General features: G+C 64.4%; 61 protein-coding genes, 1 pseudogene and 1 riboswitch (2 of these 63 only partly in view). All 62 genes and pseudogenes read right to left on the bottom strand.

The window, feature by feature from the left end:
- Positions 1-3592 carry the 5' portion of a PolC-type DNA polymerase III gene (locus K5554_RS08770; protein ID WP_255565336.1) on the bottom strand. 98 nt of this gene lie to the left of the window's left edge, so the window shows 3592 of its 3690 coding nt (coding positions 1-3592); its start codon is at positions 3590-3592; its stop codon lies off the left edge, out of view.
- Complete coding sequence (locus K5554_RS08765) at positions 3585-4235, bottom strand: MgtC/SapB family protein (RefSeq protein WP_221038132.1); 651 nt, start codon at positions 4233-4235, stop codon at positions 3585-3587. The genes K5554_RS08770 and K5554_RS08765 overlap by 8 nt, the downstream gene beginning before the upstream one ends.
- 2 nt (positions 4236-4237) lie before the next feature.
- Positions 4238-4894: a glycosyltransferase family 2 protein gene (locus K5554_RS08760; RefSeq protein ID WP_221038131.1), complete on the bottom strand. Its 657-nt coding sequence runs from the start codon at positions 4892-4894 to the stop codon at positions 4238-4240.
- Between the two features lies 1 nt (position 4895).
- Complete coding sequence (locus K5554_RS08755; protein ID WP_221038130.1) at positions 4896-6653, bottom strand: proline--tRNA ligase; 1758 nt, start codon at positions 6651-6653, stop codon at positions 4896-4898.
- A gap of 56 nt (positions 6654-6709) precedes the next feature.
- Positions 6710-7807, bottom strand: coding sequence for a flavodoxin-dependent (E)-4-hydroxy-3-methylbut-2-enyl-diphosphate synthase (gene ispG, locus K5554_RS08750; RefSeq protein ID WP_221038129.1), 1098 nt, complete (start codon positions 7805-7807; stop codon positions 6710-6712).
- Positions 7808-7810: 3 nt separating this feature from the next.
- Entirely contained in the window at positions 7811-8827 is a 1017-nt protein-coding gene (gene rseP, locus K5554_RS08745; RefSeq protein WP_221038128.1) for an RIP metalloprotease RseP, read from the bottom strand.
- On the bottom strand, positions 8824-9984 hold the full coding sequence (locus K5554_RS08740) for a 1-deoxy-D-xylulose-5-phosphate reductoisomerase (protein ID WP_221038127.1): 1161 nt from the start codon (positions 9982-9984) through the stop codon (positions 8824-8826). The genes rseP and K5554_RS08740 overlap by 4 nt, the downstream gene beginning before the upstream one ends.
- 8 nt (positions 9985-9992) lie before the next feature.
- Entirely contained in the window at positions 9993-11030 is a 1038-nt protein-coding gene (gene ytvI / locus K5554_RS08735) for a sporulation integral membrane protein YtvI (protein WP_221038126.1), read from the bottom strand.
- 17 nt (positions 11031-11047) lie between these two features.
- A complete protein-coding gene (locus tag K5554_RS08730; RefSeq protein WP_221038125.1) occupies positions 11048-11818 on the bottom strand; it encodes a phosphatidate cytidylyltransferase in 771 nt (256 codons plus the stop codon).
- A gap of 5 nt (positions 11819-11823) precedes the next feature.
- Complete coding sequence (locus tag K5554_RS08725) at positions 11824-12570, bottom strand: isoprenyl transferase (RefSeq protein ID WP_255565335.1); 747 nt, start codon at positions 12568-12570, stop codon at positions 11824-11826.
- A gap of 34 nt (positions 12571-12604) precedes the next feature.
- Positions 12605-12835: a hypothetical protein gene (locus tag K5554_RS08720; RefSeq protein ID WP_221038124.1), complete on the bottom strand. Its 231-nt coding sequence runs from the start codon at positions 12833-12835 to the stop codon at positions 12605-12607.
- Positions 12832-13353, bottom strand: a complete 522-nt coding sequence (gene frr, locus K5554_RS08715; protein ID WP_221040560.1) for a ribosome recycling factor — start codon at positions 13351-13353, stop codon at positions 12832-12834. The genes K5554_RS08720 and frr overlap by 4 nt, the downstream gene beginning before the upstream one ends.
- Before the next feature lie 19 nt (positions 13354-13372).
- Complete coding sequence (pyrH, locus tag K5554_RS08710; protein ID WP_221038123.1) at positions 13373-14113, bottom strand: UMP kinase; 741 nt, start codon at positions 14111-14113, stop codon at positions 13373-13375.
- 50 nt (positions 14114-14163) lie between these two features.
- Entirely contained in the window at positions 14164-14766 is a 603-nt protein-coding gene (gene tsf / locus K5554_RS08705; protein WP_255565334.1) for a translation elongation factor Ts, read from the bottom strand.
- 79 nt (positions 14767-14845) lie between these two features.
- Entirely contained in the window at positions 14846-15553 is a 708-nt protein-coding gene (gene rpsB / locus K5554_RS08700; RefSeq protein WP_221038122.1) for a 30S ribosomal protein S2, read from the bottom strand.
- A gap of 159 nt (positions 15554-15712) precedes the next feature.
- Positions 15713-16240 (bottom strand): hypothetical protein, encoded by a 528-nt coding sequence (locus K5554_RS08695; protein ID WP_221038121.1) that lies wholly within the window; start codon positions 16238-16240, stop codon positions 15713-15715.
- A 54-nt stretch (positions 16241-16294) separates the two neighbouring features.
- The gene (locus K5554_RS08690) at positions 16295-16753 is read right to left on the bottom strand and encodes a hypothetical protein (RefSeq protein WP_221038120.1); all 459 of its coding nucleotides are present in this window, start codon (positions 16751-16753) and stop codon (positions 16295-16297) included.
- 36 nt (positions 16754-16789) lie between these two features.
- The gene (locus tag K5554_RS08685; RefSeq protein ID WP_221038119.1) at positions 16790-17092 is read right to left on the bottom strand and encodes a hypothetical protein; all 303 of its coding nucleotides are present in this window, start codon (positions 17090-17092) and stop codon (positions 16790-16792) included.
- Between the two features lie 18 nt (positions 17093-17110).
- Positions 17111-17917, bottom strand: coding sequence for a FliA/WhiG family RNA polymerase sigma factor (locus K5554_RS08680; RefSeq protein ID WP_221038118.1), 807 nt, complete (start codon positions 17915-17917; stop codon positions 17111-17113).
- 35 nt (positions 17918-17952) lie between these two features.
- Positions 17953-18435: a chemotaxis protein CheD gene (locus K5554_RS08675; protein ID WP_221038117.1), complete on the bottom strand. Its 483-nt coding sequence runs from the start codon at positions 18433-18435 to the stop codon at positions 17953-17955.
- 2 nt (positions 18436-18437) lie between these two features.
- Positions 18438-19046, bottom strand: coding sequence for a chemotaxis protein CheC (locus K5554_RS08670; protein ID WP_221038116.1), 609 nt, complete (start codon positions 19044-19046; stop codon positions 18438-18440).
- Entirely contained in the window at positions 19043-19531 is a 489-nt protein-coding gene (locus K5554_RS08665; RefSeq protein ID WP_221038115.1) for a chemotaxis protein CheW, read from the bottom strand. The genes K5554_RS08670 and K5554_RS08665 overlap by 4 nt, the downstream gene beginning before the upstream one ends.
- 20 nt (positions 19532-19551) lie before the next feature.
- Positions 19552-21573 (bottom strand): chemotaxis protein CheA, encoded by a 2022-nt coding sequence (locus tag K5554_RS08660; RefSeq protein WP_221038114.1) that lies wholly within the window; start codon positions 21571-21573, stop codon positions 19552-19554.
- 60 nt (positions 21574-21633) lie between these two features.
- The gene (locus K5554_RS08655) at positions 21634-22215 is read right to left on the bottom strand and encodes a CheB methylesterase domain-containing protein (protein ID WP_221038113.1); all 582 of its coding nucleotides are present in this window, start codon (positions 22213-22215) and stop codon (positions 21634-21636) included.
- Positions 22212-22853 (bottom strand): flagellar brake protein, encoded by a 642-nt coding sequence (locus K5554_RS08650; RefSeq protein ID WP_221038112.1) that lies wholly within the window; start codon positions 22851-22853, stop codon positions 22212-22214. The genes K5554_RS08655 and K5554_RS08650 overlap by 4 nt, the downstream gene beginning before the upstream one ends.
- 11 nt (positions 22854-22864) lie before the next feature.
- Positions 22865-23722 (bottom strand): MinD/ParA family protein, encoded by an 858-nt coding sequence (locus K5554_RS08645; protein WP_221038111.1) that lies wholly within the window; start codon positions 23720-23722, stop codon positions 22865-22867.
- Positions 23715-24815 carry a flagellar biosynthesis protein FlhF gene (gene flhF / locus K5554_RS08640; RefSeq protein ID WP_221038110.1) on the bottom strand — a complete coding sequence of 367 codons (1101 nt, stop codon included), beginning with the start codon at positions 24813-24815 and terminating at the stop codon, positions 23715-23717. Before flhF ends, K5554_RS08645 begins: the two co-directional genes overlap by 8 nt.
- Positions 24812-26875: a flagellar biosynthesis protein FlhA gene (gene flhA / locus K5554_RS08635; RefSeq protein WP_370636860.1), complete on the bottom strand. Its 2064-nt coding sequence runs from the start codon at positions 26873-26875 to the stop codon at positions 24812-24814. Before flhA ends, flhF begins: the two co-directional genes overlap by 4 nt.
- Before the next feature lie 17 nt (positions 26876-26892).
- Positions 26893-28023 carry a flagellar biosynthesis protein FlhB gene (gene flhB, locus K5554_RS08630; protein WP_221038109.1) on the bottom strand — a complete coding sequence of 377 codons (1131 nt, stop codon included), beginning with the start codon at positions 28021-28023 and terminating at the stop codon, positions 26893-26895.
- Entirely contained in the window at positions 27989-28774 is a 786-nt protein-coding gene (fliR, locus tag K5554_RS08625; RefSeq protein ID WP_221038108.1) for a flagellar biosynthetic protein FliR, read from the bottom strand. The genes flhB and fliR overlap by 35 nt, the downstream gene beginning before the upstream one ends.
- Positions 28775-28778: 4 nt before the next feature.
- Entirely contained in the window at positions 28779-29048 is a 270-nt protein-coding gene (fliQ, locus tag K5554_RS08620) for a flagellar biosynthesis protein FliQ (protein WP_221038107.1), read from the bottom strand.
- 55 nt (positions 29049-29103) lie between these two features.
- A pseudogene (fliP, locus tag K5554_RS08615) lies at positions 29104-29778 on the bottom strand (flagellar type III secretion system pore protein FliP); the annotation flags it as partial.
- An 18-nt stretch (positions 29779-29796) separates the two neighbouring features.
- A complete protein-coding gene (locus K5554_RS08610; RefSeq protein ID WP_221038105.1) occupies positions 29797-30375 on the bottom strand; it encodes a flagellar biosynthetic protein FliO in 579 nt (192 codons plus the stop codon).
- A gap of 11 nt (positions 30376-30386) precedes the next feature.
- Positions 30387-30749, bottom strand: a complete 363-nt coding sequence (locus K5554_RS08605; protein WP_221038104.1) for a response regulator — start codon at positions 30747-30749, stop codon at positions 30387-30389.
- A gap of 15 nt (positions 30750-30764) precedes the next feature.
- Positions 30765-31892, bottom strand: coding sequence for a flagellar motor switch phosphatase FliY (fliY, locus tag K5554_RS08600; protein WP_221038103.1), 1128 nt, complete (start codon positions 31890-31892; stop codon positions 30765-30767).
- Positions 31876-32868, bottom strand: coding sequence for a flagellar motor switch protein FliM (gene fliM / locus K5554_RS08595; protein WP_221038102.1), 993 nt, complete (start codon positions 32866-32868; stop codon positions 31876-31878). Before fliM ends, fliY begins: the two co-directional genes overlap by 17 nt.
- A gap of 15 nt (positions 32869-32883) precedes the next feature.
- Positions 32884-33345, bottom strand: coding sequence for a flagellar basal body-associated protein FliL (gene fliL / locus K5554_RS08590; protein WP_221038101.1), 462 nt, complete (start codon positions 33343-33345; stop codon positions 32884-32886).
- Positions 33342-34115, bottom strand: coding sequence for an OmpA family protein (locus K5554_RS08585; RefSeq protein ID WP_221038100.1), 774 nt, complete (start codon positions 34113-34115; stop codon positions 33342-33344). Before K5554_RS08585 ends, fliL begins: the two co-directional genes overlap by 4 nt.
- A 3-nt stretch (positions 34116-34118) precedes the next feature.
- Complete coding sequence (locus tag K5554_RS08580) at positions 34119-34907, bottom strand: motility protein A (protein ID WP_221038099.1); 789 nt, start codon at positions 34905-34907, stop codon at positions 34119-34121.
- Positions 34908-34973: 66 nt separating this feature from the next.
- The gene (locus tag K5554_RS08575; RefSeq protein WP_221038098.1) at positions 34974-36308 is read right to left on the bottom strand and encodes a flagellar hook protein FlgE; all 1335 of its coding nucleotides are present in this window, start codon (positions 36306-36308) and stop codon (positions 34974-34976) included.
- Positions 36309-36380: 72 nt separating this feature from the next.
- Positions 36381-36761 (bottom strand): TIGR02530 family flagellar biosynthesis protein, encoded by a 381-nt coding sequence (locus tag K5554_RS08570; protein WP_221038097.1) that lies wholly within the window; start codon positions 36759-36761, stop codon positions 36381-36383.
- Positions 36751-37209 carry a flagellar hook capping FlgD N-terminal domain-containing protein gene (locus tag K5554_RS08565; RefSeq protein ID WP_221038096.1) on the bottom strand — a complete coding sequence of 153 codons (459 nt, stop codon included), beginning with the start codon at positions 37207-37209 and terminating at the stop codon, positions 36751-36753. The genes K5554_RS08570 and K5554_RS08565 overlap by 11 nt, the downstream gene beginning before the upstream one ends.
- Positions 37210-37222: 13 nt before the next feature.
- Positions 37223-38509, bottom strand: coding sequence for a flagellar hook-length control protein FliK (locus tag K5554_RS08560; RefSeq protein ID WP_221038095.1), 1287 nt, complete (start codon positions 38507-38509; stop codon positions 37223-37225).
- Between the two features lie 43 nt (positions 38510-38552).
- Positions 38553-39107 (bottom strand): MotE family protein, encoded by a 555-nt coding sequence (locus K5554_RS08555; protein WP_221038094.1) that lies wholly within the window; start codon positions 39105-39107, stop codon positions 38553-38555.
- Complete coding sequence (locus K5554_RS08550; RefSeq protein WP_221038093.1) at positions 39095-39553, bottom strand: hypothetical protein; 459 nt, start codon at positions 39551-39553, stop codon at positions 39095-39097. Before K5554_RS08550 ends, K5554_RS08555 begins: the two co-directional genes overlap by 13 nt.
- Entirely contained in the window at positions 39550-40887 is a 1338-nt protein-coding gene (gene fliI, locus K5554_RS08545) for a flagellar protein export ATPase FliI (RefSeq protein WP_221038092.1), read from the bottom strand. The genes K5554_RS08550 and fliI overlap by 4 nt, the downstream gene beginning before the upstream one ends.
- A complete protein-coding gene (locus K5554_RS08540; RefSeq protein WP_221038091.1) occupies positions 40874-41623 on the bottom strand; it encodes a FliH/SctL family protein in 750 nt (249 codons plus the stop codon). Before K5554_RS08540 ends, fliI begins: the two co-directional genes overlap by 14 nt.
- Positions 41616-42623, bottom strand: a complete 1008-nt coding sequence (gene fliG / locus K5554_RS08535; RefSeq protein ID WP_221038090.1) for a flagellar motor switch protein FliG — start codon at positions 42621-42623, stop codon at positions 41616-41618. The genes K5554_RS08540 and fliG overlap by 8 nt, the downstream gene beginning before the upstream one ends.
- A gap of 14 nt (positions 42624-42637) precedes the next feature.
- Positions 42638-44152, bottom strand: coding sequence for a flagellar basal-body MS-ring/collar protein FliF (gene fliF, locus K5554_RS08530; RefSeq protein ID WP_221038089.1), 1515 nt, complete (start codon positions 44150-44152; stop codon positions 42638-42640).
- Between the two features lie 18 nt (positions 44153-44170).
- Positions 44171-44464: a flagellar hook-basal body complex protein FliE gene (gene fliE / locus K5554_RS08525; RefSeq protein ID WP_221038088.1), complete on the bottom strand. Its 294-nt coding sequence runs from the start codon at positions 44462-44464 to the stop codon at positions 44171-44173.
- 5 nt (positions 44465-44469) lie between these two features.
- Positions 44470-44904, bottom strand: a complete 435-nt coding sequence (flgC, locus tag K5554_RS08520) for a flagellar basal body rod protein FlgC (protein WP_221038087.1) — start codon at positions 44902-44904, stop codon at positions 44470-44472.
- A gap of 2 nt (positions 44905-44906) precedes the next feature.
- On the bottom strand, positions 44907-45317 hold the full coding sequence (gene flgB / locus K5554_RS08515; RefSeq protein WP_221038086.1) for a flagellar basal body rod protein FlgB: 411 nt from the start codon (positions 45315-45317) through the stop codon (positions 44907-44909).
- Between the two features lie 68 nt (positions 45318-45385).
- Positions 45386-45469: riboswitch (cyclic di-GMP riboswitch) on the bottom strand.
- Between the two features lie 191 nt (positions 45470-45660).
- Positions 45661-46434, bottom strand: a complete 774-nt coding sequence (codY, locus tag K5554_RS08510; RefSeq protein WP_221038085.1) for a GTP-sensing pleiotropic transcriptional regulator CodY — start codon at positions 46432-46434, stop codon at positions 45661-45663.
- A gap of 27 nt (positions 46435-46461) precedes the next feature.
- A complete protein-coding gene (gene hslU, locus K5554_RS08505; RefSeq protein ID WP_370636977.1) occupies positions 46462-47862 on the bottom strand; it encodes an ATP-dependent protease ATPase subunit HslU in 1401 nt (466 codons plus the stop codon).
- A gap of 7 nt (positions 47863-47869) precedes the next feature.
- On the bottom strand, positions 47870-48400 hold the full coding sequence (hslV, locus tag K5554_RS08500; RefSeq protein ID WP_221038083.1) for an ATP-dependent protease subunit HslV: 531 nt from the start codon (positions 48398-48400) through the stop codon (positions 47870-47872).
- A 16-nt stretch (positions 48401-48416) separates the two neighbouring features.
- Complete coding sequence (gene xerC / locus K5554_RS08495; RefSeq protein ID WP_221038082.1) at positions 48417-49313, bottom strand: tyrosine recombinase XerC; 897 nt, start codon at positions 49311-49313, stop codon at positions 48417-48419.
- Positions 49314-49382: 69 nt separating this feature from the next.
- Positions 49383-50696 carry a methylenetetrahydrofolate--tRNA-(uracil(54)-C(5))-methyltransferase (FADH(2)-oxidizing) TrmFO gene (gene trmFO, locus K5554_RS08490; RefSeq protein ID WP_221038081.1) on the bottom strand — a complete coding sequence of 438 codons (1314 nt, stop codon included), beginning with the start codon at positions 50694-50696 and terminating at the stop codon, positions 49383-49385.
- A complete protein-coding gene (gene topA / locus K5554_RS08485) occupies positions 50693-52819 on the bottom strand; it encodes a type I DNA topoisomerase (protein ID WP_221038080.1) in 2127 nt (708 codons plus the stop codon). The genes trmFO and topA overlap by 4 nt, the downstream gene beginning before the upstream one ends.
- A gap of 60 nt (positions 52820-52879) precedes the next feature.
- On the bottom strand, positions 52880-53962 hold the full coding sequence (gene dprA / locus K5554_RS08480; protein ID WP_221038079.1) for a DNA-processing protein DprA: 1083 nt from the start codon (positions 53960-53962) through the stop codon (positions 52880-52882).
- 82 nt (positions 53963-54044) lie between these two features.
- A complete protein-coding gene (ligD, locus tag K5554_RS08475) occupies positions 54045-54965 on the bottom strand; it encodes a non-homologous end-joining DNA ligase (RefSeq protein ID WP_221038078.1) in 921 nt (306 codons plus the stop codon).
- 8 nt (positions 54966-54973) lie between these two features.
- The gene (gene ligD / locus K5554_RS08470; protein ID WP_221038077.1) at positions 54974-55912 is read right to left on the bottom strand and encodes a non-homologous end-joining DNA ligase; all 939 of its coding nucleotides are present in this window, start codon (positions 55910-55912) and stop codon (positions 54974-54976) included.
- On the bottom strand, positions 55912-56261 hold the 3' portion of the coding sequence (locus K5554_RS08465; protein WP_221038076.1) for a Ku protein. 472 nt of this gene lie beyond the right edge of the window; 350 of the gene's 822 nt are visible here — the last part of the coding sequence; the start codon falls outside the window, past its right edge; the stop codon is at positions 55912-55914. Before K5554_RS08465 ends, ligD (K5554_RS08470) begins: the two co-directional genes overlap by 1 nt.

Raw genomic sequence — 56261 nt, 5'->3', positions numbered from 1 at the left:
GCGCCCGTTGTTTCAGGTCCTCCTGAGAGGAAAACGGCCTTTCCTCCCGCGCCGCCACAATATTGAGCGCCGCCGCCTGGCCGAGTCCCGGCAGGCTCACCAAAGGCGGCAGGAGCCCGTCCGGGGTAATGAGAAAGCGGGTCGGATGCGAACGGCTCAGGTCCAAGGGAAGAAAACGCAGGCCGCGGGCGAACATTTCGCGCGCCACCTCCAGCACCGTAAGGAGCCCCTTCTCCTTGGCCGCCGCTTCGTTGCCCTTGGCCTCGAGCTCGGCGATTTTGGCCGCCACCGCCTCCGGCCCTTTCAGGGCCAGCGCCAGATCAAAGTCGTCGGCGCGGACGGAGAAGTAGGTGGCGTAAAAGGCAGCCGGGTAGTGAACCTTAAAATAGGCGATGCGGAAGGCCATCATCACGTAAGCCACCGCGTGGGCCTTGGGAAACATGTACTTGATCTTGCGGCAGGAGGCGATGTACCATTCCGGCACCCCCTGGTGCACCATTGCTTCTTCCATCTCCGGCTTCAGGCCTTTGCCCTTGCGCACACTCTCCATGGTCTTAAACGCCAGTGACGGTTCCAGGCCCCGGCTGATCAGGTAAAGCATGATGTCATCGCGCGTACAAATCACTTCCGCCAAGGTGGCGCGCCCCGATTTAATAAGCTCCTGCGCATTCCCCAGCCAAACATCGGTACCATGGGAAAGGCCCGAGATGCGCACCAGCTCGCTGAAGCTTGTCGGGCGGGTGTCCACCAGCATCTGCCGGACAAAGCGCGTGCCGAATTCAGGCAGCCCAATGGTACCCACCTCCGAACCGATGTCCTCGGCCTTGACGCCCAAGGGTTCGACGCCGGAAAAGAGGGCCAGCGTGGCCGGGTCATCCAAGGGCACGCTGCGCGGGTTCACACCCGTGAGCTCCTCGAGCATCTTAAGCACGGTCGGGTCGTCGTGCCCGAGCAGGTCCAGCTTGAGCAGCCGGCTGCTGATGGAATGATAATCGAAGTGCGTGGTCACAACATCACTTTCTTTGGCGTCCGCCGGGTGCTGTACCGGCGTAAAGTCCAGGATGTCCCGGTAGTCGGGTACAATCATGAGGCCGCCCGGGTGTTGCCCGGTGGTGCGCCGTACCCCGGTCAAACCGGCCACCAGCCGGTCCATCTGCGCCCGGCGCCACTTGAGGCCGTGCTGGTCCGCGTAGGCCTTGACAAAACCATAAGCCGTCCGCTCGGCGATGGTGGAGATGGTACCGGCCCGGAACACATGGTCGTGACCGAACAGCTCCTCTGTGTAGCGATGAATCCGGCCCTGGTACTCCCCGGAAAAGTTGAGGTCGATGTCAGGCACCTTGTCCCCTTTAAACCCAAGGAAAGTCTCAAAGGGGATGTCTTGCCCGTCTTTAATCAAAGGGTGACCGCAGCGCGGGCAGTCCTCGGTCGGTAGGTCAAAGCCGGAGCCGGCGGTCCCGGCGGCCACAAACTTGCTGTACCGGCACTCCGGGCAGCGGTAGTGCGGCGGCAGCGGGTTCACCTCGGTGATGCCGCACAGGGTGGCCACCAAAGATGAGCCCACCGACCCCCGCGACCCGACCAGGTAGCCGTCTTCCAAAGACTTCTTCACCAGGCGCTGGGCAATAAGGTAAATGACAGCAAAGCCATTGGAAATAATGGCGCGCAATTCCTTCTCCAGCCGCTGGGCGACAACCTCCGGCAACGGATCCCCATAAAGTTCCGTGGCCCGCCGGCGCGCCATGGCCGCGATTTCGTTCTCCGCGCCCGGGATGCGCGGTGCCGATAGGTCGGAGGGCACCGGTTGCACTTCTTCCACCTGCGCGGCCAGCCGCCGGGGCGCCTCCACCACTACCTCCCGGGCGGTGTCGGCACCCAGGTAACTGAATTCAGCCAGCATCTCCTCCGTCTTCTTGAGGTAAAGCGGTGGCTGCAGATCGGCATCGCTGTACTTCTGACCGGCCAGGAGAATGCGCCGCAAAACCTCGTCAGCCGGGCGCAGGAAGTGGACGTCGCCCGTCGCCACCACCGGCCGCCCCACTGCCTGCCCCAGCGCCACCAGGCGGCGGTTCAAAGCCAAAAGTTCGCTTTCCGACAGTCTGCCTTCGCGCAGCAAAAAGGCATTATTGCCCCGGGGCTGGATCTCCAAGTAGTCGTAAAAGGCGGCGCGGCGCCGCAGCTCGGCTTCGTCCGCCTTTCCCAGCAGCGCCTGGAATACCTCCCCGGCCTCGCAGGCCGAGCCAAAGATGAGCCCCTCCCGGTACTTCTCCAGGACGGACCGGGGCAGGCGCGGCACGCGGTGAAAGTAGTCCAGGTGGGACAGGGTCACCAGCTGGTACAAGTTCTTGAGGCCCGTCTGGTTGCGCACCAGCACCACAATGTGGTAAACGCGTGCCTTATCGTCCAGGGGGTCTACGCCGTCTTCCACCAGGTAGCCTTCCAGCCCGTAAATCACCTTGATCCCGTACTGCCGGCCCAGCTCGTAGGCTTCCGGAAAGGCCTGCACAGAACCGTGGTCGGTGATGGCCACGGCCGTGTGCTGCCAGCGGGCCAGGGTGGCGAAAAGGTCCTTGAGTTTGGTGGTCGCGTCGAGCGCGCTCATTTGGGTGTGGAGATGCAGTTCAACCCGCTTTACCGGAGCTGGATCGCTGTCCTCCCGCGGGGGCACCAGCTGGATGGCACGCGCCCAGATGATCTCTTCTCCCGCAAAGCGGTCGAAGGTGAGCTCCCCCTTGACGCGGAGCCAGCGGCCGGGGCCCACTTGGGCCGCCGCCTCTTCCTCGGCCTTTTTCTTCAGCAGCACCTTGACCGAAACGGCATCGGTTTCGTCGGCAAGATCAAATGCCAGGAGGGTTTTGCCCTTCTTGGTCTTCTGCACTTCGGCCTGGGTGACCCAGCCCTCCACCACAACGGAGCTGCCGAGCTCCCTGAGCTCCGCCAGGGGCACAGGGGCCGCACTGATGGGCTCCCCGGTTACCACTTCGGAGGTGTTCTCGCCGCCGCCCGCAGGGCTCTCTTTGCGCGCTGCTTCCTGGATTTCCTCGATGTACTGCTTCAGCTCATCCTCAGGCTGCGTCTCGAATTGCGGCGGTTCTCCACCCTCTTCCCCGACCACCTCCACCTGGTAGACGCTGCCGGTGTGGGCCGCGAGCAGGTTGCGCAGCACGGCAGCTCCCCCGCGCTCGTTAAACAGGTGCGCTGCGAATCTGTTGCCCAGCCGCAGCGAAAAGACGCCGTCGGCCAGCTCCCAGTCCGCGTTTTCCAGCCAGCCGTGCAAAAAAGGCATCTCCCGTATCAACTCAGCCGTAATCGCCGGCCACACCGCGCCGACATCCACAACAGTTTCGCGCCGGATGAATTCTATCTTCACCGCAGGCCGGCTGGGCGCCAGGGAGGTCACCGCGTCTTCCACCTTGTGGAGCGACGCCGCCGGCAACGCGCATGGGCCCTGCAAGGTAAGAACCCAGCGCCGGCCATCAGGGCTCACCGTAACGCCTGCGAGGGAAGTGACGAGGAGCCTGTTCTTGAGCTCCTGGTCCACCGCCAGCCGCTCCACCAGCTGCTGCCAGCTCAACCCTTCCTTATTAATCATCGCTTATCACCGCATGCACCCCAGCAACTTGACCAAGCTCGGTGATGGCTCTCTCCACAGGAACCCCCGGCGGAATGCGAACGGTGAGGTCGACATTGAGCCGCCCGCGCCTTCCGGCCTCCTCCATTTCCACACCCTTAATGCTGATGCCCAGGCGCCCCAGCACCTGGCCTACTTGGCCCAACTGCCCCGGCCGGTCTTCCATCTCGAGGCGCAGTACTTTGCGCTCGCGTTTGCCCCCAACCCAGCGTTCCAGCCGCACTAAGGGCACCAGGGCAATCACCACTAAAGCGGCGGCCACCCCAGCGCCGAGGTAAAAACCGGCACCGCAGGCCAGACCGATGGCCCCCACCACCCAAAGGCTGGCAGCCGTGGTAAGGCCACGGATGGTCGGCCCCTCGTGCAGGATGGTGCCGGCTCCGAGAAAGCCGATGCCGCTCACCACCTGGGCCGCCAGCCGGGCCGGGTCCGCCCCGGTGATGGAAAGCGACAGCACCATCACCAGCGCCGCTCCCACCCCCACCAGGGTGTGGGTCCGGAAGCCGGCAGGCCGGTGGGCGCTCTCGCGTTCCAGGCCGATCGCTCCGCCCAAGAGAAACGCCACCCCTAACCGGAGCAAGAGTTCACTTTCGCCGAGGTCCATACTTATCCCCTGCCCCGTTTGAGTCTTCCGAGTCTAAGGCTGTGCAGGATCTCCCAATACATCTTGAGGCGTGCGCCGAAGCCCTTGGCCAGCCCCAGTTTCTCTTCCTTCATCACGTGGGTGACATCCCGCCAGGGGATGCGCCGGACCGGGATACCCTCATCGCGCACAAACTGCGTCAGGGCCATCTCCACGCCAAAACGGCTCAGTGCCAGGGAAGGTACGCGCGCCAAGAGGCTGCGCCGCAAGGCCCGCTGCCCGGAAAGGAAAGGGGCGATCTTCTGCGCCAGGTCCGTCGCCAAGCGGCCCCCGGCGAAGACGGCCATCGCCATCTCGCTCTCGCCGCGCAGTACCGGCAGGACAAGCTCCCGGATGTGGGCCGGCGTAAGCCCTAAGAGGTCGGCGTCCAGAAACAGCAGAATATCGGCGTCCGTTGCCTGAACGCCGGCCAAGAGCGCCGCGCCTTTCCCCTGGTTCGCAGGCAGTTTTACCACCGTCACCCGGCTTCCCGCTTGGGCTGCCTCCCTGGCCGTCCCGTCGGTGGATCCGTCGTCCACCACGATGATTTCCGCTATTTCCTGCACGCGTTCGACCGTCGCCACCACATGGCCGATCCGCCCTGCTTCATTATAGGCTGGAACAATGGCCGCGATCTTCATTTCACCTTACCCCGGCGCTGTCTTCTTCCTCGCCCGCCTGCGGATAGCCGGCGGCAATCTCCGCCTGGACCGCCGCCACCACATCCGCTTGTGCAAGCAGGCTCACGGTGCCGCTGGCACGCCGGCGCAGCTCCACCTTTCCCTCTTTGAGCGCCCGCGGGCCCACCGTGATGCGGAGCGGAAAGCCCATCAGGTCTGCATCTTTGAACTTAACCCCCGCCCTCTCGTCGCGGTCGTCGATGAGCGTCTCCACCCCCGCTGCCGTAAGCTCCCGGTAGAGGGCCTCGGCCAGGGCCCGCTGCTCGGGGACCGCATAGTTCACCGGCACAATGACCACGTGGTAGGGCGCAATGGGGAACGGCCAGATGATGCCGTCCGCATCGTGGTTCTGCTCCACGGCGGCGGCCATGGTCCGCGGTATGCCGATCCCGTACGAACCCATGACGATGAAACGTTCCTGCCCGTCCTCTCCCAGGTAAGTGGCGCCCAGCGCCTCGCTGTACTTGGTGCCCAGTTTGAAGATGTGACCCACCTCAATACCCCGGGTGGTCTTAAGCGCCGCACCACAACGGGGGCACGGGTCCCCGGAAGAGACATTATGAAGGTCGGCCACCACAGCAGCCTCATAATCCCGGCCGTAATTGACGTTGACCAGGTGCAGGTCGGCTTTGTTGCCGCCCACAACCGCGTTGACCACCTGCACCGCCTCCGGGTCGGCCAGAAGGCGTACCTTCAGGCCAACCGGGCCGGCGAAGCCCACCGGCGCGCCGGTGACCTGCTCCACCAGGGCGGCGTCCGCCAGTTCAACAAAGAGGGCATCCAACGTGTTCTTGAGCTTGGTTTCGTTTACTTCCCGGTCACCGCGCACCAGCACAGCCACGGGTTCTTCCCGGTCGCGGTAGATAGCCCGGTAAATCAGCGTTTTTACCAAGCGCTCCGCCGGCACCCCTAGATAGGCCGTGACCTCCTCCACGCTGTGCCGGCCCGGCGTCGCCACCGGCCGGAGCTCTTCGGCTGCTTCGGCGGCCGGTGCCGCCTTCCCGCCGGCCACCGCCCGCTCCAGGTTGGCGGCGTAATCGCAGACGTCGCAGTACGCGATGACCCCTTCCCCGGTATCGGCCAGTACCATGAACTCGTGTGAGTCCTTGCCGCCGATGGCCCCGCTATCGGCCTCTACGGCCTTAAAGCTGAGCCCGCAGCGGGTAAAAACGCGTTGGTAGGCACGGTACATGGTGCGGTAGCTTTGCTCCAAGCCCTCCTGGTCGCGGTCAAAGCTGTACAGGTCCTTCATGATAAACTCACGGCAACGGATAAGGCCTAAGCGAGGCCGGATCTCATCGCGCGCTTTGGTCTGGATCTGATACAGCAGTTTGGGTAGGTCACGATAGGAGCTTATCTCCCGGCGCACCAGGTCGGTGACAATCTCTTCATGCGTCGGTCCTAAGCAAAAGTCCCGGTCGTGCCGGTCCTTCAAGCGGAAGAGCTCCTTGCCGTAAACATCCCAGCGGCCGGACTCCTGCCAGATCTCCGCCGGGTGCAGGGTCGGCAGCAGGACTTCCTGGCCGCCCGCCCGGTCCATTTCCTGGCGGACGATCTCCTCTATTTTGCGCAGTACGCGCCAGGCCAGGGGCAGGTACGAGTAGACCCCCGCCGCCGTCTTGCGGATGTAGCCTGCACGCAGCAGCAACTGGTGGCTGATCACCTCAGCCTCGGCCGGCACTTCGCGCAGGGTAGGGGCAAACAACTTGGACATGCGCACGCTGGCATCCTCCTCACTTATCGCTCGCGTTTTCTGCCGGCGCCGGGGCGCTTGGGCTACCCCGCCGCTCCGGAATTTCTTCGCTCTTGGAGCGCTCCCGGGTAGGCAGCTTCAATTTCTGCCAGCAGCGCCGGGACAAGCTCCGCCTCTGGAACCTTGCGCACGATCTCTCCCCGGCGGAAAATCAAACCGGCTCCCCGCCCGCCTGCGATGCCGAAGTCCGCCTCGGCCGCTTCACCCGGTCCGTTGACCGCGCAGCCCATCACCGCAATCTTGAGCGGCAGTGCCAGGCCGGCCACGGCCCTTTCGACCTCCTCGGCCAGCCGGACAAGGTCGATCCGACAACGCCCGCAGGTAGGGCAGGAGATGAGGACGGGGCCGTGTTCCCGGAGGTTTAAGGCCTTTAGAATCTCGTACCCCACCCGTACCTCTTCCACCGGATCGCCGGTCAGGGAAACGCGGATGGTATCACCGATGCCTTCCGCCAGCAGTGCTCCCAGGCCGACGGCGCTGCGAATCGTACCCCGCCAGGGAGTACCGGCCTCGGTGATGCCCAGGTGCAACGGGTAGGTGCAGCGCTCAGCAGCCAACTTGTAGGCTGCCATGGTCAAGGGAACGTCGGAGGCCTTGAGGGAAAGGATTATGGCCTGCTGCCCTTCCTCTTCCAGGAGCGCCGCCTGGCGCAGGGCGCTTTCCACCATGCCCTCCGGCGTGACCCCGCCATAGCGTTCCCGCAGGCTCTTTTCTAAAGATCCGGCGTTAACCCCGATGCGGATCGGAACCCCGCGTTCTCTGGCTGCCTGGGCCACGGCCCGCACGCGTTCCGGCCCGCCGATGTTTCCCGGGTTCAGGCGCAGTCCCGCAACCCCGGCTTTAAGCGCCGCCAATGCCAGGCGGTAGTCAAAGTGGATATCGGCGACCAGCGGCACCGGTGCCTTCCGGCAGAGCTCCCCGAGCGCCGCCGCCGCTTCTTGGTCGGGGACGGCCACCCGGACAATCTCGCAGCCCGCGGCCGCCAGCGCCGCGATCTGCCGCTCCGTCGCCTTGACGTCCCGGGTATCGGTGTTGGTCATCGACTGGACCGAAACGGGGGCCAGGCCGCCCACCGTCACCGGGCCCACCTGTACCGGCCGGCTGTAACGCCGTTTTTCCACCTTCTACACCCCCAAACGGAGCAAGTCCTGATACGTGGCCAAAACGAGGATGGCGAGGAGCAGGATGACGCCGATGAGCTTAACCAGGCCTTCCCGCTCCGGGCCCAGCGGTTCACCCCGCAGGCCTTCCCAACTGATTATAACGAGCTGCCCGCCGTCCAGGAGCGGAATCGGAAACAGGTTGAAAAGGCCCAGGTTGACGCTGAGCAGGCCGGCCAGCGACAGGAGATTGATAAGTCCGGTGCGGGCCACCTCGCCCACCACCTGGACGATGCCCACGGGGCCGGCCACGTCGGCCGGTGCGCGCTGCATAATCATCTGCCCCAGGCGCACGAGGATAAAAAGGGTAGTACCTACGGTCTGCCGTGCGCCCCAGTATAAGGAGAGAAAGGGACGGTAGCGCTCCATGACCCGCTGGATACCGATGACGCCGCGCCCGCCTTCCCCTTCCGCCGGGCGCGGTACCAGGGAAAAGGTCAGCTCCCTGCCGGCGCGCCGTACCGTGATCCGGGTTTCCTGCCCAGCCCGCCGGGAAATGCCGCTGACCACCTGCTCCCAGGTACGAACCGGCTCCCCGTCAATGCCCACGATCACATCGCCCGCCTTCAGCCCGGCAATCGCCGCCGGCTGCCCGCTCACCACGCCTGCGATCCTGGTTCCGGCCGCGGGAACACCCGCCACAAAAAAGATCAGCGCAAACAGCACGGCGGCCAGGACAAAATTCATCACCGGCCCGGCGCCGATCACCAGCAGGCGGCTCAGAACAGACTGCCGGCGAAACGAGCGTTCGGACTCTTCCGTTCCTTCTTCTTCGCCAAGCATCCTAACAAATCCTCCCAGGGGGAAGAGGCGCACCGAATAGCGCGTTTCTCCCCAGCGGTGCGCCCAGAGCTGGGGGCCAAGCCCGACGCCGAACTCCTCCACCAGGATGCCCACGCGTTTCGCCGCAAGAAAATGCCCCAGTTCGTGAAAGATGGTGAGCAGCCCGAAAACGAAGATGAAGGCCAGGGCTGTCCTCACAGGCGTCCCACTCCTTCCCGTATTACCGCCCGGGCTTTTTCGCGCGCCCAGGCATCAGCAGCCAGCACCTGGGTCAGGTCGGGCTCCGCCACCGGCAGGTGGCTTGCGAGCACCTGCTCCACCACCTGCGCTATCCCCGGGAAGCTCAGCCGGCCGGCCAGGAACTCGGCTACCGCCACTTCATTGGCCCCGCTCAGGACGGCCGGGAAGGTGCCCCCCTTTTCCGCCGCCGTGCGGGCCAGCACCAGGCAGGGAAAACGGTCGCCGTCCGGGGCGGCAAAGGTTAAGGCGCGGCCTGTCAGGTCCAGGCGCGGCCAGGGAGACGCCAGGCGGCGTGGGTAAAGCAGGGCGTACTGGATGGGCAGGCGCATATCGGGCGGGCCGAGTTGCGCCACCACCGCCCCGTCGACGAATTCCACCAGCGAATGAACGATGCTCTCCGGGTGAACGAGCACCTCTATCCGCTCCAGGGGCACGTCAAAGAGCCACCGGGCCTCGATAACCTCCAGCCCCTTGTTCATCAGGGTGGCCGAATCGACCGTTATTTTGGCGCCCATGCGCCAGTTGGGGTGCCGCAGCGCTTCGGCCGCCGTTACCCGCGCTAGTTTCTCTTTGGGCCAGGTGCGGAAAGGACCGCCCGAAGCCGTAAGAAGCAACCGTCTTACCTCGCGCGGTGCCCCCGCTTGAAGGCACTGGAAGATGGCGGAGTGCTCGCTGTCCACCGGGAGGATTTTGGCTCCCCGCTGCCGCGCTTCGGCCCTCACCAGGGGCCCTGCCGTCACCATGGTCTCCTTGTTGGCCAAGGCAACATCCTTGCCTGCGCGCAGAGCGGCCAGCGTGGGTTTGAGGCCGGCGACGCCCACTATGGCGGCCAAAACGAGATCGCTCTCGTCCTCCACCGCCGCGGCCAGCCCCTCTTCACCCGCCAGCACCTCGACCGGCACCCCCGCCAAGAGTTCCTTGAGCTCGCGCCAGCGCCCTTCGTCGGCCACCACGGCCAGGCGCGCGTGGCAGCGCTTAACCTGCTCGGCCAACACTTCGACGTTATGACCGGCAACAAGCGAGGTGATCTCCAGCTCCTCGGGAAAGGCAGCCGCCACCTCGAGCGCCTGGCGACCGATGGAGCCCGTGGATCCGAAAACAGCCAGCTTACGCATAACCTCACCTACATCTTAATAAAGTTCCCAAAAGCCCCCGCCTTAAGCAGCGCCCTCAGGACAATCACGGTAAGGGGTCCAACAATAAGCCCGCTGGGGCCGAAAAGCTTGACCCCGAGGTACAAAGACGCCAAGACCAGCAGGGGGTGCAGGCCCGTACGGCTGCCGATGATCTTGGCCTGCAGCCCCTGGCGGACGATGTTCATGGCCACATAGACGGCAACAAGTCCCAGGGCGAGCACGCGCTGGCCGGTCAGAAAGGCCCCCACCACCCACGGGAAAAAGATGAGCGTCGGCCCCAACACCGGGAGAATGTCGAGCAGCCCGCTCACCAGCCCCAGAAAGACCGCATAGCGGATGCCCAGCAGCCGCAGGCCTACTATCACCGTAAGCGTGGTGATGGTCACCAGGACCAGCTGGGCCCAGAGCAGCCCCACCAGGCTTCGGACCACCTCGTGTTCCAGGGTCGCCAGGCGCGCCTCGCTGCCGGCCGGAAGAAAGCGTAAGGCCAGTTGCTGTACCGCTTTTTTGTCGCGGCTGAGAAAATAGGCGGCGACGCAGCTTAAAATGAAAATCACCAGGAGCTCGGGGACCGAGCCCAGTGCGGTCAGCAAGTACTTAAGAATTGCTCCCGCCATACCGTAGAGCCGCGGGATGTTTTCTTCCGCCATTCTAAGGAGCGGTTCGGGAAGGTGCAGGTATACTGCTTGGGTTCGAGCCGCCAGCTCTTGCAGGGTTTGCACCATGCCCTGGCTGTAGGACGGCAGCAGGTGTCTCATCTCGGCTATATCAGCCGCCAGGTGAAGGGTTAGGTAAAAAGCTGCACCTCCCACCACGGTCACCGCGCTCACCAGGGCGCACCCGGCCGCCCACGCCCGCGGCAGCCGCAGGCGCACCTCGAGCCAGTTTACCGCCGGTTCCAGCATCGCCGCCAGAAAGGCCCCCAAGGCAAAGGGTAAAACAAAGGGCAAGAGGTAGCGCAGTCCCAGGTAAAGGAGCAGCAGAAAACCCAACGCTGCAAGGAACAACCTGCTTTGGCGGTTCATGTGCTTCTCCCTTCTCCCTAACGCCACAGCCGAAACCACACATAGACCACCGGCGCCACCAGCAACAGCGCGTCAAAGCGATCCAGGATACCGCCATGACCGGGAAGGATGGTGCCGGAATCTTTGACCTGGGCGAAGCGTTTCAAAGCCGATTCGGCCAGGTCCCCCGCCTCCGCGGCCACGCCCGCCACAATTCCGAGGGCTATGGCCATCCCCGCGCTGAGGCCGAACCACGTATGTACAGCCAAGAGGACCAGGGTACTCCCTGCCACCCCGGCCGCCGCCCCTTCCCAGGTCTTGCGCGGGCTGAGACGCGGTGCAAGCTTACGCCGGCCCCAGCGGGACCCAACCAGAAAGGCCAGGCTGTCAGAAACCCAGGTCAGCACGAAGGCGAGCAGGGTATAGTTTCTCCCCGCAGGCAGCGCCTCCAGCCGGAGAAGATAGCTAAAGAGGAAGGAGACATAAAGGACTCCGAGTACAGCAGAACCCGCCTGTTCAAAGCTGAGGCGGGGAAAGCTGACCACCAGTATAATAAGAAGACCGCCCAGGAAAAATGCGCCGCCGACGGCCCAGCCAGGCGCGCCCTGAAAGACGCCGATGAGAAGGAAGGCTCCCGCCGCAAAGCCCCAGACTTGAAGGCACACCGGGACCCGGGTCAACCGGTAATACTCGCTGAGGCCGACCAGGGACAATAATTCCACCAGCAGTAAGAAAGGAAGGCCTCCGATCTGCACCGCAAGCACGATAGCGGGAACTCCCGCTGCGGCCGTGAGGATGCGCGCAAGCAAGCCTATCACCCTTCGTTTTTTATGCCGCCGAAGCGGCGATCCCGTTGCCGGAAGTCGGCCACTGCCGCAGCCAGGTCCTGGGGCGTAAAATCCGGCCAGAGGACCGGGCTGAAGTACAACTCGGCGTAAGCCAGCTGCCAGAGCAGAAAATTGCTCAGCCGCCTCTCTCCGCTGGTACGGATCAGAAGATCAGGGTCGGGCAGGTCGGCGGTGTAAAGCTGCGCCGCCAGGTCTTCCGGGCCGATATCCTCAGGGTTGACTTCGCCCGCCGCTGCCCGCCGGGCCAGAGCGCGCACCGCCCGGACCAGCTCGCTGCGGCCGCCGTAATTCAGGGCAATGCTGAGGTTGAGCCGGGTACACCGCGACGTCACTGCCTCACAGCGCTCGATCACCTGCTTGGCCGTGGCCGGCAGCCCCTCCCGCTCACCCAGGAAACGTACCCGTACGCCCTCCGCCTTTAGTTCCCGGGTTTCCCGTTCAACATATTCAGCTAAGAGGGCGAAGAGCCCCTCCACCTCCAGGCGCGGCCGGCGCCAATTCTCAGTAGAAAAAGCGAAAACGGTCAGGTACGCTATGCCCAAAGTCGGGGCCGCCCGCACCACCCGGCGCACCGCTTCCATGCCGGCACGGTGTCCCATAAGCCGCGGCAGACCGCGCGCCCGCGCCCAGCGTCCATTCCCATCCATGATAATCGCCACATGCCGGGGGCCGGACTCCGCCCGGTTTTCCAAGTTGTCGTTCAACTGCGCCACACCGCTACCTCCCCGCAAGGCAAACGCCCCCTTTTTAGGGGGCTCCCTGCCGTACTGGTTCGGACCGGGTTTCAACCACGACGAGCTCCACCGTTTCTCCGATCAGTTTCACCCGGGCCACGCGCACCTCGCAGCCGGGCGGGGGGGCCCCCTGTCCCGGTGCGCGCGCCGTCTTGATCTCAACCCGTGCAAAACCCGCCGCGGCCAAGCGCCCGCGCGCCTCGCCCAGAGGCCGGGCCAGGATGTCGGGAAGCACCTGGTTCATACGCTCATTATCTCTTTTTCCTTGGCCTCGGCCACGCTGTCGATCTCGCTGCTGTACTTCGTGGTCAGCTTCTGTACCTCTTCTTGCCGTTTTTTCTCTTCGTCCTCCGAAATGCCGCCTTCTTTGGCCAGGCGTTTCAGGCCTTCGTTAGCATCCCGGCGGATGTTGCGGATGGCCACCTTCGCTTCTTCCGCCTTCTTTTTCACCACCCGGCTAAGCTCCCGGCGTCGCTCTTCCGTCAGGCGGGGAATGGCGAGCCGGATGACAACCCCATCGGAAGACGGGGTCAGGCCCAGGTCGGATTTGAGGATGGCCTTCTCAATCGCAGCGATCATGCTCCTGTCCCAGGGTTGAATGACGAGCAGGCGCGGCTCCGGCACCGAGATGTTGGCCACCTGGTTGATGGGCGTAGGGGTGCCGTAGTAATCCACCGTGATCTTCTCGAGAAGAGCCGGTGTCGCCCTGCCCGCGCGCAGCGATGCCAAGTCTTTGCGCAGGCTTTCCAAGGTTTTTTTCATCCTGCCTTCGGCCTCTTGTTCAATGTGACCGGTTGCCACTCTGTTCCCCCCCTACAAAAGTACCTATTTCTTCACCCAGCACCGCCCGCTTAATGTTGCCGGGTGTGGACAGGCCGAACACCACCAGTGGAATGTCGTTGTCCATGCAAAGCGAAGCGGCCGTGGAATCCATAACACCCAGTCCCTGGTTGAGAACGTCAATATATCCGAGCTCCCGGAACTTCTTGGCCTCGGGGTTCTTGTGCGGGTCGGAATCGTATACCCCGTCAACTCTTTTGGCCATCAGGATGACATCGGCCTCAATCTCCGCCGCGCGCAGCGCCGCGGTGGTATCGGTGGTGAAGTAAGGGTTACCGGTCCCGGCGGCAAAGATTACCACCCGTCCTTTTTCCAAGTGGCGCACCGCCCGGCGGCGAATGTAGGGTTCCGCCACCGCCCGCATCTCGATGGCGGTCTGAACCCGGGTGTCTACTCCCACCTTCTCCAAGGCATCTTGTAGGGCCAACGCGTTTATCACCGTGGCCAGCATGCCCATGTAGTCCGCCGTCGCCCGGTCGATCCCCATTTCACTACCAGCCACGCCGCGCCAAATGTTCCCCCCACCGACGACAATGCCAACCTTAACCCCCAGGTCGTGGATTTCCTTGACCTCCTGGGCAATTGTCCGAACCACCGCCGGGTCAAGCCCGAAACCACGCTCCCCTGCCAGGGCCTCTCCACTGAGCTTGAGGATAACCTGTTTGTACTTGGGCTGCGGCATTAGTTGGTCCTCCCCCAGGCGGAATCAGTTTGAGCGTAGGATGCGCAGGGTTACGCCTGGGTCTCCCCCAGTTGGAAACGCACGAAACGGCGAATGACAATGTTCTCCCCGATGCGGGCAATTTTTTCGGTTAAGAGCTCGTGCACCTTCTTGTCGGGGTCTTTGATGAAAGGCTGTTCCAGGAGGCAATTCTCACTGTAGAACTTCTCCAGCCGGCCCTCAACAATGCGGTCGACCACCTTTTCCGGCTTCCCTTCGTTGAGCGCCTGGACGCGCAGGATTTCCCGCTCCTTATCCAGCACCGCGGCCGGTACGTCTTCCTTGGCCAAATACTGCGGGTTGGCAGCCGCTACCTGCATGGCGATGTCCCGCACAAACTCGCGGAACTCCGGGGTACGGGCCACAAAATCGGTTTCGCAGTTCACCTCCACCAGGACACCCAGCTTCCCGCCCAGGTGGATATAGGCGTCCACGAGACCTTCGGCGGCGGTCCGGCCCGCCCGCTTGGCGGCGGCCGCCAGGCCTTTTTCCCTTAAGTACTCGGTGGCTTTATCCATATCGCCGCCGGTTTCCTGGAGGGCCCGTTTGCAGTCCATCATACCGGCGCCGGTTTTTTCCCGGAGCGCCTTGACCATCTCCGCTGTTATTGCCACTCTTCTTACCTCCCTGACATGATAAAAAGTAAGGGTAGGTAGGGCCTCTCACCCCCGCCTCTACCCCTACCTCATTTCCCTACTCTGCTTCTTCTGCCAGTTGCTCGCCCTGCTTGCCTTCCAGTACGGCGTCGGCAATCTTGGACGTAAGCAGCTTTACCGCCCGAATGGCATCGTCGTTGCCGGGGATAATGTAGTCAATTTCATCCGGGTCACAGTTGGTATCGACAATAGCGACAATCGGAATCCCGAGTTTGCGGGCCTCGGCCACCGCGATCCGTTCCTTGCGCGGGTCAACCACGTACAGGGCCTGCGGTAACCCCGGCATATTCTTGATGCCGCCCAGGTACTTGTTGAGGCGCTCCTTCTCCGCCTCAAGCTGCATAACCTCTTTCTTAGGCAACACGCTGAACAGGCCGTCGGTTTCCATCTTCTCCAGTTCTTCCAGGCGCGTGATACGCTGCTTGATGGTTTGGTAATTGGTCAGCATGCCGCCCAGCCAGCGCACGTTCACATAGTACATGCCGCAGCGCTCGGCTTCCTCTTTGATCGACTCCTGGGCCTGCTTTTTCGTCCCGACAAACAGAATCGACCCGCCCTGCGCCGCCAGGTCGCGTACAAAATTGTACGCCTCTTCCACCTTGCGCACTGTTTTCTGCAGGTCGATGATGTAGATACCGTTGCGCTCGGTGAAAATATACTCCGCCATCTTAGGGTTCCAGCGCCGCGTCTGGTGTCCGAAGTGTACACCGGATTCCAACAGCTGTTTCATGGTGATGACTGCCATAAACTGACCTCCTTGTTCTTCCGCCGCCCCCGTCTTTCCCGGCCGGGACCGTCGCCGGCACGCCTGGTCAGGTCGGGGAGCGTGTGTGTTAACCGGAAGTAGTATACCATACATTGCCGGGCATAGCAATATTGCACGGCGGCCGGCGGCGGCACGCTGCTATTCCACCTGCACCGTAACCGGCAGCGTCAACCCGCCCGGCAGACTCACCCGCAACATTTTACCGTTTAGATCCTGCCGCAACGTTTTCTCTAAAAATTCGCATAATGGAGTCGCTGTTTCCTCGCCGGTAAGCTCCCGTGCCATGCCATCCAAAACCCGGCCGACGGTCTGCTCTACAACGCCCACCAGGTATGTCTCCAGGCCGCCGAGCGACTCAGGTGGCACGGCAATGCTCACACCGTAGAACTCTATCTTAGCTGTTGTCAGGCGCCGCTTTAACTCCGGGCGCACTAATTCCGGCACCCGGCCCCGGGCGGTGCCGAGGAGCGAAGGCAGGCTTTCCTCAAGCCGAGCCTGGGCCTCAACGCTTAAGGCCCGCGCCAGGGGCCCCGCCGGCACGTGGAGCACTATACCCCGCCCAACGACAGCGGCCAGGCAGAGAAAAGAAAAGCCAAGGCCCAGGCCGAAACCCAGCATGAGTCCCCGGCGGAAACCGCGCCTCCGGTCGGCCTCTATCGGCAGCACTCTCTACCACCTCGTGGTATATTATGCCGGCCGGAGACAATATTATTACCGCCCTTAGGCCGGGGTTTTACTGCTACCGGAGCTGCCCAGGGTTTTGAGGTTCAGTATTAATTCCACCTCGCCGCGGCCCAGCCCCAGCTCCTGCGCTATCGCCACAGGCTCCCGCCCGCGGGCGGCCAGGGCCAGTACCTTGGCCTGCACCGGGTCAGGTAAGCTTTGTTCTTCCACCTCTTTCGGGCTGGTCGCGGCGGCCGCAGCCCGCTCCCCGCCCGCCCCCGGTGCTCCACCGTTGGGCGCCGCACCGGAAGCGGCCGCCAGCAGCTCCTCCAGTTTGGCGCGTTCACGGCTTACCCGTTCCGTCGCTTGAGCCGCGGCAAGGGTGAGTTCAGAGAGCAGCGCCGCTACCGCCTCCTTAAGTTCTTGCTCATTGCGGCGCCGGGTCTTATGCCACGCCAACCAGCCGCCGACGTACCCGGCCACTGCAGCCCCGAAGAGCACCGCTACTTCTTGCACAGCGCCGCCTCCTTCCCTCGCTGCACCGTCCCCGTCTTAAACGCGTACATCCAGGCGCCGGCCCCGTTCGGACGGCGTTTCGGCCTCTTCTTTCGGGGGCCGCCTGCGTTTGTCTGCTCGGCTTTCCGGCTGCTGCTGCCGTCTTTCCCGCGGGGTAGAGTCGGAAACCCGTTCTTGGGCCGTCTTTGCCGTTTCGGGGACGGTTTGCCGGCGCTCTTCCACCTGCTGGTTGAGCTGGGCGGAGAAGCGCTCCTGCGCCGCTCCTTCATCGCCGCGCCGCTGGATCCGGCTTACATCCTCCAGCCGCGGCACCAAAACCTGCAGCTCCACCCCTTTCATGGCAGCCCGCACACCTCCTCAGTTCCGTTCGCCCGCCGCCCGCGCCGGCCGGGCGCGCAGGCCGAGCTCCAGTTCTTCGGTGTAATTGCTGAGCTTGCTGCGCAGCCGGATCACCGCCCGGGAGTGCAGCTGTGAGATCCGGGACTCGGTCACCTTGAGAAGCTGGGCAATCTCCTTGATGTTAAGGTCTTCATAGTAATACAACGTCACCACCAGCCGTTCCTTCTCCGGCAGCCCGCTGACGGCCTCCGCCAGGAGCCGTTTCTTCTCCTCCTGTTCCAAAGCCATTAGCGGATCACCCTGCTCGGCGGCGATCTTAGCGCCCAAGGCGACGGTTTCGCCTTCTTCCGGCCCCTTTAAAGCAGCGTCCAGGGACAAAAGTGCGGCCTGGCTCACCTCGCGCTCCAGTGTCTTAAGCTCCTTTAAAGTTAAACCCAGTTCCTGGCACACCTCCCGCGCCGAGGCCGGGCGGCCCAGCCGCCGTTCCAGCTTGGCGTAAGCCTGAGCCAGGCGTCGCTCGCGCTGGCGGATGGAACGGGGCGCCCAATCCGCCGCCCGGAGGCTGTCGAGAATCGCCCCTCGGATACGGGTTGTGGCAAAGGTTTCAAACTTAATGCCCCGCTCGGGCTCAAAGCGTTCCAGGGCGGAGAGCAGCCCAAAGACACCGCTTCCCAGCAGGTCTTCGAACTCCACGTGCGCCGGCAGGACAAGCCGCAACCGGGCGGCCACATGCTTGACCAGCGGTGCGTAAAGCTCCACCAAGGCCTCCCAAGCCGCATGATCCTTGTTCTCTTTATAACGCCGCCAAAGGTCCTCGTGGTCCACCAGCGTCACTCCCTTTCCGGTGACGCGCCCCGCGCTTACAGCGTCTTTTCCCCGTGGGTGATGGTCCGCACCAGTAGTTCCCCGGTTTCCGTGTCGAGCTCCACGGTACGGCCCCAGTTGCCCCCCGTGTCCTGGGCCAAGAGGGGGATGCCGGCCGCCCGCAGCCACGCCAGTACCGCCGCCGTGTTGCGTTCGCCGATGCGCATCGTCTCCGTGGGCCGGGCCAGCTGAAACATCTGCGCCCCGCCGGCTACCTTGGCGGTTAAACGCCCGGCCACAGCCCCCAGGGCTTCCAGGTTGCGCACTAATAGGGGTAGAGCGGTATCGGCAAACTTGGCCGGATTGGACACGGCTGCGCCATCGGCCTGCGGCAGCATGATGTGGGCCAGCCCGCCGATGCGCGCCCGGGGGTCATAAAGCGCCACGCCGACGCACGAGCCCAAACCGATGGTCATGAGTACCACCGGGCTTTTCCCCACCGCCAGGTCTGCCATCCCCACCCGGCGTACTTCCCTCAACCTTAAGCCACCCCCAGTGCCTGGAAGATGACGCCGAGCGACAAAGGTTGGGGAACCAGGAAGAAATAGCCGGTTACCTCCTGGCTGGCCGCCTGAAACTCGGTTTCGATGAGCAGTACCTGGTCGGCCATTTGGCCGAACTCGGCCAGCACGTAATCCAGTACGGCCCCGGCCATGTCCACGGCCAAGGCCGGCACCGTCGGCCGGAAGTTTAGGTGCGTGAAGGTGCTGAGGGAGTTAAGGTAGGAGCCGGCCAGGATGTTGCCGATTTCTTGCAGGGCGGAGCGCTCCAGTTCGTCCAGGGCCTGTGTGGTGCCAACCGCACGGCCTAAAACGATGTCCAGGAGAACATGGGCCTGCTCCAGCGGCAGGGCAAAGAGGATACTGGCCGGCGCCTCGCCCTCCACCCCCAGGAGGATCCCGGCCACCGCTTTCTCGGCGCCCCCGAGCCGTGCTGCCACCTCCCCCAGCGGGACCCAGAGCACCGAGGGCACCTCCATCTTAATGGGCCGTCCCACCAGCTGGGCCAAAGCGGTGGCCGCGTTGCCCGCCCCAATGTTGCCCACCTCGCGCAGCACGTCGTAGTAGAGCTCCGACCAGCCTTCCGTCACTGGCCAGCACCCGCCTCCGTCGCCTGCTCCTTTACCTCGCGGGCGGCCGCGACTTCTTCCAGCCCCAGGATTCGGTCCATGTTAAGCAGGATGAGCAGGCGGTTGTCGAGCTTTCCGATGCCCTGAAGGAAGGTGGCCTCGATGCCGGCCACCAGGGGCGGCGGCGGGGCGATGGCCGCCTCTTCCAGGGTCAGTACCTCGGACACAGAGTCCACCATGATGCCCAGCGTGAGATCGCGCACTGTCACGATGACAATACGGCTTTCTTCGGTGGGCTTGAAAGCACCCAGCCCGAAGCGTTTGTGCAGATCGATCACCGGAATCACGTTACCCCTAAGGTTGATGACACCCTCTACGAAGGCGGGGGCATTCGGCACCCGGGTTATCTCCGTCAGTCGTTTAATCTCCTGCACCTCAAGGATGTCAACCCCGTACTCCTCCTGCCCCAAGGTGAAAACAACAAGCTGCCGTTCTTTGCTTTGCATGCTTTCTCCTCCCTTCGCCGTTAGGAAGCCAACCGCCGCTTATCGTTGCGGCCTTCCGCCAGGGCCAGTACTCCGCCGGTATCCAGGATAAGCGCCACGCGGCCATCACCGAGGATTGTCGCCCCGCCTATGCCGGGTATGTTGCCTAAGAAGCGGCCCAAGGATTTAATGACTATCTCGCGCTGTCCCACCAAGCCGCTCACCACAAGGCCCGCCCGGCTGCTGCTGCCGCGCACCACGACGATGGATACCTCGTCCCCCGGGGCGGCCGCACCCGACACCCCCAGCAAGGCATCCAGGTACACCAGGGGTACAACTTCGCCGCGCAACAGGATCACTTCGCGCCCCCGCACCCTCTTGACGGCCCCCCGCCGGATCACCTGAATCTCTTCCACGCTCTCCAGGGGAATGGCGTAGGTCTCGCTGCCCAGGCTTACCAGCAGAGCCTGGATGATGGCCAGGGTAAGCGGCAGCCGGATGGCAAAGCGGGTGCCTTCACCCAGCCGGCTGGTGACCTCCACGCTGCCGCCCAGGGACTCGATCTTGTTCTGCACCACGTCCAGGCCTACACCGCGCCCCGAGACGTCTGTCACCTTGGCCGCCGTGGAGAAGCCCGGTAAGAAGAGCAGCCGGTAGACTTCTTCTTCGCTCAGCTCCTGGGCCTCCTTCGCCGAGATCAGGCCGCGCTCCGCGGCCTTCTTCACAACCGCCTCCCGGTTGATGCCCTCACCGTCATCCTCCACGGCGATCAGCACATGGTTGCCCTCGTAACAGGCGCTCAGGCGCACGTGGCCGGTGGGTTCCTTCCCCCGCTGCCTGCGGTCGGCCGGCGGCTCGACGCCGTGGTCCACGGCATTGCGCAGGAGGTGAACCAGTGGGTCGCCGATCTCGTCGATGACGCTCCGGTCGAGCTCCGTGTCCTCACCCTCGATGGCAAACTCCACCTCGCGGCCCAGCTCCCGCGCCAGGTCCCGCACCATGCGTGGGAAGCGGCTGAAGACCTGGTCCAGGGGCACCATGCGTGCCTTCATCACCGCATCCTGTAGGCCCCCGGCCACCCGCGTGAGCGACTTCATGGTCTCCTCCAGGTCCGGGGAAGAAGCCGTGAGCAGCAACTGTTCGAGCCGGGTTTTGGTGATCACCAGTTCGCCCACCAGGTTCATCAGGTTGTCCAGGCGGCGGATGTCGATGCGCACGGTCTGGGTACTGAGATGACGCGGCTTTTCTTCGCCGCCCGCGCCGTGGCCCGCGCGCTTCGGGGGAGAAGCGGCGCTCGCGGCCGCCGGCGCCTGCCCCGTCACCGGGGTAACCTCCACCGCCGCCACATCGCTGATCCCGGCAAGAAGCGCCTTTAAGGTCACGGCTTTTTCCCGGGTTAAAAAGAGCAGACGGAAACTGTCGGCGAACTTTTCCTCTTCCAGGTCCTCTACCGGCGGTTCCGCCCGCAGCACCTCGCCCCTGCCTTCCAGTTTCTGAAAGACCAGGAAGGCCCTGACCCCCTTCATTAAGCAATCCGGTGCCAGGCGCACGGTCACGAAGAAGGCCTGAAAGCCCTGGCGGCTGCCCTCCGCGATGGCATGGGCCTCGTAAGGGCTCAAGGCGCCGTCGCCGGGTGCCGCCGCCGCGGGTGCGCCCGGGGCGGCCGGCTTCTCCTCCCTCCCCGCCCAGCGGGTGAGCTCCGGCAGGATGTCCTCCAGGGCGGACAGCGGCGGTTCATCGCCGGCCTGCGCATCGCTGAGGAAGCCTTCCAACCTGTCCACCGCTTGAAAGAGCAGGTCGGACAGCTCCGGCGTCAGGCTGAGCACATGGCTGCGCAGGCGGTCCAGTACGTCCTCCAGCCGGTGCGTTAGGGTAGTAATGGTTTGGAACCCCATGGTGGCGGCCATACCTTTGATCGTATGCGCCGCGCGAAACACAGTGTTAATGGCCTCTTCCGCCGCCGGGTCCTTTTCCAGTGTCAAGAGACCGTCGTTGAGTTCCTGCAGGTGTTCCTGGGACTCTGCGAAAAAGACTTCCCGGTAGCGAGCTGAATCATTGGTCATCTCTTTCACCTCTTTGTCAGACATCTTGTGCCTTTATAGGAAGGCGGCCTGCGATGTGGACTATGGGGAGAGCACCGCCGCCGCAACGGCCGTCGCCAGCTCCGGTAGTGGCAGCAGCCGGGTCACCGCCCCCTTTTCCCACGCCGCTCGGGGCATGCCGAAAACGACGCAGCTGGCTTCAGCTTCACCCAGGGTAACCCCGCCGGCGCGCCGCAGCTTGAGCAGGCCTTCCGCGCCGTCGCTGCCCATCCCCGTGAGGATTACGCCGATGCCTAAGGGGCCGCAGGCCGCAGCCACAGAAGCAAACAGGGGATCCGCTGACGGTCGGTGCCCGCCGAGCGGCGGTTCATGGCTCAACGCCACCCGCCAGCCCGCCGGGGGTGGGCCCGTACCCAGCACCCGGAGATGGGTCCCGGCCGGTGCCACCAAAACCACGCCCGGGGCCAGGTTCTCGCCGTCCTGCGCCACCTGGACTCGCCAGGGAGTCAGCGCCGCCAGACGCTGGGCAAAGGGAGCCACGAAGGACGGCGGCAGGTGTTGAACCACCAGAAAGGCGGCGGGGAGATCCGCCGGCAGAAGCTGGAAAAGCCGGGTCAGGGCCTGGGGCCCGCCCGTGGATGCCGCCAGTGCCACTACTTTCATAAGAGCCCTTTCTGCCGCAGTTCCCGCTGGCGTTCAAAGATGAACTTGACAATCTTGTCTTGTTGCCGCGGATGTGGCTCCACAAATTCCACACCCAGGCGTGCCGGCTCTCCCCTGCCCGCCGCCGGGGCAACGCGCCGGACCCTGCCCCGCAGGGTGAGCTTCTCCGCCGCCAGGAAAAGATCCAGCTCCACCCAGGTATCCCGCGCCAGCTCATGCGGAAAGGCCAGCAAGACCCCGCCGGCGCTCAGGTCCACCGTTACGGCCTTCACCTCTTCCCGCACCTGGGGCGGCACCCCTTCCTTCACATCCAGGACGCGCACCGTCACCGGCAGGCTCACCTCCAGGCGGATAAAGCTGCGGCGCTGCATTTTCCCCAGCACTTCCGGCCGGGTGACGATCAGCAGGGGATGAGGTACGAATTCTCGCCCCACCACGGCACAGCCAAAGACAGTCGTACCGGCGTAGAGGCGCAGGGTCTCCCCTGGAGCGAAAAAGACGAAGCGGCCGTGCGTAAGCGGTGCCGCCAGGGTCACCGTTTCCTCGCCGACATCCACGATATACGAGGGGTAAAGTTGGCGCCGTTCACTGACGACCTTTTCGATTTCCACCTTCTGATTGGGCGCAAGCGTCGTCATTACTAAACCTCCTAGCGGAAGAAAAGGCGCAACCGTCCGAGAAAACCGCGCACACCATCGCCGGCCACGGACACCGTTTCGCCCGAGAGGTTGGCCGCAATGCGCCGCAGCTGGCGCGCCGCCGGGGCCTCGGGACGAAAGGTCAGCAGCGGTTCCTGCCGGGCCACGGCAGCGCGCACCGCACCGTCCTCGGGGATCGCCCCCAGGTAGTTGAGGCGGGCATCGAGAAACTCCGCCGCCACGCGCCTGAGGTTCGCGGCCACCTGTTCCCCTTCCGCCAGGCTTTGCGCCCGGTTGACCACGAGATGAAGCACCACCTCCGGGTTGCGCCGGTGGAGAACCTTGATGAGGGCGTAGGCATCCGTGAGGGCGGTGGGTTCCGGAGTGGTCACCACCACCACCTCCTGCGCCGCCAGGGCCAGGTTGATTACCGGACGCGCAATACCCGCCCCGGTGTCGATCAGGAAGAAATCGCTGGCGAGGTGGGTGGCTTCCTGTACCAGACGCGTCAGCTCGCCCTCTGGCAGCTCGGCCAGTTCCTCGATACCGCTGCCGCCGGCCACCACCTGCAGGTCATGGGCTGTGCAGACAACCTCCGCGAAGGTTTTCTCGCGGCGGGCTACGTGCGCCAGGGTGTAGGACGGCGTAAATCCCAGCACCACGTCCACGTTGGCCAGCCCCAAGTCGGCATCAAACACGGTTACCGTCCAGCCCTGCTCTTTGAGGGCCAGCCCCAGGTTAACGGTAAAGTTGGTTTTTCCCACGCCCCCCTTGCCGCTCGTTACGGCGATGGTGCGGCTGAGCCGCTGCTTCTGGCGCCGGCCCCACTCTTTGACAAGCTCACGCAAGCGCTCCGCCTGATCAGGCACGGCTGTTACCCCCCAAAATCAGCTCAGCCAGGCGTTCAGGGCGGGCCAGTTCCAGGTCGTCGGGCACGTTTTGCCCGTTGGTGAGATAGCCTACCGGCATCCGGGCCCGTTCTACCAGGTTCAGCAGGGAGCCCGCGCTCGTCGTTTCGTCCAGCTTTGTAAACACCAGCTGGTCCGGCGCCAGGGCTGAGAAGCGTTCAAAAACCTGGTCCAGGTCGGCGGACTTGGTGGTGGCACTCAGCACGAGCACCGTCTGGACCTCGGGGCAGCGGGCCAGAAAGCTGCGCAGCTCCGCCAGGTGCATGCCCTGGGCCGGACTCCGCCCGGCTGTGTCCACCAAGATGAGGTCGGCTTCCTTTTGCCGTGCAAGGGCCGCCGGCAGGTCCTCCGGAGTGAAGACAACCTCCAGCGGCAGGCGCAAGATCTCAGCGTAGCGCTTCAATTGCTCCACCGCTGCGATTCGGTACGTATCCGCCGTGACCAGGGCCACCCGTTTGGCCTTCTGCAGGCTGTAAACGGCCGCCAGCTTGGCGATGGTGGTGGTTTTACCCACCCCTGTGGGGCCGACAAAGGCGAAGATACGCCCCGCCAGGGGATCGGCCGGCCGGGCGGGAAAAAGCCGCAGTATCTCCCGGCGCACGCCGGCGCTCAGGGCCTGGCCGTCGCCCAGCTCTCCCTCCGGCAGCTCTGCCAGCGCCCGCTCTACCAAGGTGCGCGCCAGCGCTAAGCGCACCCCCTGTTCCACTAAACGCTCCACCTGCTCACGCGCCAGGGAGGAAGCCCGCCGCCAGCGCTCCGGTAAAAGCTCTTCCGGTGGAGCCGCTGTTATAGGCGCTGCGCGCTGGGCGGGCGGGTGCGCAGGAGCGGCCGCCGGTGGGGCAGCCGCGCTCAAAGACCCACCGGCCACAGGCGCCGGGGAGGGACGCTCCGCGGCAACGGCGGTCACCTCCACACGCCGCCGCCCGAACCAGCCCCTCAGCCCGGGGGCGCGCACCCGCCGCACCTCCAGAATCATCGCTTCCGGGCCCAGGTCTTTGCGCACCTGGGCCACGGCCTCCGGTAATGAGGTCGCTACGTAGCGCCGAATCCTCACTTCAGCCCCACCTTCCCCACAACTTCCACCTCAATACTGGGGTCGAGTTCGTTGTATGAGAGTACGCTCAGGCGCGGCAGCAGCCGCTCGGTGAGCCGCTTGAAGTAAAAGCGCACCAGGGGCGAACACAGCACCACCGGTTGGCCACGGCCCGGCGGTAGGTGCTTCAGCTGCGCTCGCAGCGCGGCCAGGATGCGCTCCACTTCGGCCGGTTCCAGGGCCAGGTAGGTCCCCTGCTCAGTGCGCTGCAGCCCTTTCTCAACAGCCTCTTCCACTTCGCGGTCCAAGGTCAGGGCCACCAGCGGGCCGCCTTCCGGGCAGAGCTGGCGTGAAATCTGGCGGCCTAAGGCCTGCCGCACATACTCGGTAAGGGTGTCGGTGTCCTTGGTCAGCCGCCCGAAGTTGCCCACCGTCTCCAGGATGGTGGCCAGATCGCGGATGGAGACCCCTTCGTGCAGGAGGTTGCCGAGGATCTTCTTTAGATCCAGCGCGGAAATGACGCCGGGGACCACCTCGTTCACCAGCACGGCGTTTTCCTTGCGGAGCGTGTCCAGCATAACCTCCAGCTGCTGGCGCCCGAGGAGCTCATCGGCATGCGCCTTGATCACCTCGGTCAGGTGGGTGGCGATGACCGTGGCTGGATCCACCACGGTAAACCCGTCTCGTTCGGCTCTTTCTTTTTCCGCCGCCGTGACCCACCACGCCGGCAGCCCAAAAGCCGGCTCCCGGGTGGGCTGCCCGGGGCCGTGCCCGTCCCTGGCTTCACCCATGGCCAGGAAGTGGCCGGGCACGACTTCTCCGCGCGCCACCTCCACCCCCTTCAGGAGCACAACGTACGTGTTCGGCGGCAGCGTTATGCTGTCGCGGATGCGCACGGTGGGTACCAAAAGCCCCAGCTCCAGAGCCAGCTGCCGTCGGAGCAGCACCACGCGGTCCAAGAGGTCGCCGCCCTGCCCGGCGTCGGCCAGGCTGATGAGGCCGTAACCCAAATCCACCTCGAGCGGATCAACGGGCAGGAGCGCCGCCACCGCCTCCGGCCGGCGCAGCTCTTCCAGCTCGCCCGCCCGGGCCGGAGCCGCCTGCGGCACTTCCGCCGGCGCGCTGCCAAGGCGTGCCGCCAAAAAGGCGAACAGGGCCGCCAGGACAAAAAAGGCCACGTGGGGCAGGCCGGGGACCAGCCCGAGGACCGCCAAGAGACCCGCCGCCACCCCAAGCACCCTGGGCTCGCCGAAGACCTGGGCGGTAAGGTCTTGCCCCAGGTTTCCTTCCGAGGCGGCCCGGGTAACGATGATGCCCGTCGCCGTGGAAATAAGAAGCGCCGGCAACTGGCTGACCAGCCCGTCGCCCACGGTGAGCAGCGTGTAGCGGGCCAGGACTTCGGTAAGGGACATGTTTCCCTGCAGGGCGCCGATGACAAAGCCGCCCAGGATGTTGACCAGGGTGATAATAATGCCGGCGATGGCATCACCTTTGACGAATTTGCTGGCACCATCCATCGCGCCGTAAAAGTCGGCTTCCCGCCGGACCTCCTGCCGGCGCGCCCGGGCCTCATCCTCGGTGATGATACCGGCGTTTAGATCGGCGTCGATGCTCATCTGTTTGCCCGGCATCGCGTCCAAGGTGAAACGGGCCGCCACCTCGGCCACGCGCTCCGCGCCGCGGGTGATGACAATAAACTGGATAACCACGAGGATCAGAAAGACGATGAAACCCACCACCGGATTGCCGCCCACCACGAACTGCCCGAAGGCCTGGATGACCTGACCGGCGTAGCCCTGGAGCAGAATGAGCCGGGTTGAAGAGACGTTAAGGGCCAGCCGGAAGAGGGTGGCGATAAGGAGCAGGGAGGGGAAAACCGCTATCTCCAGCGGCCGGCGCACATACATCGTCACCAAAAGGACCGTCAGGGCAAAGGTAATATTAAAGGTGAGGAAAAGGTCAAGCAGCCAGGTGGGCAGCGGGATGATCAGCATGCCCACCACAGCCACCACGGCGATGCTTACTCCTAGGTCGCCGAATTTTATCTCGCGCGCCGGCGCTGCACTTTCCAGTTGGGGCACGCTCCTTACCTCCTGCTTTAAAGCAAACCTTTCTGCCGGTAAACGTAAGCCAGGACCTCCGCCACCGCCCGGTAAAATGCGGCCGGAATGCTCTCGCCCACTTCCACCGCCCGGTAGAGGGCCTGAGCCAGGGGTTTGTTCTCAACCACGCTTACGCCGTGTTCCCAGGCAATGCGCTTGATGCGTTCCGCCACCCGGCCCGCCCCTTTGGCCACCACCTCCGGGGCCGCCATCCGGCCGGCCTCGTACTTTAAGGCAATGGCATAATGCGTCGGGTTGGTGATCACCACGTCCGCCTCGGGCACGCGGTGCAGCATGCGCGCCCGCGCCAGCTGGCGCTGGCGCTCTCGTATCCGGGAGCGCACCTCCGGGCTGCCCTCGTTTTGTTTTAATTCCTCTTTGACCTCCTGCTGCGACATGCGCAGGCTCTGCTCGTACTCCCAGCGCTGGTAGGCATAGTCCAAGAGGGCCAAAACCAGGATGGCGAGACCGCTCTGCCAGAGCAGTCTGAAGGTGAGGGAGCGGCAGAAGGTGAGAAAGCCCTCCAGACCCATGAGCGGCAGCTGCGGGAAGAAAGTGTAGGCGCCTCTGAGGCTGCTGAACGCCACCCAACTCACGAGCAGAAGCTTGGCCAGGTTTCGTACCAGCGTCGTGAGTGAGCGCCGCGAAAAGAGGCGCTGAAAACCGCTTACCGGGTTGAGCCGGTCCAGCCGCAGTGCAACCGGCTCGAGGCTGAAAATGAACCCTACCTGCAAATAGCCGGCCAGCAGGGCGCTGGCCAGGGCGGCCGCAAGGACGGGCGCCACCAGCAGCCCAAAGTGGGCCAGAAGGTAAAGGCCCAGGCTGTAAACCCCCGCCGGCGTAAAATCCCCTGGTGCCAGCAGGAAAAGCTCCCGGCTCAGGGTCAAGAGCTCGTACCCCCAAAAGGGCAAAGCGAGGAAAACCGTGAGCCCGACGGCCAGCAAGGTGGCCGCGGCGTTGAACTCGACGCTGTGAAAAACCTGGCCCTTGCGGCGCGCCTCCTGCCGCCGGTGCGGGGTGGCGGGCTGGGTTTTCTCCTCACCGGCGAAGAGCTGCAGGTCAAAGCCGCGCCGGCGCCCGGGCGGAGCGTACTTAAGCGGGAGGGAGCAGGGCAAGAATAGCTGCAAAGCTGTTTTGCACCTCCGTCAGCAGGGCGCGCAGGAGAACACCGAAGGCGGGCAGGGAAAGGGCCAGAACCCCCAGGCCCAGGATGGACTTAAGCGGCAGGCCGACGACAAAGATGTTGAGCTGGGGCATGGTGCGGGCTACCACAGCCAGGGCCAAATCGGCCAGGAAAATGGAGGCCAGGACGGGGGCGGCGATTTCGATACCGGCTATGAACATCACTATGGTCGCGCGCACCGCCTCCCAGAGCAGTCCCGGCCTGCCCCAGAAACCGCCCGGGGGGACGGCCTGCCAGCTTGTCCACAGGCCCTGCAGGAGAAGGTGGTGTCCGTCGCTGCTGAGGAGAATAACCAGGGCCATCAAGTAAAGCAGGTTCCCCAAAAGCGGTGCCTGCACGCCGCTCTGGGGGTCGAAGACATTGACAATGCCGAAGCCGATCTCAAGGTCCAGGACCTGGCCGGCCACGGTAAAGGCGGATAAAATCACCCCGGCCGCGTACCCCAGCACCACACCCAAAACCAGCTCCCGCACCAGCACCAGCGCCAAGGGCAGCAGCGCTTCCGGTGGCCGGTAGGCGGCGGCTGGAAAAAGGGGCAGAAATGTTAAGGCCAAAAGGAGGGCCAGGAAAAAACGCAGGCTCGGCTGGATATTACGGCTCCCGAAGAAGGGGGCCGCCGTTAAGAACCCGCCCAGGCGGGCGACAAGCAAGAGAAACAAAAAGTAGGCCTGCGACCAGTAAGTGAGGTCCAGCATGCGCTCACCTCAGGTAGGTAGGCAGGGCGGCGAAAAGATGCAGGGTGAACTGGGTGAGCACCTGCAGCATCCAGGGACCGAAGACGACGATACCAATTAGAACGGCTACTATCTTCGGTACAAAGGCCAGCGTCTGATCCTGAATCTGAGTGGTGGCCTGAAAGATGCTCACCACGAGGCCCACCAAGAGGCTGAGCCCCAAAAGCGGGCCTGCCACCAGGAGCGCGGTCAGGAGCGCGTCGCGTCCCAAGCTTATCACCAGCTCTTCGCTCACTCTATCCCTTCTTTGCCTTACACTTTGCCTTGACATCCGCCGCCGGTCCAGCGGGCTAAAAGCTCTGCAGCAGGGCCTGCACCACCAGGTGCCAGCCGTCCACCAGCACAAAAAGGAGCAGCTTAAAGGGCAGGGAAATCATCACCGGCGGCAGCATCAACATCCCCATGGACATCAGCGTGCTGGCCACCACCATGTCGATGATAAGAAAGGGCAGGTAGATCAAGAAACCAATCTCAAAGGCCGTCTTCAGTTCACTGATCACAAAGGCGGGGATAAGGACATGGGTTGGGATGTCCTGCGGGCCTTGGGGCCGGGCCAAGCCGGCCAGGCTGACAAAGAGCGCCAGGTCCTTTTCCCGGGTTTCCTTGAACATAAACGCCCGGATGGGTTCGGCGCCGCGCTGCAGCGCTTGAGCGGCGCTTATTTGGCCCGCCAGGTAGGGCTGCAGGGCCGCCTGATTGGTCTGCTGCCAGTAGGGTGCCATGACAAAAAAGGTCAAGAAGAGGGCCAGCCCGATGACCACCTGGTTGGGCGGGACCTGCTGGGCGGCGAGACCACTGCGCAAGAAGGACAGCACGACGACGATACGGGTGAAGGACGTGGTAAGAATTAAGATAGCAGGGGCCAGCGAAAGCACCGTGAGAAGAAAGAGGAGTTGCAGGCTCACCGCTACTTCTTGCGGCCCTTGCGCCGCGCCCACCCCGAGTTGCAGCTGGGGCAGCATGATCTTTTCCCCCTCTTAAGCCTACTGCCGGGTGCGCAGGCGCTCGACTTGCTGGCGGATGGCGGCCGCCGCTTCCTGCCATAGGTTCGGCCCGGCCGGCCTTTCTCTTTCCACCGCCCCGCTCAGGGCGAAGCGGAAATCCGTCGTTCCTTCATCTTCCGCCAGGTCTTCGGCGCGGACCTCGCGCAGGAAGGAGATTTTTTCTCCCGTTACGCCGATGATGAGACGCCTTTTACCGGCGCGCACCAGCAGGATACCCTTGCCCGGTCCCAGGGGCAGGGTGTCAAGAACCGCCAGGTGGCGTCCCGCCCCGCGCGGCAGGCCCAGGCGGCGCGTGATGAGGCGCCCCGCCGCAAAAAGCAGCACCAGCACCAGGCCCAGGCCGAGCAGCATGCGCAGTACCAGCAGGGTGGGGTTGAAACCCCCGCCGCCGGCCGCCGTCTCGGTGCCGACGGGTGCGGGTTTTTCCTCGGCGTAGGGCGCACCGGCCTGCCCGGGTGGCTCGGGAGCAGGCGCCTTACCCTGGACTGAGGCCGCGTTCGCCAGCGCGAGCAAAATGACGAGGCCGAAGACGACACAGCCAAGGAGCCTGCGCGACATGGCCCGACCCCCTAGCTCAGGTTTTTCCGCACCGCTTCTAGCACCCGTTCGGGCTGGAAGGGTTTGACGATGAAATCCCTGGCCCCGGCCTGGATGGCCTCGATGACCATGGCCTGCTGGCCCATGGCGCTGCACATGATGACCCGCGCCTGCGGGTCCAGCTTCTTGATTTCCTTGACGGCGGTGATGCCGTCCATCTCCGGCATGGTGATGTCCATGGTTACCAGGTCGGGTTGTGTTTCCTTGTACTTCTCCACCCCCACAGCACCATTAGGGGCTTCCCCCGCTATCTCATACCCGTTCTTGGTCAGAATATCCCGGAGCATCATCCGCATAAAGGCGGCGTCGTCGACGATCAGTACTCGCGCTGCCACTTCGACCCCTCCTGTTTATTGCAGTTGCTTAACCCGTTCGGCTGGCGTAATGATTTCTGTAATCCGGACGCCGAAGTTCTCGTCAATCACCACCACCTCACCACGTGCCACCAGCTTGCCGTTCACCCGGACATCCACCGGCTCGCCGGCCAGTTTTTCGAGTTCGATGACCGACCCTACGCCCAGCTCCAGGACTTCTTTAATCAAGCGCTTGGTGCGGCCGAGCTCGACGGTGACCTCCAGGGGGATGTCGAGGAGTAGTCCCAGGTTGCCTCCCGCCTCTTCCGGCTGGGCGGCCACCAGCGGCGCAAAATTCACCGGGCGCACCGTTTTCCCTTCGGCCGCCGGCGCCTGGCCCGGCTTTGGCGCCTCGCGGGCGGGCGGCGCCTCGGGCTGCGGTGGCGCCGCCACCGCTGCCGCTGGCTCGGGAGCAGGAACGGCGGCCAGTTCGGCAGCCTCTTTCCCCGCTGCTTCGCCCTGGCTGAGCGAACCCATCAGGGTATTTACCATGTGCCGGGCGAAATCGAGCGGCAGGATCTGCATAATCTCTGTATCGGCCAGGGAGCCGATGGTCATGCGGAAAGAGATCTTCACCAGGTAGTCGGTCTGGCTGCCCAGGTCGAGGTTGCTCTCCGCCAGGTTCACATAGTGCACGTCAGGGGGCGAGATGTTCACTTTCTTTTGAAAGACGGTAGAGATGGCGGTGGCCGCTGAGCCCATCATCTGGTTCATGGCCTCGCCCACGGCCGACAGCCGCATTTCATCCAGTTTTTCCGCATTGGGCTGGCCCGCTCCCCCCATCATGAGCTCAGAGATAAGCAGGGCATCCTTCTCCTGCACCACCAGGAGGTTGCTCCCTTCCAGTCCCTGAACAAAACGCACCTCGAGGAGCACGTAGGGATAGGGATACTCCCGGCGCAGTTCTTCCTCGGTGGTCACTGAAACGCGCGGCGTGGTGATCTTGACCTCCTGGCCCAGCAGCATGGAGAGGGTTGTGGCTGCCGTGCCCATGGAGATGTTGCCGATCTCGCCCAGCGCATCCACTTCAATGTCCTCAAGTTTCTGGTTCGCACTGCCCGGCTGCCCCTTCAGCAGGGCATCGATTTCTTCTTGTGAAAGCAGCTTGTCATCCACCGTTTTCATCTCCTTTATACCGGGCGGTGATCTGCACGCCCAAGTGCCTGCCGACCTGCCCGGGCCGAGCCAAAAACTTGGGACGGCTGCCCACCAGGACCTGGATCTCATCCCCGGCCCGGTTCTCCAGTTCGATGACGTCGCCTACCTGCAGGTTTAGAAGCTCCCGGACGGTGATGCCGGCCCGCCCCAGAAGCGCCACCACAGGTACATCGGTGCGGGCGAGACTCCGGCTGAGGACCTCCTTTCCACCCCCGCTGACACCCTGCTCCATGGTCGAGAACCAGTGATGCGCGCTCAGTTTCGCCGCCACCGGTTTGAAAACCAGGTAAGGGAAGCAGAGGTTGAGCAGGCCCTCGGCAGCATCCACCTCCACCTTAATGGAGACCAGCGCCACCATTTCGCTGGGCGAAATAATCTGCACAAACTGGGGATTGGTCTCCAGGCGATCCAGCTCGGGCTTCAGCGCCGAAACATGCGACCAGGCCTCGTCGAGTACCGCAAGGAGCCGCACCAAGATGCGCTCCAGCACGGCCAGTTCGATGTCGGTCAGCGGCCGCAGGCCGGCGCCCGGGGTCGCCTTCCCGCCGAACAGGCGTTCAATCAACGCGAAGGCCAGCGTCGGGTTCATTTCCACCACCATCTGGCCGCCTAGCTGCTTGAGGGTGGTGATGGCCATCAGCGTGGGATTGGGAACAGAGCGGATAAACTCATCGTAGGTCATCTCCTGTACGGAAAGCAGGCTTATCCGGGCGGGTGCCCGCAGCTGGGCGGAAAGAAAAGTGCTGAGAAGCCGCGCGAAGTTGTCGTGCAGCATAGAAAGGGTGCGAATCTGCTCTTTGGAAAAGCGGTTGGGCCGCTTAAAGTCGTAAACGCGGACCCGCTTCTCCTCTTCTTCCTGTTTGATATGTTCAACGCTTACGCTGCCGTTGGAGAGTGCGGCCAAAAGGACGTCAATCTCGGCCTGAGAGAGTACCTCCGCCACAGCGTCACCTTCTTCCTACTGAACGATGAACTCGGTGAAGTAAACAGCCGTTACCTTGCCTGTTGTCAGGACCGCATTGAGCCGGTCGCGTATTTCCCTTTTCAGCTCCTCCACGGCCGCATTCCCGTTCTTCAGCTCCCCGGCTTTTTTCTCCCGCAGAAGCGTGATGATAATGTCGCGCACCTGGGCCTGCCGCTTTTCAAGTTCCCGGCTGAGACTTTGCGTCCCCAGCTCCAGGCTGACCGTCGCCTTGAGGAAGTGACGGCTGTCCGGGTCGGCCAGGTTGACGTTGAAAGTGTCCAGGGAGTAAGCCGGCCCCAGGCCGGGCTGGGCCTTCTCTGCGCTCACCGCGGGGCCGGCCTTGGCCGCCAGGAGGTAATGTACCATGCCGAGCGTAGCTAGAGCGAAAAGCACCAGGAGCAGAACAACAATAAGGATCAGCCGGCCGGGAGTCCAGGCTGGCTTGCTTTCACTCACTCCTCTCCACCCCCTTTCGCCCCTGCCGGGCCCTGCGGCTCCTCCTTGGCCACGCTGGTACGCAGCACCACAATGTCCACCCGGCGGTTCTGGGCGCGGTGTTCGGATGTGTCGTTGGGCGCCACCGGCCGCCATTCGCCGTAACCGGCCGCCGACAGGTGTTCGGGAGCGATGCCGTAGTTCTCAACAAAGTAGCGCACCACGGTGGTGGCCCGGGCGGTGGAAAGTTCCCAGTTGGAAGGAAACCGGTAGGTGTGGATGGGCAGGTTATCGGTGTGCCCCTCCACGCGGATCAGGTTGGGGACGCTGGTTAAAAGCTGCGCCACATGGTTTAAAATAGGGCGCGCCTCGGGTTTAAGATCCGCCTGTCCCAGGTCGAAGAGTGCCGTGTCGAGAAAGCGTATCACCAGGCCCCGTTCATCCAGCGAGACGTGAACCTTTTTCTCCAGGCCGTTCTTCTCCACGTAGTCCTTGACCTTGCCCAGGAGCTCCTCCAAGCGCCGCTGCTCCGCCTGCCACTCCAAGGTGGCCTCGTCGCCCGCGCCGCCGGGGAGCGCCTCCGGGCTGAGGGTGCTTCCGCCCTCCAATATGCCCAGGGCTCCCTGGACGGAAATGATGACGTCCTGGAAACGGGTGACGTCGATACGGGAAAAGGAAAAGAGCAGCACAAAGAAAGTCAGGATGAGCGTGGTCATGTCACCGTAAGTGGTCATCCAGCCCGGGGAGGCAGGTAGTTCCAGGCCGCTGTCGCGCCGCTTCCGCTTGGTCATGCGCTAACCACCTACCTGGGCACCCTGGCGGGCGTTCAGGGCGTTACGGGCTTTGGGCGGCAGGAAGGCCTTGAGCTTCTCCTCCACCAGCCGTGGGTTTTCTCCCGCCTGGAGCGACAGCACGCCCTCAATGACCAGCTCCTTGAGCAGGACCTCCTGCCCCGAGCGAATGTTGAGTTTGCTTGCAATTGGAATGCAGATGAGGTTGGCGAAGAGGGCACCGTAAAAGGTGGTGATCAGAGCCACGGCCATGTTGGGGCCGATAACGGCCGGGTCATCCAGGTGCTTGAGCATGTTGATCAGGCCGATCAGGGTCCCGATCATACCGAAGGCCGGGGCCAGGGTGGCCATGGTGATGAAAATCCCCTGACCGGATTTGTGGCGCTCCTCCACAAAGGCGAGCTCTGTCTCCAGGATGTTGCGCACCAGTTCCGGGTCGCTCCCGTCCACCACCAGCTGTAGACCTTTCTTGAAAAATTCGTCGTCCAGGGTTTCTACCTCGTCTTCCAGGGCCAGGATGCCTTCGCGCCGGGCTTTTTCGGTGAAATAGACCAGCCGCTGGATCATGGTCTCCGGGGATGGCAACCGCCGCTGCAAGACATTCCGCACTACCTTGAGCACGCCGACAATCTGGCTGAGGGGGTAAGCGATAAGCGTACCTGCGATGGTGCCGCCCATGGTGATCATCAGGGAGGGAACGTCCCAGTACGTCAGCAGGCTCCCGGTGCTGCTTACGGCGATGAGAATGAGGGCTACCCCGGAGATGATGCCGATCACTGTCCCAATGTCCATCTCGCTACCTCCATTCGGAGGAGGAGGGCCCGGGTGGCGGGCCCCCCACCATTGGCCTGGCCGGGCTTACCGCTTCAGGTTCACGAGTTCCTGCAGCATTTCGTCGGAAACGGTGATCACCCGGGAGTTGGCCTGGAAACCGCGCTGGGTCACGATCATGTCGGTGAACTCCTCGGAGAGGTCCACGTTGGACATCTCGAGCGAGCTGGGCGCGATCGCCCCGGCCTGGCCGCTGCCCGGCTCGCTCACCTCCGGGGCACCGGAGTTGTTGGAAACGGCGAAGAGCGAGCCACCTTTACTGATGAGGCCGCCGGGGTTGGTGAAGGTGGCCAGCGCTACCTTAAGGAGCGGCCGGCTCACCCCGTTCGAGTAACTCCCCGAGACCACACCGCCGGCGTCCACTGTAATCTCCTCCAGGTCACCCTTGGTGTACCCGTCCTGCGTCACGTTGATGAGCGACTCCCCCCGCGGGTCGGCGTACTGGGTGATGCCGGAAAAGTCGAAGGTCTGGGGGCAGTCATCCTGGCTGTAAGGAGGATTGTCTATTGTCCCGTCAGGGCTGAAGGTTAGCGTGACAGAGCTTCCGCTCTGATTGACAGTTCCGCTCCACTTATCCCCATTGCTTGCATCCACTGAGACGCTTGAAAACGTACCATCGGCACCGAAGGTTAACGTGCCGCTTACAAAAGGAGTGGTGGTTGAAGCTGGGTTTGGAATCTCCCACGTCCACTCGTTGGCGTTTGTGGTGGGAGTGAACCTCACGCTGACCGAGTACGGATTCCCCAGCTTGTCGTATACGGTAAAGCTGCGCGTGAAACTCTCGCCCGCCGCCGTCCCTGCATCCAGGTTCCCGCTCAGCTTCACGCTGCTGGTTGGCTTGGGCGGGCTCTTGGTGAGGGCCGGGATCAGGGCCAGATCGGTGGGATCGGCGGTGGGGTCAACGGTACCGCCGGGGCCGGCCAGCCGGTTCCCCTGCTCGTCCAGGTACCAGCCCTGCACCTTGAGCCCGTCCGGGTTCACGAAGTTGCCCTCGCCGTCGAAGCGGAAGGCCCCGGCGCGGGTGTAAACGGGGGAGCCGCTCCCGCTGTTCAAGATGAAGTACCCGGCGCCGTCGATGGCGAGATCCGTCATGTTGCCGGTGGTCTGGGTGTTGCCCTTGGTGTGGATGGTATCGATGGAGCCGAGCACCATCCCCAGGCCCACCTGCATGGGGTTGGTGCCGCCCTGCCCGCCCTCGGGGCGGCTGGCGCCGCGCAGGATCTGGCTGAAGGCATCCCGGAAGGTGACGCGGCTCTTCTTGAAGCCGATGGTGTTCACGTTGGCGATGTTGTTGCCGATGACATCCATGCGCGTCTGGTGGTTACGCAGGCCGGAGACGGCCGCGTACATGGAACGCATCATGACGCTTTCCTCCTTTCGCCTGGGCGCTGCTTCCGTCGGTCGGCAGCGCAGGGCCTCCGGAAAGGTCCGGCCCTATGCGATTACCGCACTATCGATCTGGGTAAAAACCCGTTCCTTCATGCTCTCCCCGTCCACGGCGGTGACCACCGTCCGGTTCGGTACGTTCACCACCAGGGCCAGGTTGTCCACCAGCACCAGCGAGTCCCGGCCGCCCTTCTCCGCCACCCTGGCGACAGCCGCCAGCACCCGCCCCCAGGTCTCGCCGCTCAGCGGGATGCGCCGCTGGGCCAGGCGCTCCTGGGCATGGTGTGAGATGTGCAGTCCTGCAGCCGCTTCTGCCAGGTGGGAAGCGAAGCCTTTTTCCGGCTCATCCGCCTTCTGCGGCGGGCGTACCCCAGGCCCCCGCCCTACCGGGCTCAGGATGGGTGGCGGGAGAAACACCTTATCCGGCATAACTCGCTTCCTCCCCTCCGGCCGCGGTCGCCAGGAACACTTCCTCGACCTGTGCCAGGCCGTAACCCTCTCCGCCCACCACCACTTGCGGCCAGCCGTCTACCCAGCGCACGCCGGTCACCACGTCGGTCACGCTTCCATTCTCGGTGGTCACCGTGACCCGGCGGCCGATGAGCTCGACGGCTTCCCGGCCGGCGTTCTGCAGCAGCTGCGTCTGAAAGAGATCGCTGAGCTTCTTTATTTCATCTGAGAGGTTATTGACCCCCTCCAAGGTACCAAACTGGGCCAGCTGCGCGATGAAGTCCTTTTCCTTCACCGGCTCCAGCGGGTCCTGCAGGCGCAGCTGGGTAACCAAAAGCTGCAGGAAATCCTCGCGTCCCAGGTCGGGCGTCGACTGAGGCTGTGAGCTCGCGGCTTCGGCCGCGGCTGTTGTCGCCGTTACGTTCATATTTCCACCTCCTTTACACGCGCAGGTCGAGGCCGGTCCCCCCGGTTGGGCCGGCGGCAGCGCCTGCAGCCGTCGCTGGGTTTTGCCCCAGGAAAGGCGCCGGGCCGCCACCGTGCCGGCCGGCGGAAAAAGCACCGCTGTGCCCGGCAGAGCCGCCGCTGCCACCGCTTAGGTTCTGCCCCACCAGCACGTTAAGTTCATTTACCCGTACGCCCTGCGCCGCAAGGTCCTGCTTAAGCTCCAGAAGTCCCGCCTGCAGCACCTCGCGGGCCGCCTGGTTCTCTACCTCAAGGCGGGCGCTCACTGCTCCTCCCTGCTGCAGCACCGTCAGGTGCACCCGGCCCAGTTTTTCCGGCTCGAGCTGCAGAGTTACCTCCTGCCGGCCCGGTGCCTGTGTCCAGCGGGCCTCGTCCAGCAGGCGCCGGAAGACGAGCGGTACGTCCTCGACCGCCACCGGCCCGGGCTGCGGCTGGGTGCCGGGTGGCGGCGCGGCCCCATGGCTTTCCGGTCGGCTGCGGGCAGCCGGTTCACGTACCAGCTGCAGCCGGGGTGCTGTTTGCACCTCCGGGCCCGGCGGCTGCACGCGCCCCTGTCCCTGAGCCCCTGTCCCGACCGGCGGGCTCTGGTCCTGGGCCTTACGGGCGGCCGCCCCTTCTCCCCGGCTCTTTGCCGCCGGCCCGGGCGGCTGGGATGCAGCGGGCGGAGCCGGCTCGACCTGAGCGGCAGCGGCGGCGCCGGGCTTAACCGTGCCTGTGTCGCGCCCGGGAGAAGATGCGGCCGGAGCCGCTCGAGCCGTCTCCGGGGCACCGGTCGCCGGACCGCTACCTGGGGCAAGATGCGGCGTCGTCTCTCCTGTGCCTGCCTGCACCGCAGCGGCGGCCTTTTCCAAAGCCGACGCAACTGGCGCGGCCGGCGGCGCTGCGTCAGCCGCGGCGGGCGGCGCAGCAGCAGTCGTAGCCGCCGCCGTACCAGGGAGTGCCCCACCCGCAGGTACCGCCTGCCACCCATGGGGGTTAAGGCCCGTCCCGCCCGCTAAACCGGTAGGGGCCTGTGCGCCTGCGGCCACCCGGCCCGGCGTTCCCCCGCAGGCGCCGCCTTCCCCGGCCGCCGCCTCCAGGTCAACCGCCGCCGGCAGCGGCACCGGGACGGCTCCCCAACCGAGCAGTGCGGCCAAGAGCGCACTGAAGGCGTCACCGCCCGCGTCGGCCGGCTCCGCCGCCGCGCCCGCCCGCCGGGTGGTACCGGGAAGAAGCGCCTGGGCGCCGGAAGATGCAGGCGTTGTGCTGAGTGCCATGGCCATTTGTCATCACCTCCTTTCAGGGTCCACCTTCCCCGATCGGGCCCTAGCCGCCCAGCGCCTGGGTTAAGCGGGCAGCGCGCTTACTATCCATGGCCGCCAGGATAGCCGCTGCCTGGTCATTTTTCAGCTGGGCCAGGATGGGCACCACCTGCGCATCCGGCAGCTCCGTGAGGATCTGCGCTGCGTCTTTGGGCTGCATGCTGGCATAGATCCCCGCCACTGCCTTCTGGTCGGTGTTCTTCTTTTCTGCCGCCGCCAGGTCCGCCTGCAACTTGTTTACCTGGGCGGTGAGCATCTGCACCTGGGCCTCTTTTTCCTGAAGCTGCGTCTCAAGCTGTGTCCGCTGGGCTTCTAAAGCGGCCTGGGCGGCCCGGAGTGTGGCCAGCTCACTAGTCGCCTGTTCCGCAGTACCGCCGCTTTTGGTTCCTCCCGGCACGAGTCCTGCAAGGGCGGCGGGCGGCTTTACGCCCATGAAGCTGAGGAGCAGTACCGCGAGGCCGGCGATGAGGGCCAGGATGAGGAGCACCACCAGAGCCGTTACCCAGGCCCGGGGCCGGGTCTGGGCCTGGTTCCGCGGCAGGGTTGCTACCCGCGCCACCTTAATCCCTCCCTTTGCCGTCTCAGGTAGGCGACCCCGGCTACCTGGTCGAGTTCCTTGCTCTCCTCCCGCCGGGCTGTGTCCTGGTAGGCGGCCTCGGCTTTATTGCGCAGGGCGGTTAAGGCCTGTCGCTCGGCCCGGCGCGCCAGAAATTCCCCGCGCGCTCCCGCCCAAGCGTTTCTAACCTCATGCGTGCGGTGCTGCTGCTCCCGGCAGCTCCGGCGCGCCGCCTGGGTCCAGAGGGCCCGGCCGGCCAGCTCCCCGCCCGAGCGGCAGCCTGCCACCGTCAAACCGTGCCAGGCGGCAGCCAGCCGCCGCGTTTCCAGCTCCAGCCGGTACTCCTCCTTTCGGCGCTCGGCGGTGCGCTCCGCCAGCTTAAGCATGGCCTGGTTCTCCCGAATTTTTTTCACCGCCAGCACCCGCGCCAGTCGGAAATGAAAGCTCACGCCGATTCCTCCCCTGCTTCACCCAAAGCCTGGGCCAGAAGCCGGCGGGTCTTCTCCAGCGGATAGCTCTCCGCGACGTCCTGCCGGAGAAAGGCCTCCACCGGCTCAATCAGTTGGCGGGCCCGGTCGATGGCCGGGTTGCTGCCGGCAACATACGCCCCCACATTGATGAGGTCTTCCGCCTCCCGGTACACCGCCACCACCTGTCGGGCCGCCTGGGCCAACTTCAGGTGCGCCGGCGGTACCACCTCGCCCATAACCCGGCTGACACTTTGCAGCACATCCACCGCCGGGTAGTGGTTGCGGCTGGCCAGGGCCCGGCTGAGCACGATGTGACCGTCCAGGATGCTGCGCGCCGCATCGGCTATGGGGTCCAGCATATCGTCGCCGTCCACCAGCACCGTGAACAAGCCGGTGATCGTACCGCGCTCGGCGGCCCCGGCCCGTTCCAGCAGCTGTGGTAACAGGGCGAACACCGAAGGCGTGTACCCTTTGGTGGTGGGAGGCTCGCCGCTGGCCAGCCCTATCTCGCGCTGGGCCATGGCAAAGCGGGTGAGCGAATCCATCATAAAGAGGACGTCCTGCCCCTGATCGCGGAAGTACTCGGCAATGCTCATGGCCACCAGGGCGCCCTTGACGCGGATGAGCGGCGGTTGGTCGGCGGTGGCCACCACCACCACCGATCGGGCCAGACCCGCCTCGCCCAGCGATTCTTCGATGAACTCGCGCACCTCGCGCCCGCGCTCCCCGATGAGGGCCACCACGTTGATATCGGCGGCGGTGTTGCGCGCCATCATCCCCAGGAGGGTGCTCTTGCCCACGCCGCTGCCGGCAAAGATGCCCAGGCGCTGGCCTTTCCCGCAGGTCAAGAGCCCGTCTACCACCTTGATGCCCAGTGCCAGCGGTTCGTGGATGCGCTGCCGCTTGAGCGGGTGGGGGGCGCGGGCCTCGAGCGGGTAAAGCAGGCGGCTGGCTATGGGGCCGCCGCCGTCCAGGGGCTGCCCCAGCCCGTCCAGCACCCTGCCCTTAAGCTCGGGTCCGACCGCCACGGTCAGCGGCCGGCCCGTGGCGCGCACCGGGCTGCCGGGGCCTACGCCGGCCAGGTCACCGATGGGCATGAGGATGAGCTGCTGTTCGCGAAAGCCCACCACTTCGGCCTTAATCGGCCGCTCCCCGCAGCCGTGAATGAGGCACACTTCCCCCACCTCGGCCGGCGGGCCCTGCGACTCCACCGTCAGCCCCACCAGCCGCGTCACCCTTCCCCACACCGGCAGGGAATCGAAGCCTTCCAACTGCCGCCGATACCGTTCCAGGCTGACGCTACTCGGCGGCATGGCCAGGCACTCCTCGCAGGTGTTCCCGGCAGGCGCGGAGCTGGTTTTCCAGGCGGGCGTCCACGGTGCCGAGCGCCGTGGCGAGGAGAAACTCCCCCGGCGCCACGTTGGCGCTTTCCACCACGGTGTAAGAGCGATCCCCCAGGGCCTGCTGGACCACGTTGCGCGCCGCCGTCCAGGCCGGGACCTCACCCGGTGCCACCTCAAGGGTTACCTTTTCTCCCGCCGGGAGCTTGGCGGCGGCCGCAGCCAGGAGCTCTTTAACATCCTCCGGCGCCGTGCGCACCTCGCGCCGCAGGATGTGCCGCGCCAGTGCAAAGGCCAGCTCCACCGCCTGGGGCTCCAGGGCGGCCACAAGTTCGGCGCGCTCTTTTTCCGCCTGGGCCTTAAGGTCTTCGGCCGCCTGAATCAGCTCCTCGGCGGCCGCCTTCCCGGCGGCGTAGCCGGCGCGGTAACCTTCTTCCCGCCCAGCCGCTGCCGCCGCCGCCTTTTTCTCCTCCACCGCCTTCTGGGCGGCCGCCAGCATGGCCTCCACCCGCCGCTGCGCTTCCTGCTCGATGGCCGCTGCGCGCCGGCGCGCCGCCGCCAAGAGGTCGGCCTCTAGAGTCGCGCCCAATAGCGCCCGGCACTCGCTGCAGCGCGCTTGGGATGTTTTTTCCTCCGGCTCTTCGGCCGCCAGGCAGGCAGCCAGGGTAACCGGCTGGCTCAGGGATGGCCGTTTCCAAATACTAGACAACGAGCTCATCCTCCCCACCGCGAACGATGACGATCTCACCGCTTTCCTCCAGTTTGCGCACGATGTTGACGATCTTCTGCTGCGCATCTTCCACATCGCGCAGGCGCACCGGTCCCAGGTAACCGATTTCTTCCTGCAGGGTCTCCACCGCCCGCTTGGACATGTTCTTAAAGATCTTATGGCGCACCTCATCGCTGGCCACCTTAAGCGCGAGCGGCAGGTCGTGATTCAGGTTCACCTCACGCAGCACGCGCATAACCGCCCGGTCGTCGAGCTGGATGATGTCCTCGAAGGTAAAGAGGCGCCGCTTGATCTCCTCCGCCAGCTCCGGCTCTTCCCGCTCCAGGGCCTCCAAGATGGTCTTTTCGGTGCCCCGGTCGGCCGCATTGAGAACCTTGACGATGGATTCCACGCCGCCGGCGCGGGCGTATTCCTGGCTGGTCAGCGTGGAAAGCTTGCGTTCCAGCACCTGCTCCACCTGGAGGACGATGTCCGGGGAGGTGCTGTCCATGAGCGCCATCCGCTTAGCCACGTCGATCTGTTTTTCCGGCGGCAGGGCCGAAAGGATCGCCGCCGCCTGCTCCGGCTGCAGGTAGGCCGCCACCAGGGCGATCGTCTGCGGGTGCTCGTTTTGAATGAAGTTAAGAAGTTGCCCCGCGTCTGTTTTGCGGGCGAAGTCGAAGGGGCGCACCTGCAGCGAAGCCGTCAGCCGGTTGATGATGTCCAGGGCACGCTGTGTACCCAGGGCCTGCTCCAGCACCTCGCGCGCGTATGTGATACCGCCCTGGGAGATGCACTCGCGGGCCAGGCACAGTTGGTGAAACTCCTCCAGCACCTTGTCGCGCAGCTCGGGCTCCACCCGCTTCAGGCCGGCGATCTCCAGGGTAAGCTCCTCGATCTGGTCTTCCCGCATATGCTTGAGCACCTGGGCAGAAAGCTCCGGCCCCAGGGAGATCAAAAGAATGGCCGCCTTCTCCTTACCTGCCAGTGCCTGCCGCACCTTGCATTCCCCCTCTACTCACTGAGCCAGGTAGCCAGCAGCTGGGCCACCTCCTGCGGTCGCTGCCGGGCAAGGCGTTCGACTTCTTTCCGGATGCGGTCGCGTTCTGTCTCTTCGCGCGCGGGTGCTGCTTCTTCTTCGGCCCCCGCCACCGGGAGCGGCACCACCTCGGCGGGTGCGCGCCGCCGCAGCCGCCGGACAAGGAACACCGCCAGCACCAGGAGAGATGCTCCTAGAGCCACCAGCACCAGGAGACGCTGCCGGCGTGCCGCCTGATCGGCCGCCGCTTGGGCCGCCGCCTGCTGGGCGAGGGGCTGTCCCTGGAACGGGAAGGACACCACGCTGATTTGATCACCCCGGTTGGGCTGCAGGCCTACCGCATTGGTCACGGCAGACTGAATGGCCTGCTGCTGGGCCGGAGTGAGGTTGCCGTTGACCATTACCGCCACGCTCAGGTGCCGAACGCTGCCCGGGGCCACCACCAGGTGCTCCTTCGTTTGGTTTACCTCGTAGTTGCGCGTGACCTGGCGCTCTTCGTAGTGGCTCGGGCCGCCCGCCCCCGTCTGGTAGGTGGGGGGGATGTTGGCGGGCGTCCCCGGCGTACCCTGCGGCCCGCTCTGACCATCGAAGGTTTTCTGCAGCTCCTGCATGCTGCGCAGGATACCTTCGTCGTTGGCCACGGGCTGGAAGAACTCATTTGTAACCTCGCGCTGGTCGAAGTTCAGTTCGGCCTTGACCCGGGTCACCACCATGCCTGGGCCCAGCACCGTCTCCAGCATGCTCTGGGTACTGCGCTCGATCTCCCGCTCCACCGAGCGCTGCAGGGCCAGCTGGCTGCTGGAAAGCCCTACCGGCGTGTCGTCCGTTTGCACCAGGTCCGAGAGGACCTGTCCACTGGTGTCAACCACCGTGATGTTCTCCGGCGTCAAACCTTCGACGCTGTGCGATACCAAATGCATGATGGCGCGCACCTTGTCCGCCCCCATTTGACCCACGGTGTCAAGCAAAACCGAGGCCGTGGGGGGCCGGGTGTCTTTCTGATACAGCCTGTCCTCAGGGAGCACAATCTGAACCGAGGCCGAGCGCACCCCGTCCATTTGACCGATGGTGCGCGCCAGCTCCCCCTGCAAGGCACGCAGATACTGCACCCGCCGCTCAAAGTCGGTGACGCCGAGCTTGGTCTGGTCGAAGATCTCAAAGCCTACCGCATTACCCTTCGGCAGGCCTTCCATGGCCAGGCGGTTGCGCAGGTCGTACACCTTGTCCCGCGGCACCAGAATGCTCTTGCCGTCGCCGCCCAGGCGGTAGGGCACCTTCAGCTCTTGCAGGCGCTGGCCGATTTCTCCCGCGTCGGCCGGCGCCAGGTTGGTGAAAAGGGGGTCGTAGCTCGGGCGGGAGAAGAAAACCACCGCACCCACCAGGCTGAGGCCGAGAACAACCCCGATGAGCAGCCTGAGCTTTAGGCCCCGGCTTGCGCCCTGCCAGAAGGCGCGGGCCTTGGCACCCAGCTGGCCGATGCTTATGTTCATGCCTGCCACCTCACGCCCTTAAACCTGCATCCGCATAATCTCTTGATAGGCTTCAATGACCTTGTTGCGCAATGTCTGGGTAAGCTCTAAGGCTATTTCGGCCTTTTGCGCCGCCAGCATCACCTGGTGGAGCTCGATATCCTCCCCGGCCACCAGCTGGCGCGTTTTGGCCTCGGCATCGAGCTGCAGGCGGTTGACCTGCTGCAGGTACTCCCCGAGCACCTGGCTGAAACTCGCCCCGCTTTCGGAATCGCCGGGCGCCGCCGAAGGCCAAAGCGGCCGAGCAGTGCCTATGGCACTGACCGCATTCATTCAGCTTACCTCCTTCCCAGTTCCAAGGCCTCGAGCGCCATGCCCTTACCGGCGTTGAAGGCGGCCGCGTTGGCTTCGTAGGCCCGGCTGGCGGAAATCATGTCCACCATCTCGGTTACCACGTTGACGTTGGGGTAAGCGACGTACCCCGCGGCATCGGCGTCCGGGTGGCCGGGCTGGTATACCCGCCGCAGCGGACTGGGATCGGTGACTATGCCGGTGACGCGCACGCCCCGGCCGACGCCGCCTTCGGCCGCCGCCTGGAAAAAGTACTGGAAGGACGTTGCTTCCCGTGGAGCGAACACCGGCAGCCGGCGCCGGTACGGCCCCCCGGCCGCCGTGCGCGTCGTTTCCGCGTTGGCCAGGTTGTTGGCGATGATGTCCAACCGGAGCCGCTGGGCGCTGAGACCGGAAGCGGCGATATCGAGGTCTGCAAACACCGCTAACGCCTCCCTTCACTGATGACATAGCGCAGGCTCGCCAGGTAACCGGCCGCCCGGCTCACCAAGGCGTTGTAGTAGAGCGCGTTCTTGGCCAGCTCCGCCGCCTCCGCTTCAATGTCGACATTGTTGCCGTCGTTACGCAATGTAGTGCCCGTGTCCCGTACTACCACCCAACCTTCTTCGGCCGGGGGCGTCAGGTGCCCCGGCGCCGTGACCGCCAGAGCCAGCGGTCGCCCGCCCCCCGCCTGCGCCCGGCGCAGCGCTTCCGGGAACGCCACGTCCTCCCGCTTGTAACCAGGCGTGTCCACGTTGGCCAGGTTATTGGCGATGGCCCGCTGCCGCAAGGCGGCCCAATCCAGGCCGAGCCCTATCTCTCTGAGCACGCCGCTCGTTACAGGATCCCAGGGCATGCGCCCACCTCCTCGCCCATAAGAAAATACCCCAGCTGGCAGGGCCACTTGGGGGTTCCAGCCAGACGCGCGGCAGCCCGGCTGCCTTGGCTTTAAGCTGTAGGCCCGTGGCTTTGCGTCCCCGGCTTTCGCCAGGTTTGCCTTGTTTCGCTGTCAGCTCGTTCAATTCTTCTTTTAGGTCGTGCCGGATGCACGCCTGAGCTGGTTTTGCTCGCCCTTAATCTTCCTTTTTCGGCACGGTTAGCCAAATTCCTGCCGACCAGTATTATTTTACCAGAAATTAAAGCCCTCTTTTTGGACAAAAAAAAGAGCCCCCTTGTCGAAGGGGGCCGGGGCACCCGGGCTATTTTATCTTCTTGAGTTCGTCCAGCAGGCGGTCGTTCAGCACCTTGATGTAGGTTCCTTTCATGCCGAGGGAGCGCGATTCGATCACGCCCGCGCTTTCGAACTTGCGCAGGGCATTCACGATCACCGAACGCGTAATTCCCACCCGGTCGGCCACCTTGCTGGCCACCAGGAGGCCCTCCGGCCCGTCGAGCTCCTCGAAGATGTGAACCACCGCTTCGAGCTCCGAGTAGGAAAGGGTACCGAGGGCAACCTGCACGGCCGCTTTCTTGCGGGCCTCTTCTTCGATCTCTTCGCTCTTGGCCCGCAGAATCTCCATTCCCACCACCGTGGCGCCGTACTCGGCGAGGATCAGGTCCTCCTCGGTGAAGGCGGCGTCGAACTTGGCCACCAGGAGCGTGCCGAGGCGCTCGCCGGCGCCGTTGATCGGCACAATGGTCAGCTCCTGCGAGGGGAAAAGGCAGCCCACCTCGCTGTCGAAGACGCAGTGCCCGGGTTCCTGCTGCATGGTGGTGGTATCGAGAACCCGGAGCAGGCGGTCGTTGAAGTCGCCAGGCAGCTTTTCCGCCTTGAGGACGTCCGCCTCCATCACATCACAACGGTATCCTTCTTTCAGGGCGTGCCCGAGAATCTTCCCCCGCCGGCTGACCACGTAGACATTGGCTTGGATGAGTTCGCTCAACACGCGGCAGATTTCGTCAAAGTCGACGGGGTGCCCCGCGGACTTTTGTAGCAGGCGGTTGAGGCTACGCGTTTTCTCCAGCAGATTCACTTGAGACTCCTCCTCTTTCACTTTTCCCTACAAAATATACCGGCTCAGGTCGCGGTTCTTAACGATGCTCTCCAGTTGCCGGCGCACGTAAGCCGCATCGATCACCACTTCGCCGGTCACATCTTCCCCGGCCAGGAAGGAAAGGTCCTCCAGCACCTTCTCCAGGATGGTGTGCAGGCGGCGGGCACCGATGTTTTCGGTCTCTTCGTTGACCAGTGTGGCCGTTTTCGCAATTTCGCCTATAGCATCGGCGGAAAATTTGACTTTTATACCTTCGGTTGCCAAAAGCGCCGTATACTGCTTGATGAGCGCATTCTCCGGTTGGGTCAGGATGCGGCGAAAATCCTCCTCGCTCAGGGATTTAAGCTCCACCCGCAAAGGAAAACGTCCCTGCAGCTCGGGAATAAGGTCGGAGGGCTTGGCCACGTGAAAAGCCCCGGCGGCGATGAAGAGGATGTGGTCCGTCTTCACCGGGCCGTACTTGGTCATCACCGTTGAGCCCTCGATGATGGGCAGTATGTCGCGCTGCACGCCTTCGCGGGAGACATCCGGGCCCGCGCCGCCCTCGCGCCCCGCTATCTTGTCGATTTCGTCGATAAAGACGATCCCCGACTGTTCGGCCCGCTGAACGGCGGTTGCCACCACCTCGTCCATGTCGATGAGCTTTTGGGCTTCCTCTTGCGTGAGAATCCGGCGGGCATTCTCCACCGTCACGCGCCGTTTTTTTCGCTTTTTGGGGAACATGTTGCCCAGTACTTCCTGGAGGTTGATTCCCATCTCCTCGACGCCGGCGCCTGAGAAGATCTCCAGCATGGGAGGCGCGTTGTCCTCTACCTCGATCTCCACCAGCTGGTCTTCCAGTTCCCCGGCCGCCAGCTGCTCTTTCAAGCGCGCCCGCCGGGCCTTGACCTCGGATACCCGGGCGCCGTAGCCCTCCTCCTCCGGCTGCTCATGGTCTTCCTTCACGCCAAAGAGCAGGCCGAGGGGGTTCACGGCGCTGTTGCGCCGCTCCGGCAAAGGCGCCAAAAGACCCAACAGGCGCTCCTCGGCCAGCACGCCCGCCTTTGCCTGCACCTCGGCCATGCGCTCGTTCTTCACCATGCGGATGGCCGTCTCCACCAGGTCCCGGATCATGGCATCGACATCCCGGCCGACGTACCCCACCTCAGTGAACTTGGTCGCTTCCACCTTGACCAGGGGAGCATTGACCAGTTTGGCCAGGCGCCGGGCGATTTCGGTTTTGCCCACGCCCGTCGGCCCGATCATCAGGATGTTCTTCGGGATGATCTCGTCCCTGAGCTCCGGCGGGAGCTGGGCCCGCCGGTAGCGGTTGCGCAGCGCGATGGCCACCGTGCGCTTGGCTTCCTCCTGGCCGACGATGTACTTATCGAGCTCCGCCACGATCTGGGTGGGTCGCAGCTCCTCCAGCATAGCCCTACAACTCCTCCACCGTTATCTGGTCGTTGGTATAGACGCAGATACCTGCGGCAATGCGCAAGGCCTCCTCCGCCACCTGGCGCGCACTGAGGGCCGTATGCCTCAGCAGGGCCCGCGCCGCCGCCAGGGCATAGGGGCCACCGGAGCCGACGGCTGCCACCTCATCGTCCGGCTCGATCACCTCGCCGCTGCCGGAAATGATGAGCACTCGCTCGGTGTCGGCCACGATCAGGAGGGCCTCCAAGCGGCGCAGCATGCGGTCCAGCCGCCACTCTTTGGCCAACTCAACGGCCGCGCGCTGCAAATTACCATGGTACTCTTCCAGTTTGGTCTCGAACTTTTCAAAGAGGGTCATGGCGTCAGCCACGGAACCCGCAAACCCGGCCAGCACCTTGCCGCCATGAAGCCCGCGCACCTTGCGCGCCCCCTGCTTCATGATGGTGTTGTTCCCAAAGGTAACCTGACCGTCGCCCGCCAGGGCCACGTGTCCGTCCCGCCGGACCGCGACTACTGTGGTACCGTGAAACACGCTCCCTCCTCCCTTCTCATTCGGCGCGCGGATGGGCCGCCCGGTATTCGCTGTAGAGACGCTGCCGGGTAACGTGCGTGTAAATCTGGGTGGTGGAAAGGCTGGCGTGCCCCAGTAGCTCCTGGACGCTTCGCAGGTCCGCCCCGTGTTCGAGGAGGTGAGTGGCAAAGGTATGGCGCAGAGTATGGGGGCTGATGTGCAGGTTTAACGCCGCCGCCTGGCAGTATTTGTCCACCAGCCGGCGTACGCTTCGGTCCGTCAGGCGCCGGCCCGAGCGGTTTAAGAATACCGCCTGCTCCGCTCTGCCGGCCTTTACCAGAAAGGGCCGCCCGGCTGTCAGGTAGAGCCGGAGCGCGGCCACGGCCCGCCCGCCCAAAAGAACAATCCGTTCGCGCCGGCCTTTGCCCAGCACGCGGGCGCACCCGGCCCCCAGGTTAAGATCGGCCAGGTTCAGGGCCACCAGTTCCCCGACGCGCGCCCCCGTAGCGTAAAGCAGTTCCAAAATGGCGGCATCGCGCTTCCCGAGCGGCGTGACCGCAGCGGGCGCCCGCAGCAGGGCCTCCACCTGCTCCTCCGACAAAAAGGTGGGCAGTTTCCTTCCCAGCTTGGGGCCATGAAGCTGCTCGGCCTGGTTTTCGCCGCTGCGACCCTGGCGCTGGCGGAAGCGGAAAAAGGAGCGCAGGGCCGTGAGGCGGCGGGCGATGGTACGGCGGGCGTAACCCCTTTCGCTGAGGTACGCCAGGTAGGCCCGTAAGAGTCCCCGCGGCGGCTGTAGTGGGTCCACTGCCTGCTCCCGGCAAAAGCAGGCATAATGCTCCAAGTCGTCCTGGTAGGCGGCCACGGTATGCCGCGAGTAGGCGCGGTCCTCTGCCAGGTAGGCCAGAAAATCATCCCGCTCCCTCTCCCAGGCCACCGCTGCCACCTCCCTGGATGCTGGCTTGACACGGCCCTATACTAACACAAAAAGATTATTTTGGCAACACTATAATTCGAAATGTTTCCAATTATTGTCAAACCAGGCCAAGGCCCGCTGCGCCAAGGCCAGGTTTCGCTCGCGGCGCCCGCGGACCCGGGTGCCCAGGGGTGGAAAAAGGCCGAAATTCACGTTCATGGGCTGGAAATTCCCCAGGCCGGCGGTGGTGACGTAGTGCGCCAGCGCCCCGCACGCCGTCTCAGGCGAAAGGACGATAGGGTCCAGCCCCCGGGCCAGGCGGGCCGCATTGATGCCGGCCACCAGCCCCGAGGCCGCCGATTCCACGTAACCCTCCACACCTGTCACCTGGCCGGCAACGAAAAGCCGCGGTGCCGCCTTCAGCTGCCAGGTGGGTGCCAGCACCTTGGGTGAAGCGATAAAGGTGTTGCGGTGCATCACCCCGTAGCGCACAAACTCGGCATTCTCCAGGCCCGGGATCAGGCCGAAGACGCGCTTTTGCTCGCCCCACTTGAGCTGCGTCTGAAAGCCCACCAGGTTGTAGAGTGTCCCTTCCCGGTTATCCTGCCGCAGCTGCACCACGGCGTACGGCTGCCTGCCGGTGTGCGGGTCAACCAGCCCCACCGGTTTCAGGGGCCCGAAGCGCAGGGTTTCCGGCCCCCGCCGGGCCATTTCCTCAACCGGCATGCAGCCTTCGAACACCTTAAGTTCTTCAAACTCCTTCAGCGGGTGCCGCTCGGCCCGCACCAGTTCTTCCCAGAAACGTTCGTACTCCTCCTGGGTCAGCGGGCAGTTCAGGTAGGCCTTTTCGCCCTTCCCGTAGCGGGACCCCCAGAAGCAGCGTTCCAGGTTCACCGATTCCAGCGTGACAATGGGGGCCACCGCGTCGTAAAAATAAAGGTGCTCTGTGCCCGTAAGCTCACCCAGCCGCGCCGCCATGGCGTCCGAGGTTAAGGGGCCGGTGGCGATGATTACGATCCCTTGCGCCGGGATTTCCGTAACCTCACGGCGCTCCACGCTTACCGCCGGGTGCTCCGTGAGGGCGCTCGTTATAAAGTCGGAGAACCGGTCGCGGTCCACGGCCAGAGCGCCGCCGGCCGGCACGCGCGTCGCCTCCGCCGCACGCATGATCAAGGAGTCCAGCCGCCGCATCTCTTCTTTCAGCAGGCCCACCGCGTTCTCGAGCGCGGCGGCCCGCAGCGAGTTGCTGCACACCAGTTCGGCGAACTTGTCGGTATGGTGCGCCGGCGTGAACTTCGCCGGACGCATCTCGATCAGGCGCACCTTGACGCCCCGCTTGGCCAGCTGCCAGGCGGCCTCGCTGCCGGCCAGGCCGGCCCCGATCACCGTAACCGCTTCGGTCATGAACCCACCTTCTTTTGCCGCGCGTTTTCCGGCTCAGCCGGGCTTTTCGCCGGGTCTTCCGTATAGCGGCACTCCTTGTTGCTGCAGGCCAGGTAAGGCTCTCGGCGCCGGCTCTCTTTGCGCACCAGGAGCGAGCCACAGCGCGGGCAGCGCTTTTCCGTGGGGGTATCCCAGGTCACGAACCTGCACTCCGGGTAGTTTTCGCAGCCGTAGAAACGCCGGCCGCGCCGCGATGTCTTTACTAAGATCTCGCCCCCGCACTGGGGACACTTAACGCCCGTCCCTTCGCGCAGCGGCTTCGTGTTGCGGCACGCAGGAAAACCGGGGCAGGCCAAAAACTTGCCGAAGCGCCCCTGCTTGATCACCATGCGGCGGCCGCACAGTTCGCACACTTCGTCGCTCACCTCGTCCGCCACGTGGACTTCCTCCATGTTTTCCTTGGCTGCACGCACCTGCTCGGCAAAGGCGGGGTAAAACTCGCCCACCACTCGCCGCCATTCGGCCTCGCCTTCCTCAATCCGGTCCAGTTTGTCCTCCATCTCCGCCGTAAACTGGACATCGATAATCTCCGGGAAGTAGCGGCTCAAGAGGTCGGTGACCAAAAAACCCAGCTCGGTCGGTTTGAGCTTCTTCTTCTCGCGCGTCACGTAGCCGCGCTTTAAGATGGTCTCCACGGTGGGGGCATAGGTACTGGGGCGCCCGATGCCCTTCTCTTCCAGCGTCTTTACCAACGAGGCCTCGGTGTAAGCCGGCGGCGGCTGGGTGAAGTGCTGCTCGGGCACGGTGCGCACCAGCGTCAGCTTCTCACCGACCACAAGCGGCGGTAGCACCGCCTCTTTTTCCTCGCCCTCACCGTCCCTGGTTTCTTCGTAGACCGCTGTGTAACCGCGGAACTTCACCTCCGAGCCGGTCGCCCGGAGCCGAAGCTCCCCGGCGGCGATCTCGGCCGTCACGCTGTCGTACACCGCAGGCGCCATCTGGCTGGCGAGAAAGCGTTCCCAGATCAGGGTGTAGAGGCGCAGCTGGTCGCGCGTGAGATACGTGGCCAGGTTTTGCGGCAGCCGCGTCACCTGCGTCGGGCGGATGCCTTCATGGGCATCCTGCACCTTGCCGCGGGCGGCGGTGAACACCCCGGCGCCCTTGTAGTCCGCACCATAGGTACGTTCGATGTACTCCACCGCCTCGCGGCGGGCAACAGGTGAGATGCGCGTGGAGTCAGTGCGCATGTAGGTGATGAGCCCGACCCTGCCCTCTTTGCCGACCTCCAAACCCTCGTAAAGCTGCTGCGCCAGCGACATGGTCTTTTTGACGGTGAAACCGAGCCGGCGGGCAGCCTCCTGCTGCAGGGTGCTGGTGGTAAAGGGCGGGTGCGGGTTCTTCCGACGCTCACGGCGGCTGATGTCTGTCACATGCAGTTCTTGCCTTTTGAGCTCGCTGACCAGCGCCTGCGCGCCGGCTTCGTCCTTAATCTCCAGCTTCTCGCCGCCGCGCGCCACCAGGCGGGCGGAGAATTTCTCCCTGGTAGACTTGGCCACCTGGGCCGTGATGGTCCAGTACTCCTCCGGCTGGAAGGCGTCGATCTCACGCTGCCGGTCGCAGATGAGCTTCACGGCCACCGACTGCACCCGCCCGGCCGAAAGGCCGCGCTTAACCTTGTCCCAGAGGAGGGGACTCAAGTTGTACCCCACCAGCCGGTCCAGCACCCGGCGCGCCTGCTGCGCATCGACCCGCTTCTGGTCGATGGCGCGCGGGCTCTTGAGCGAATCGCGCACCGCCTGTTTGGTGATCTCGTTAAACTCCACGCGGCACGGCGCAGAAGGCTCGAGGCCGAGGACATAAGCCAGGTGCCAGGCGATGGCCTCCCCCTCCCGGTCCGGGTCGGCCGCCAGGTACACCTTGTCCGCCTTTTTGGCTGCCTCGCGCAGTTTCTTCAGTATCTCGCCCTTGCCCCGGATGGTTATATACTTGGGGGTAAAATTGTCCTCCACGTCCACCCCGAACTGGCTGCGCGGTAGGTCGCGCACGTGGCCCATGGAGGCCGCCACGGCATAGCCCTTCCCCAGAAATTTCTCGATGGTCTTGGCTTTGGCCGGCGATTCGACGATCAAGAGACACTTTTCCATCCTTACACCCCCGCCGCCGAGCGGCATCCTTTGTTGTTCCTTTTTCCTTCAGTCCGTCCCTCAAGGCACGCGGAAAAACATCTTCCCCGGTAGCTGGCGGACAAGGCCCTTCAGCTCCAGCATCATAAGTATGGCAGTAACTTCCTGCGCTGTCAACCCGGAGCGCCGTACCAGTTCATCAATGTGCAGGCTGCGCTCCGAAAACAAAGAATACACCTTCTCTTCCTGGGAAGTCAAGTCGGGCCGCTCGCACCCTGTCGCAGGCGCCTCGCTCAGTCCCAGCTCCACCAGGACATCGCTCACATCCTGCATTACCTTCGCCCCCTGCTTGAGGAGGTTGTTCGTTCCCCAGCTGAAGGGGCTGGTGACCGGCCCCGGGACGGCAAAGACGTCCCTGCCCTGCTCCAGGGCACAGTCGGCGGTGATGAGCGAGCCGCTGGTCCGGGCAGCCTCCACCACCACCACAGCGCGGGCCAGGCCGCTGATCACCCGGTTGCGCATGGGAAAATGGCCGGCTTCCGGCTGCGCGCCCAGGGGAAACTCGCTCAGGACCGCACCGTGCTCGGCCACCTGCGCATAGAGGCGGGCGTTTTCCGGCGGGTAAATCACATCCAGGCCAGAGCCTAATACGGCCAACGTGCGCCCGCCGCCGGCCAGCGCGCCGCGGTGGGCGGCGGAGTCGATGCCGCGCGCCAGGCCGCTCACCACCGTTACACCCGCACCGGCCAGCTCGCGGGCAAATTTGGTGGCGATTTCCCGGCCGTAGGGAGTAGCGCGGCGCGAGCCCACCATCGCCACGGCCAGGCTGTCCCCGGCCCGGAGATCGCCCCGGTAGTAAAGCACCGGCGGCGGGTCAAAGATGGTCTTTAAATTGTCCGGGTAGGCGGCATCGAGCAGGGTGACAAACTGCACGCCGGCCTGCTCCAGGCGCTTGAGCGCTTCTTCCAGCTTGAACCTGCGCCGCGTCATGAGAAGCGCCTGCACCCGCCGGGCGCCCAGGGGCGCCGCCCGCTCGCGCACTTCCGTCTCTGAAGCTTCCCAGAAAGCGGTCAAGTGCCCAAACAGCTCCAGCAGTTCAAAAAAAGAGCGCGCTCCCACCCCGGGCGTTCCGGCCACCGCCAGCCAGAGGTCACGTTCTGTCAAGTTCTCCGTCCTCTTCCCCTCCCCCGACATCACTACTCAGAACTACTACACACTTTGCTACTTCCCGCCGAATTCCTCCCGACTAATCCCGGCTTTTCAGGGCCTGGATGGCCTGCTGAAGCGCTGCGCCCCCGGCCAGGGCGCTGCGGAAAAGGTCGCCCTCCCGGGCCACCCGCGGGCGAATGCTTTCTATATCAAAGCCCGCCGTGAGGGTGGGCACCTCATCCCAGGTAAGCGGGGTGGAAACCGGCGCCCCCGGCAGCGGCCGGAGGCTGTACGGGGCACAGATGGTCTGACCGCGGATGTTCTGCAGCCAGTCGATGTACACCTTCCCCCGCCGGGCGGCCACCCGGCGCTCCACCGTGGCCAAGGCCGGCAGCTTCCGGGCGACCACACGCGCTACGGCGCCGCAGAATTCGCGCACCTCCTCGTAGGTTTCGGCCCGGGCCAAGGGAACATAAAGGTGCAGCCCGGTGGCCCCCGAGGTTTTAGGAAAAACCTTGAGGCCCAGGCCGCCGAGCAGGCGCCCGAGCACCAGGGCCACCTCCCGGGCCTCGGCCAGACCGCTGGGCGGATCCGGGTCCAGGTCGAACACGGCGAAGTCCGGGTAATCCAGTTTGTCGTACCGTGACAGCCAGGGATGCAGCTCGAGCGCCCCCTGGTTCACCAGCCACACCAGGGTGGGCAAGTCCTGGCAAAGGACAAAATTAATAACCCGTTTCTCCTTTTCGGTCGGAACGGGGCAGGACTTGATCCAGGCCGGCGCATGGGCCGGCAGGTTCTTCTGGTAAAAGGACTTGCCCTGGATACCGTTGGGATACCGGGTGACCACCAGCGGGCGGTCCTTTAGGTGCGGGCTGAGGAAAGGGAACATCTCCACATAGTAAGCCAGGACATCGGCCTTGGTATACCCCCGGTCGGGCCAGAACACCTTGTCCAGGTTGGTTAAAGTAAGCTCGCGCCCGGCGATGGCGACGCGCGTTTCGGCCCGGCGCACCCTCATCCCTCCTCTTACGATTCGGCATCCAGGCGGCACTCCGCAGGCGCCGCCCTGGCAAAGCCGACCAGGCTGGGCGCCCTGAGGTGCAGGTCCTCGGTCCACTCGCTGTACTCCACCCACACCGGCAGCACCGGCTCTACCCAGCGGAAGCTACGGCCGCGCGGCGCCCGGTGGAAAGGGCAGACCGCGGTCGTAAGGTCCCGCAACACCGCGGCCAGCTCCTCCCACTCGCGGGCGCTGAGCCCGGTGCCCACCCGGCCCAGATAGATGAGGTCGGGCCCCTGCCAGGCCCCCAGCAGGAGCGATTTAAGCCGCTTGCCTTCGGTGCTATAACCGCCCACCAGGCAGAGCATGCGGCGGCGCACCTTCACCTTGAGCCAGTCCCGCGATTTGCCCGGTACGTACAGGCTGGCCCGGCGCTTGGCCACTATTCCTTCCAGCCCTTGGGCCTCAACCGCCCGGAAAAGGGCCGTGCCGGAAGAAAAGTTCTCGACGATCTCTACGGCTTCGGGCGCCGGCCTCAGCACCTCCTGCAACCGCTCCTGGCGTTCGCTGAGCGGCCGGTGCAGCAGGGGCTCGCCCTCCAGGTAAAGAAGATCAAACACCAGGTACACTATGGGGACGCGGCGGGCGAGCTCCCGGGCCCGGGCCGGCGAGCCGGCCTGTTCCCGCCTTAGGACCAGGGGAAAAGACGGCTTCCCCCCCTTGAAGGCCACCACTTCGCCATCCAGCACCAGCCCGCTGTGTTTCAGCCGGCCGGGAAGTGTTTCCAGTTCCGGGTAAAAGCCGTCGCGGCGCCGCCGGCGACGGTTCTCCAGGCGCAGGGTACCGGCCTCGCTAAAGCTTAAGAGCCGGACGCCGTCCCACTTCACCTGGAAAACAAACGCCGGGTCGTCAAAGGGGGCGCGCACCAAGGTGGGTTCCATGGGCACGATGCTCTCCGGCAGCATCAGACCGCCGTCTCGGCCCGGGCCTTTTTGCGCCTGGGCTTTCGCTCTTTCTCTTTCTTGGCTTCGCTCAGGCTGGCCCGCAGGGCCTCCATCAGGTCCACCACCTCGGTGCGCGGGGCCGGCTGGACCTCCTTGATCTCGGCGCCGGCGATCTTGGCCTGGATAAGCTCGGAGAGCGCCGTCCGGTACTCGCTGGTGTACTTTTCCGGCGTAAAGCTGGTGCTCAGCTCCTCCACCAGGCGCACGGCCATGGCCAGCTCTTTGTCGCTCACCTTGACCTGTTCCGCTCCCAGGTTGAGTCCCTGCGGCGAGCGCAGTTCGCTCGCATAGAGCATGGTGGCCAGGGCCA

This window comes from Gelria sp. Kuro-4 (assembly GCF_019668485.1).
Classification (GTDB): Bacteria; Bacillota; DTU030; order DUMP01; family DUMP01; genus DUMP01.
Note: the sequence above shows the minus strand (reverse complement) of the source record. Positions and strands in the feature narration are given on the sequence as shown.

What these genes read in the sequence shown, in the direction of transcription:
- K5554_RS08610 (WP_221038105.1), bottom strand. Translation starts at nt 30,375, where the DNA reads ATGTCGCGCAGGCTCCTTGGCTGTGTCGTCTTCGGCCTCGTCATTTTG.
- K5554_RS08565 (WP_221038096.1), bottom strand. Translation starts at nt 37,209, where the DNA reads ATGAACGTAACGGCGACAACAGCCGCGGCCGAAGCCGCGAGCTCACAG.
- frr (WP_221040560.1), bottom strand. Translation starts at nt 13,353, where the DNA reads ATGAAAAAAACCTTGGAAAGCCTGCGCAAAGACTTGGCATCGCTGCGC.
- K5554_RS08760 (WP_221038131.1), bottom strand. Translation starts at nt 4,894, where the DNA reads ATGAAGATCGCGGCCATTGTTCCAGCCTATAATGAAGCAGGGCGGATC.
- K5554_RS08685 (WP_221038119.1), bottom strand. Translation starts at nt 17,092, where the DNA reads ATGAAAGGGGTGGAGCTGCAGGTTTTGGTGCCGCGGCTGGAGGATGTA.
- K5554_RS08650 (WP_221038112.1), bottom strand. Translation starts at nt 22,853, where the DNA reads ATGACGACGCTTGCGCCCAATCAGAAGGTGGAAATCGAAAAGGTCGTC.
- K5554_RS08570 (WP_221038097.1), bottom strand. Translation starts at nt 36,761, where the DNA reads ATGCCGGATAAGGTGTTTCTCCCGCCACCCATCCTGAGCCCGGTAGGG.
- fliR (WP_221038108.1), bottom strand. Translation starts at nt 28,774, where the DNA reads ATGCTGGACCTCACTTACTGGTCGCAGGCCTACTTTTTGTTTCTCTTG.
- K5554_RS08740 (WP_221038127.1), bottom strand. Translation starts at nt 9,984, where the DNA reads ATGCGTAAGCTGGCTGTTTTCGGATCCACGGGCTCCATCGGTCGCCAG.
- trmFO (WP_221038081.1), bottom strand. Translation starts at nt 50,696, where the DNA reads ATGACCGAAGCGGTTACGGTGATCGGGGCCGGCCTGGCCGGCAGCGAG.
- topA (WP_221038080.1), bottom strand. Translation starts at nt 52,819, where the DNA reads ATGGAAAAGTGTCTCTTGATCGTCGAATCGCCGGCCAAAGCCAAGACC.
- K5554_RS08660 (WP_221038114.1), bottom strand. Translation starts at nt 21,573, where the DNA reads ATGACCAATGATTCAGCTCGCTACCGGGAAGTCTTTTTCGCAGAGTCC.
- fliY (WP_221038103.1), bottom strand. Translation starts at nt 31,892, where the DNA reads ATGAAAACGGTGGATGACAAGCTGCTTTCACAAGAAGAAATCGATGCC.
- K5554_RS08575 (WP_221038098.1), bottom strand. Translation starts at nt 36,308, where the DNA reads ATGATGCGTTCCATGTACGCGGCCGTCTCCGGCCTGCGTAACCACCAG.
- K5554_RS08655 (WP_221038113.1), bottom strand. Translation starts at nt 22,215, where the DNA reads ATGAAAGTAGTGGCACTGGCGGCATCCACGGGCGGGCCCCAGGCCCTG.
- ligD (WP_221038078.1), bottom strand. Translation starts at nt 54,965, where the DNA reads ATGAGGGTGCGCCGGGCCGAAACGCGCGTCGCCATCGCCGGGCGCGAG.
- fliF (WP_221038089.1), bottom strand. Translation starts at nt 44,152, where the DNA reads ATGAACATAAGCATCGGCCAGCTGGGTGCCAAGGCCCGCGCCTTCTGG.
- flgB (WP_221038086.1), bottom strand. Translation starts at nt 45,317, where the DNA reads ATGCCCTGGGATCCTGTAACGAGCGGCGTGCTCAGAGAGATAGGGCTC.
- rpsB (WP_221038122.1), bottom strand. Translation starts at nt 15,553, where the DNA reads ATGGCAGTCATCACCATGAAACAGCTGTTGGAATCCGGTGTACACTTC.
- K5554_RS08560 (WP_221038095.1), bottom strand. Translation starts at nt 38,509, where the DNA reads ATGGCCATGGCACTCAGCACAACGCCTGCATCTTCCGGCGCCCAGGCG.
- fliE (WP_221038088.1), bottom strand. Translation starts at nt 44,464, where the DNA reads ATGAATGCGGTCAGTGCCATAGGCACTGCTCGGCCGCTTTGGCCTTCG.
- K5554_RS08765 (WP_221038132.1), bottom strand. Translation starts at nt 4,235, where the DNA reads ATGGACCTCGGCGAAAGTGAACTCTTGCTCCGGTTAGGGGTGGCGTTT.
- pyrH (WP_221038123.1), bottom strand. Translation starts at nt 14,113, where the DNA reads ATGCCGCAGCCCAAGTACAAACAGGTTATCCTCAAGCTCAGTGGAGAG.
- K5554_RS08720 (WP_221038124.1), bottom strand. Translation starts at nt 12,835, where the DNA reads ATGAACCAGGTGCTTCCCGACATCCTGGCCCGGCCTCTGGGCGAGGCG.
- ligD (WP_221038077.1), bottom strand. Translation starts at nt 55,912, where the DNA reads ATGCTGCCGGAGAGCATCGTGCCCATGGAACCCACCTTGGTGCGCGCC.
- K5554_RS08585 (WP_221038100.1), bottom strand. Translation starts at nt 34,115, where the DNA reads ATGACCAAGCGGAAGCGGCGCGACAGCGGCCTGGAACTACCTGCCTCC.
- K5554_RS08665 (WP_221038115.1), bottom strand. Translation starts at nt 19,531, where the DNA reads ATGCAAAGCAAAGAACGGCAGCTTGTTGTTTTCACCTTGGGGCAGGAG.
- fliI (WP_221038092.1), bottom strand. Translation starts at nt 40,887, where the DNA reads ATGCCGCCGAGTAGCGTCAGCCTGGAACGGTATCGGCGGCAGTTGGAA.
- ytvI (WP_221038126.1), bottom strand. Translation starts at nt 11,030, where the DNA reads ATGAACCGCCAAAGCAGGTTGTTCCTTGCAGCGTTGGGTTTTCTGCTG.
- K5554_RS08580 (WP_221038099.1), bottom strand. Translation starts at nt 34,907, where the DNA reads ATGGACATTGGGACAGTGATCGGCATCATCTCCGGGGTAGCCCTCATT.